The organism is Pseudomonas sp. 008, from assembly GCF_016861935.1.
Taxonomy (GTDB): domain Bacteria; phylum Pseudomonadota; class Gammaproteobacteria; order Pseudomonadales; family Pseudomonadaceae; genus Aquipseudomonas.
This window is the reverse complement of the sequence record NZ_BOMA01000005.1, coordinates 225955-282073: the sequence shown is the minus strand read 5'-3', so window position 1 is coordinate 282073 and position 56119 is coordinate 225955. Positions and strand designations below refer to the sequence as shown.

The window sequence follows — 56119 nt, the reverse complement described above, 5'->3', positions numbered from 1 at the left end:
CTATTAGCAAGATTTAATAGAGCTTGTTCGCCTTCGCTGTAACCGCCGCCAGCAGGAAATGAAACACCTAAAAACGTTTTTTCGTTCGGGTCGTGAGATTTTGCGTCAAATAAAAAATTCCCTGCATTAGAAGCATTAGGGTCGGAGACGTAGGTCCAACCAGACAATAATCTCGCCAATGCGTTGATGTCCGATTGACTATAACCACCGACCCCGAGAGTGTGGAGTTCCATTACCTCTCTTGCGTAGTTTTCATTAATGTTTTTTGTGCCAGTGGATGTGTATCGGTTTCGCCAATTATCTAAGTAGTAGAGCATTGCCATCTCTTTGGCGTTTGCGAGTAGTAAATCCTTGAATTTTCCAAGAGCATAAGGCCGAATAGCATTGTTTTCGTAAGCACCAAGAATTGCGCCGTTAGTGGGTGTTTTGCTTTCCCAGATATTGAAGTGGTTGTACCAAAAATCTACCATCACTTCTTGAAGCTGAGCGGGACTATAAAGTGCTCTAAGTATTCTCGCCTCTCGAGCCTGATTTACAAAATTCGTTCTATCTAGAATGAAGGTTTTGCGTGCGGCGGTATCAGACTCAATTTCTTTAAAGGCTTGCGAACTATATTTTTTGTAAATGGTTGTTTGGTTCTGATTTATAGCATCAATTCTGGACAAGCGCTCACTCAACCAGTCGGGATCTTTAATGCTTTCGGGGTGGAGTTGTTGAGAGATGTATTGTTGTATTCCAAGGGTGGATACGTTTCGGCTGTCTTCTGGAGAAGGTCCATAACCCAATCTATCTAACACATGAACTACTTTCTGATCAGATGACAAGCCCGGGGCCGCATTAGATGCGTAAACTGAATGCAAAGACACAAGAAAAGTAGCAGTTACTCCGAATCTTGATAGTGATTTCATTTGTTTGGCGGCCTCATAACTGATGTAGGCGATCGCAAGAAAATCTTTCAAGGATAGGTTAAGTGGGGGAGTGCGTTAATACTATATTTACTGGTGCAGTTTGTGGGTTTCTTTTGGGCGTTTGTACCCAGGATGTGCTCAGTGAATTAAAGCTTTGGATTTATACCAGTTCTGTTGCAGGTGTGGTTGTTGGTATTGGTTGAGCTATTTTTTGATCTACAAAACTTTTTAAATCATTACGAAAATTCTGACTCGAAAATTTTTCTGCGTTCGCTCTGATTAGCGCGGGGGAGAAAATGAAGGACTTTTCAAAATTATCAACAGCCTGCTGAATCGCCTCTGCGGTCTGGGTAGGAAAGAAGACCCCTGTCTCCCCGTCAATAACAGTTTCCAGTGCTCCACCTTTGGAAAAGGCAATCACCGGCGTACCGCAGGCTTGCGCTTCTACTGGAATAATCCCAAAATCTTCTTCCGCAGCAAAAACGAAAGCACGAGCGCGCTCCATATAGTCACGCAGTACGGAAAATTCCTGATAACCCAGTATTTCGATATTTGGAGCAGCGTTCTCTTTTATTTTATTGAATTGTGGGCCATCCCCTATGACGACGAGTTTTCGATCCGGCATGTTTTTAAATGCATCAACTATGAGATCGATTTTTTTGTAAGGAACCAAGCGAGATGCGGTCAGATAGAAATCTTCCTTTTTCTCGATCATAGTAAAATTTTCAATTGCTACGGATGGATGAATGACGGTTGACTTTCGACGATATATCTTCCAGATCCTTCTGGAGATGAAGTCACTGTTGCATATAAAGTGATCCACCCCATTTGAGGTGCGATGATCCCATATGCGGATACGATGTAACAGGGTACGAGTCAGCCAGCTTTTTATACCGGTACTTAATCCGCCGTCTCTTAGGTACTGAGCTTGCATATCCCACGCATAACGTATTGGAGAATGGCAGTAACAGATATGCAGTTGGTCAGGACCTGTGAGCACACCTTTAGCGACCGCGTGGCTACTACTGATGATAAGGTTGTAAGAAGAGAGATCGAACTGTTCGATCGCAATAGGCATCAATGGCAGATATGACCGATAGTTTTTCTTGGCGAAAGGTAGTTTTTGAATAAATGATGTTGTTGTTTTCTTGTTGAATATTTCGGTCCTTTGTTCTGGGGTCAGAAAGTCCACCACGGTAAAGATGTCGGCTTCTGGATAAATAGTTAGGATCTCTTTTAAAACCTTTTCCGCGCCACCCAGCGTTACCAGCCAGTCATGTATAATGGCTACTTTCATATTAAGATCTCTTTTTCGAAGTTAACAATAGTGCTGTTCAAGCAGTTGCGCGCGACAGCTTCATCATCGAAGTGAGGAAGTCATTCCTCAGGTTTTGAATTACAGCTGCGTTGTATGTTCTGGCAACTAACAAATTTCTGGATGACTGAGAGTGAAGCAGGTCGGGGGAAGATAGGAACTCTATAATTTTGTTAGCCAGAAGTTGTTCATCATCTGGGGGAACAAGCGCACACTCTTCCACTAACTCTGGGGTTCCCCCTACGCGCGTTGCAATAGCAGGCAAAGCCCTTGCCATAGCCTCCAGTAGTGCTCTAGGCAATCCCTCCTGACGTGACGGCAAGACAAATAAATCTGCGGTGTCCAGTATTCTCCTGATAGGCTCTCCTGACGCCATTTTGCCTGTGAATGTGACAAAATTTTCTAAGTTAAGATCCGCACACATCTTTCTATAAAGCGGCTCATTGTTGCCATACCCGATAATCGTAAGCTTCGCTTTAATGCCTTTCTTGTGAATAATTGCCAAAGCATTTAATAACGTATCATGCCCTTTCATTTTACCCTGCATATTGCCTGTTAAAACAATGTGCGGGGTGGATGTTTCGAAATCTTCAATTCTCTTGGCATTTAGCGCGTAAGCTTCCTCGAAGAGATCAATTGAGGTAAATGCATACGATGTCGCCGGTTCGCCAGGTGGATACATCAGTTGTAGAGCGTTCCTTGTCACATAAGCTGTGGCCACAGCCTTACGACATTGCCATTTGACCAGGCCGACAAAAAATTTCTGGAATAAGCGACTTAGAGGGTGATTGTTTAAAGCTTTTGCACTATAGGAGTCAAACGGGTCTGCGCAGACCTCGATGCAAAAAGGAATCCTTTTTAACCATAATACAAGAGCGTAGATGCTAGGAACATTTGCCGGGACGCGCAACAGATAAGCGCTTCCAGGAGAAGTTGTAGAAAGGACAGTCTTCAGGATCGAAGGAAGGCTCTTGATTAATCCAATCGGACCATGTCCGGCAGGTAGTTTTAAAAAACTTACATTTGGACCATCAACGGGCAGGGCAGTCGGATCCTGCTTCTCAAAAAGACGACCTACAATAATGACTTCAGAGAAAACCGATAGGTATCTTCGGCCGTAAAATTCGTAATGTAGGAGATTTGAGGCCGGACGACCATTAGTTGTCGTAAATACTCCATCTCTGACGAGGTAAATTTTCATGCATTGTACCTTTTTACAATCTCATTTATGTTGTCAAATGAAATTTGTTTTAACTTGTTTAGATGTGAATTATCTATGCCTATTTGTAAAACGCTCTCGATTGCTTCAAAGGCTACTGACGCCGTGGGTAATTTTTCAAAGCACCAAGATTCGCGCCCCATTATTTTGGCGAATGATTTGACTTTCGCATCCCAGCCAAGTTGTACGGTGGGTATGAGTAAAGAGTTTGCAATGATATTTGCATGGAGGCGGTGGGAGATCACTGCGTGAAATCTATTGATATTTTTGACCAGATCTACCGGCTGGAGTGGTGCAGCACTCAGCTCTACTTTTGAGGCATATCCTTGCTGTGCGAGGTTTGTGTAAACTTCTTCGCAGAATGAAACGTCCTCCGCAGAACCATTGGAAAACAAGACCGGTTTTTTATCTGCGTTGACAAGTTTTATCGTCAAGTCAGTCCAGAATTTAAGCGTTTCATCAGGTGATATTTTTTTGCTCTTTTCAATATGGGCTGAAAGCTCTAATGGGTGTGCAATACCCAAACCGATGGTTTCAGGATGTTCTTGCGTACGATCATTTTCAAGGCTGTAACACTCTCTTGTCCACAGTGCTGGATCGACAGTAAGAGATACATCTTTAGAATTGTTGACAAGTGTTTGTAGTGCTTTTTGACTTTCCTGATCTCTTACACTCAGATGAATCCACTTTTTAGAATTAAGAGAGTTGGTGTACAGCAGCTTCCCCACGGTAGACATCTTGGAGGAAACACCAATAGCATTGGTCGCCAGTTTTGCGTTTATTGACGTTGTTTTATTAATAAGGTGATTAAACTTTAACGGGAAGTTTAACGCCACATCGCTAATAAGCTGTCCGCCGCCAAACAATAATAGAAAATTTCCGCCAGGCGCATTTTTAGACCATGCGGAATCCAGGCGTTTTTTCATGAACAAATGCCAGGCAACTAATGTCATCACCGGTTGTAAAAAGTGAGGAATAAAAAAGAATATCTTTTTTGTGATTTTTATATCCTGCTTAGCGCTGGACCGGTACTGAGTTCGGCCAGCAATATCTATATGATTAATAGACGACTCTGGACTGGCTTTATTTATCAGGTACTCAGTGCAGTCCGATATCACTCCGTCTCCCAAGTTGTCACTGTATTTTGCGGTGCATATAAGAAATTTTTTGGGGGGGGTATTTGGCATCGTTTGCATCCATGTACGAATTTAAGCATGAAAAGGGTGTTCTTGGCTCAGGAAGTTATCTGAAACAAACTAAGCTGAAGTGCGCGCATATATTTGGTGAATTTGTTGTCAGTCAAGCTTGTAATAAAGTTTATGCGGCGCCACTAAGAGGAGTGGTCAGGTTCATTGGGGATAGGCTCGTATTCTTTTTCTTTATCTTGAGGCATAAGACCGTAAGAATTAGCGGTATTGTTAGGTAACGCACCAATTGCATTAAAAGTACGTTCATGTCTGTGCCAATCATCAATAGAGGGATCAAACACGTCACGGGGATGAACAGGAGTCTTATATCGCGCTTAGGTAAGTGCTTTATCAGGCTTCTTATTTTCCCAACAAATAGACCTAGCGCCGCATAAAACAGAAAAATACCCGGAATACCAAAATTAACTAATGATTCGCCAAACTGTCCCAGTACAAGCGTGGTCTGCCTGGCTTCACCGCGCTGATAACTGCCGCGACCATGGATAAGTTCGGTTTTTTCTTTGGTTACTTGGTCTGGTATAAAAGGCAATATCGATTTTGGTATGCTCGAAAATATACTAACCAAATAGGTTCGGCCAAAAGACAATGGCTGCTCGCCCGATACGATTTTTTTGAGCGCTAGCGTTTGCATATCCATGCGTCCTAAGTCTCTAACGACAAGGTATTGGTCGACGTTTTGACGGCTGCTATGGAAGCTTTGACGGGCACTGGAGTCCACAATGGCACTCAACCCATCCGCACCTGCAATTTTGTACCAATAATAGGAGGTTGCAAATAGTAATGAGAATGCAACACCAGCAAGTAACATTCTAACCGGCAGCTTTCTGATCCAGAAATGGTACATGCCTGCTGCAAATATTAAAGAAAATAGTGTGCTGCTCCTGCTACCTCGTAATCCTCCAAATAAGATGAAAGTAATCAGTAAGCCGATCATAATAATTGCGAAGCAATAATTACTTTTTGCCCACTTCCAATCCTTTATCCAATAGATTACAAATATGGAAAACAGGAACTTAAAGCTCTCGGCGACTAGCATGAGCATGCCCATTCCGGCAAACGGGTCTTCGTCTTCAATTCCCGCAGCTTGTCTCGCTGTGAACGTAGCAATAAACCCAAGAATCCCACCGAAGGATGCATAGATATAGAGTTGGCAAACAGCACATAGTGCAAGAAGCATTAAAGATAAAAATATAAATCGTTTGTGATTGAATGTCGCTGGCGCCACGTATGTAGTGGCGCTACGTTTGAATTTGACTCGGCTGAAAAACTTATAAGTTAACGCGCCGAATAGATTTAAGACGGACCAAAAGGAAATCCAACTCGAATCATTGGTCAGGGCGGGCAAATAAGGCCAGAAGTCCCATGAGACCTGGGAAACCGGACTGATCAGGAAGTACATGAGGCCTGCCAGACCAAGAATCGCACCTGGGTCAAAACTATCCAGCCGCGAACGGGCCCAGTCGACAGTGTCCTTTAGTAATATGGAGGATGTTAATATTCCGATAGCCAAGGGAATGCCGATTGCAGACTCACCGAATATAATGATCAGTATGAACGCGACACTTGCACAGCAAATGAACGACATTGTATAGGAGGATATTTTCTTCATTTGGCTTGTTCGGCAAATTCTGGCGAGTTTTTCGAGGAGGCAGATTTAAGGGAGTTTATCAGTGTGATGATATATCCCGATAATGCTACGCTATTTGCAATTAATGTAGCGGCTACAGCCCCTTTCAATCCGTACAGAGGAATCAAAATAAGCGATGCAGCCAGCGCGGCTATAGACGCGGCCGCTTGAACGCTAACCAGAGATATATTGCGTTTGGTGGAAGAAATGGCATAACCGAATAAACTTCCGAGGTATTGAACAGGCGAAATGGCAAACATCAAGGTAAGCAGGTGTGCATTCTTGGATACCTCGCTGCCGAAAGCCAACTCTAAAAAGTAGTCGGCGAAGAAAAATGATGCAATCGTGCCAAGAATGCTCAAGAGCAGTACAACGAGTGAAGCTTTGACCGTAAGAGCCAGAAACGCTTTAGTATCTTTTTGGCTAAACTGTACTGATAGCTTTGGAAGGATAGCTTGCCCAGTAGAGTTTATAATCAAGCTGCCGGTCTGTACTATAAAGGCCATGATGGAGTAGATGCCAATAGCATGCATGCCGTCAGATTGACCGATAAAGATACGTGGAATGCCGGTATTAAGATTTATGAGTAACGCGGAAATACCCAGCGGTAGACCTGCATATACCAATGGCATAAGGTCTGCGTATCGAGTGTTTTTATTGTCTCCAATACTACTGATACTTCGGCGTGTACATTTTTTATCATAAAATATGCAGATGACCCACCAGGAAACGGTGTAGCAGATGACGCCAGTGATTAGATTTCCTGAAAAATAGGTCCCCGCGGCAAGACTTGTTGCGCCTATGACCCCTCTGATAGCCAGTGAAATTGCAACTATACGATGTTTGTATTGCTTTTGCAGGATGCCGTAAAACAGTTCCGACTGATTTTCCGCGGATTTTGAGAGCGTTACGAGAATAACTACAATGATTAGTTCTGTCGTCGATGACATGACAGTCGCGATAGCAACACAGAGGCCCGCGCCAACTGCGCTACAGAGTTGACGAAGTTTTTGATACTCACGCAGCGAGTAAGCGTTCTGTGTATCGGTAATAATCTGAGTGCGCAAACCTATGTTAGACAATAACATAATGGGAGCTGTGATCGCCAATGCGAAGCTAAACATCCCAACCGCTTCGACATTCACTAGTCTTGCCAGAATAGCTAAAATCGCGGCTTGGCTAATGGCATAGATGCCATTTCCCATCACCATCCACGCTGCGCTGTGTTTAATCATTGTTCCCTCAATCTTCGGTTTGTCGGGCCTGACGTAATGCTAGTTACGAAAGACAGTATTAGCGATAAGGCTTCTGTCTAAAAACGAACCAGCCCCGATGACGCAATGATCTCCAACATTGATGGGTCCGACAATGACACTATTAGGATAAATGATTGTATGGTTACCTATCTCTGGGTAACCGTTCTTTGAGCCAATCGTACTATTTTGGTATATGGTAATACTGCTGTGCAAAACGGCATTGTTCCCGATCACTATTCCAATGGGGTGTGGAAGTCTCAAGGCGGGACCAATTACCGCAGTTGAGCTAACATCCATTGAGTGTTTTGATATCAATAGGTTTCTGATAATGGCGCTGAATATCTTGTTTTTACTGCGTACTAATCTGGTCAGTACGCATGCATGAACGCTTGGATTAAAAAAGGATTTAACAAGGGTTTTCAGGTTGATCGTATTATAGATCGCAGTGATGTCTGATTTTATCAAATCCCTAGTTTTCATTGTCGCTGCTCTTTTCTCTGTTGCTATACTTCAAGTACCAATCAGTAAATATTGCCATTCCGGTTTCTATATTTGTTGAGGGTTTGAAACCCACATCCTTAATCAAGTCGTCGACGTCAGCATACGTTAGAGGGACATCTCCAGGCTGCATCGGAAGTTCGTTTTTTGTCGCCTTTTTTTCAAGCGCGCTCTCGATAGAGGATATAAATCGCTCTAAGGTGATCGGGTTGTTGTTTCCTATATTGTATATTTTGTATCGGGCGGGGGAGTTTGTATTGACGGTACTTTGCGAGGTAGGAATTTTATCCATGACCTTCACAATGCCATTGACGATGTCGTCAATATAGGTGAAATCCCGCTCCATTTTACCTTTATTAAATACATTGATGGGCTCCCCCATGCAAATGGATTTACTAAATGAAAAATATGCCATGTCTGGCCTGCCCCAAGGGCCATATACCGTAAAGAAGCGTAAGCCAGTCGTCGGGATATCAAAAAGGTGGCTATAGGAGTGCGCCATCAGTTCATTAGATTTTTTGGTGGCTGCATACAAACTAATAGGATTGTCTGTGTTGTCATGGGTTGAAAATGGTATTTTGCTGTTCATTCCGTAAACAGAACTAGATGAGGCATATACCAAGTGTGGTGTTTTCTGGGCTCTGCATGATTCCAGGATATTCAGAAAACCCACAATGTTAGAGTCAATATAGGCTTTTGGGTTTTCTATTGAATACCGAACCCCCGCTTGCGCAGCGAGATGTATAACTCGATCAAAATTATTTTCTTTAAACAATGAAGTGATGGCCGGCGCATCGACCAGATCCATTAGTTCAAATTTAAAATTTTCGCTTTTTTGAAGCTTCTCGCAGTATAGGTGTAAATCAGTGAGCCTATCTTTCTTTAGCTGTGGGTCGTAGTAGTCGTTGAGGTTGTCAATGCCGTAAACGATATGGTTCTCAGCAATCAATTTCTTCGTGACGTGATACCCGATGAAGCCCGCTACGCCGGTTACTAGAATTTTCATCAAGCGCGTCCTACGGAATAATAGGTCAGTTCTTTGTTTTTCATTGCTTTAGGGTCGAACAAGTTACGCCCGTCGAAAATAAGTGGATTCTTCAATTGTGCTTTGATCATATCAAAATCGGGAGAGCGGAAATTTTGCCATTCGGTAACGATAATGAGCGCATCTGCTTGCTTCAAAGCACTTTCCTTCGTTCCACATAGTGTCAAGCTATCCACTTCACCATAAAGCCGTTGTGTTTCTTCCATAGCTTCTGGATCAAAGGCTTGGATCTTCGCACCTGCTGCCCAGAGTGCTTCCATGATCACTCGGCTAGGCGCTTCGCGCATATCATCAGTGTTTGGTTTGAAACTTAATCCCCACAAGGCAAATGTTTTATCGTGCAGATCGCCGTTGAAATGTTTATGAATCTTCGAAAACAAAGTGGTTTTTTGTTCATTGTTTCTATTTTCAACGGCTTTCAAAACTTTTGCATCGTAGTCAATGGATGTCGCTGTCTTAATCAAAGCCTGAACGTCTTTTGGAAAGCAAGAACCACCGTAACCCACGCCTGGGTAAATGAAGTGATAGCCTATCCGTGGATCCGCGCCAATACCTTTGCGGACCATCTCAATATCGGCCTCTAGTATTTCAGCCAAGTTCGCTATTTCATTCATGAAGCTGATTTTTGTAGCGAGCATGCAGTTGGCAGCGTATTTGGTCAGTTCCGCACTACGCACATCCATCATGATTATTTTTTCATGATTGCGATTGAAGGGAGAATAAAGTTCGCGCATTAGCTCCTCCGATTGCTCGCTTTCTGAGCCGATAATAATACGATCAGGACGCATGCAATCGTTAACTGCCGAACCTTCTTTTAGAAATTCCGGGTTGGACACTACATCATATGAAATTTTCAGATCACGCCGAGCGAGTACTTCTGAGATACGATCGCTTACGCGCTGTGCGGTACCTACGGGAACGGTGGATTTATTTACAATAATTCGATGTTCTTCCATGTTCTGGGCTATCGTTTCGGCTACTGCGAGCACATGTTTCAGGTCCGCCGATCCATCTTCGTCGGGAGGAGTGCCCACTGCAATAAACTGAATTGTTCCGTGATTCACTCCGAGTGCGGCGTCAGTGGAAAACTGAAGAGTTCCAGCGCTGTAATTCTTCTTGACGAGTTCTTCCAGGCCCGGCTCGAATATAGGGATGATTCCCTGCTTTAAACGCTCAATTTTTTTTGCGTCAACATCAATACATATGACGTTGTGCCCAGCATCGGCAAGAACGGCTCCCTGTACAAGTCCGACGTAGCCAGTGCCAAAAACAGTAACTTTCATGTTGATCACCTAAGAGGGTAAAAATCGGTTTGGCGTATTTATCAGGCCAAACGCTTGTGTAGGAATACTGTTGTAATACCCGTGATTGATACGGCAAGCGTGGTTCGCCGTACGCCTGTTTCGCGTGGCGGCGATTATTATCTTGAGCCTGACATGCAATTGAGTTTATTTTTTGTCGGTTACGTATGAATATTGATAATAACCGTAGGAGTTGTAGCCAGTTTTTGAGGTCGCCCGTTTCTCTACATAATTGAGTATCGCGCCCTTCAAGTTGACTCCATTTTGCGCGAATCGTCGAATAGTCAGTTTTATTTCACCCACCGGATTCATGCCAAATCGAGTAACAATCATCGACGTTCCCGACAGGCGCCCGACGATAGCAGCATCAGTAACGGCCAAGATTGGCGGAGTGTCGAGAATAACCAGGTCGAATTGCTCACTGGCCTCCTCAAGGAAGTTACTGAAATTCTTGTGCATCAGGAGTTCTGCAGGATTCGGCGGTGTTTGTCCACGGCTGATGAAGTACAGGTTTTTTACTTCCGTCTCATGCAACGCACTGCTCAAACTGCTACGCGAGGTGAGAATGTCAGATAGGCCATTTTCCGCAGGTTTGCTGAATGACTTATGGAGATATCCCTTGCGCATATCAACGTCAACAATCAGTACACGTTTTCCAGACTGTGCAATCAGTGCGGCGAGGTTTGAAGAAACAAAAGTTTTACCTACAGACGGACTAGGGCCAGAGATCATAAGGCGGTTATTTTGTGCCTCTAGCATGGCGAAGTGCAGGCTGGTGCGTAGGCTTCGGACCGCCTCAACCGCGAGGTCAGTAGGTTGGCTTATGGCAAGTATTTGGGCATGATCTTGCGCACTTGTCTTTTTAGAACCGACCTCAACCGATTTTTGTAAAGTGCTGAAGGGAATTGAAGCGTATACAGGCAGCCCCAGTTGCTCAATAACATCTGCATTTTCAATCCCTCGATTGATTGCCCGGCGGAGCATCACGAATATGACCGAAAGGAAAGCCCCCAACAGAGTTGCCATCAGTACCACAAGCGCTTTTTTGGGGCGGACGGGTTCTCTCAGATCAACATCTGCATCGTCAACAATATGGACGTTACCTACGGAGCCGGCACGAACAATATCGAGCTCTTGTGCTCGGTTTAGTAGTTGAGTGTATATTTCTGTGCTGACTTGGACATCCCGAGTCAGACTCAACAATTCTTGCTGAGTCGCGGGAAGACTTTCGACCCTCTTGGAAAGCCCACTTTGTTTACTGCTCAACTCATCAATCTTTGTTAACAATGCTTTGTAAGCAGGGTGTTGAGTGGTGAATTTTCTATCCATCTCTGCTTGTTGCAGCTTTAACTCTGAAATGCTTGTATCAAGAGCAACGATCTGGTCCAGGATCGCTTTGGTTTCCAAGCTAATATCAATGGACTTACTGCGAGTTTGATATTTGTTAAGTGCGTCTTCTGCTTCCTCTAGATCCTTGTGTACCTGAGGCAACTGATTTTTGAGAAAGTCGAGGCTGGCAGCGGCTTCTGCAGAAGTACGCTCGACATTCTGGCGAACGTATAACCGCGAAATCTCGTTCAGTGTTTTGACTGCTTTTTGTGGATCGGTGCTTTCTAGAGCAAGGCCCAAAATTCCTGAGTCTTTACCGCGCTCACTGACATCCAGTGCTTCCTGATAGTCCTTGATACTGTTCAGGCGCGGTTCACGCACTACTGAGAATGTGGCGCCCGGGTTGGCTCGCAACTCGGAAACTAGAATCTCGACACCGTTGTTTTCTGCCCGGGATCCCACATGTCCACTAACCAGAAGATTGCCGTCTTCATCCAATAGATCATAGGAGCCCTTCTCCTTGGATGTCAGCGTGAGTTCTTCTCCAAGTAATTCCTGGGACACGTCAAGTCTAGAAATTGTGAGTGATTCTCCTCCCCAGTTATAGCTATTCATACCAAACCAAGGTGTGGCTAGAGAATCGGGCGTGTCTCCTGTATATCTTGTTGCTAAAAATCTGCCAAAAACTGGAAAGTAGTGAGGTTCGCTTATGATGTTAAGTTTTAAGTTGTCGATCGCTTTTCCTAGAACGGATCGAGATTTGATAAGCTCAATTTCTGTACCAGAGGGGGACTCTCCACCCAATAGACTGCTCATATCATTGAACCCGAGCACATCATTTTTTTTGGGTTCTACCTGGATGATGGCATTCGCCCTATAAACAGGGGCGGCCAATACCGCGTAGGATAATCCGCCAATCATAAATACACTGGTGATCCCAGCGATAACAAATTTGTAGTCTATCAGGGTGCCTAACAAATCAAGCAAATCTATTTCTTCGCTTTCATTTGGGCTAATGGTATTTATTGGCGGCTGCTGCATGTATGGACTTCTATATGATATTGGTATGAGAGGGAGGGCTTCAAAGCGTTAATCGGGTAGCCCATGCTTGTACCGATTCTTTTATCAAGGCATGTGCATGTTCAAATGCAGCCTTTCCTTGGCGATAGGGGTCGGGTATTTCGCGTTCATCTTGCCATTTGCCGAGCAGAAAAACTTTTCCACGAGCTTCGGAAGAGAGCTGGAGTACACTGGCTAACTGACGTTTTTCCATAACCAGCACAAGATCAGCGTCACCAAGCATTGCAGATGTTAATTGACGCGCTTTATGGGCCGCGGGTGTGTGACCGTGTTTGTCTAACACGGCTAGCGTGGTTGATTCAATAGGCTGGTCGACCAGTGCGCCTAAGCCGGCGGACCTGATTTTTATATCAGTTCCCTCTAACAACTCGGCAAATATTGTTTCAGCCATAGGGCTTCTGCATATGTTCCCGGTGCAGACGATCAAAATACTTTTAAACAAAGCAGTTTTCGCCTCTCATGCTGGATGTTGATCGGATCGGATCGGATCGGATCGGATCGGATCGGATCGGATGCGTGTTGACGTGGGGGGTATTCAGAAAACTAAATACGATTTTTGAGTTGGGTATGCAATGGTGGGAGAGCTAAGCTCTGCCATACTTGTCTTCGAAGCGAACAATATCGTCCTCTCCTAGATATGAACCGGACTGCACCTCAATTAACTCCAGTGGAATCACACCTGGGTTTTCTAACGCATGTATTTGACCGATAGGAATATAGGTTGATTCATTTTCGGCGACGAGATAGGTGTTTTCACCGTTTGTAACTTTTGCGGTACCACTCACAACGATCCAGTGTTCTGCTCGATGATGATGCATCTGAACCGAGAGTTTGGCCCCAGGTTGTACTGTAATACGTTTAACTTGGTAGCGGGGACCGTTATCAATCGAGTCGTACATTCCCCAAGGGCGGTAAACTTCACGATGATTGATGTGCTCGTGCCGTCCAGACTGTTTCAGTTGTTCAACCAGCTTCTTGATATCCTGCTCATGGGATTTGTGAGCAACCAACACTGCGTCTTTTGTTTCTACGATGATGAGGTCTTGAACGCCTAAAGTCGCGACCAGACGATTGTTTGCATGGATATAGGTATTTAGTGTGCCTTCCATCAGAACGTCCCCTTTAGGGGTATTACCTGCTTCGTCTTTGGTCGAAACATTTGCCAATGCATTCCAAGAACCGAGATCACTCCAGCCTGCATTCAAAGGTACCAATACTGCATCGGTCGTATTTTCCATTACTGCATAGTCAATGGATTCATCGGCGCAGGTCGCAAAAATTTCGCTATTTATGCGTGTGAAGTACATATCCTCAGACCCGCTACTCAATGCGGATCGGCAGATAGATAACATTTCAGGACGGAACTTTTCCAGTTCCTCAAGGTAACGGCTGGCCTTGAACATAAACATTCCGCTGTTCCAAAGGTACCGTTTACTTTCGAGATAGTTCTTTGCTGTCGCAGCGTCCGGCTTTTCAACGAAACGTTTTACCCGGTATCCCTTTTCGCCAACTTCCTCGCCTATTTCGAGATAACCATATCCCGTTTCTGGTGTTTTAGGTAAAATGCCGAAAGTTACTAGTTTCCCATCTTCTGCCAGCGGTATCGCTGCCTTCACACTTGTATGGAACTCTGCGATATCTTCGATCAAGTGGTCAGCAGCAAGTACCAATAAAATAGGGTCGCTTTCTGTAGAGGCAGCCTGAATCGCAGCAATTGCTATTGCGGGAGCTGTGTTCCGTCCGATCGGTTCAAGCAAAATTCGGAAGTCTTCTATTCCAAGATTGAGCACCTGTTCCGCTGCCAGGAAACGATGTGCTTCATTACAGATGAGCTGTGGTGCTTGTAGGCCCAATCCGTCTAAACGTTGGATAGTCGCCTGCAGCATCGAAAACGTGTCGTCGGAAAGAGGTAGAAATTGTTTTGGGCGTTGTTGACGAGATAGGGGCCATAAGCGGGACCCTGTCCCGCCTGACAAAATAATGGGGATCATAACGGTACTCTGCTGAAGTGATTTGTGATGTTCGACTTGGTGCAAACGACGCGGGTAATAAGGTCGCGCTTCGTTCCTTTTTTAGGGCGCGGACATCTGGATGAATTCAAAAATGGCACGCTACCGCCCCAGGATTTAGAGTATTAGTCCTGAAAACTCTTTGGAGCAAGCGAGTGCTCCAAGGTGTCAATCTGATGCTGTAAAAAATCCCTACGTATATTCGGGGTTTTGGTCGTGCAAATGAATGTCAGTTTTCTTGCTCGGAATGTTATCTACGCTATTAATCTGTATGGCTGGGTATTTTACGTAGTCAGAAAGTATTCGTCATGCAATTTAGAAAGTATCTTTGTACAGGCTCAATTTGACATAATTTCTAACATGATTTCCCATCGTTGCGGCAATATTTTTGCTGACCAAAAATAACAGTTATTTCGCTTGGGTTGAGCTCACAAGTATCTGTTTTTATTGTATAAATGACATTGCTGTGCGTCTTTTAACATGCTAGATTCGCTCTTGGTGATTTTTCTCGAGCGCCTCGCCAGTCAGTTGAAAGGAGGGTAATTGCTCTCAATGTCTCTACGACGATGAAGCTGGAGTTTTTATGTGGGTACAAATCAGACATTTATTAACATCTTGCTCGATGGGTGACTGTTAAAAATCCATAAAATAAGTCTGAAAGCACCGGTAATGCGCTGAATTTCATAGGAAAATGTGGGGTAATATAGTTTTGCGAAATTAACTTTCAGTCTGTGCGCTTGATCGCGCTCTACGCCCTCACTGGCATTGGTGATCTTTCAGTGATATGGTCTACTAGAAGGTGAAAAGTGGGGGCGGGCACAGGCGTTTGATGCTTATATTAGTCGGTGTCTGTTCACTCTTTCGTTTTTGGTACTTAGTATCAAACCCCCGTAACTAGAGAAGGAGTCTGATATGAAAATTTTTTTTGCTGTTAGTCTGTTGACTATTTTGAGTGCCTCAGCAATCGCGGCAGAAGAACCGCTGACTCTGAGTACTCCATTGGTGGGTTCAGTCACTGTTGGTACGAGTTTGCTTATCGGTGGTGCAGTGGTCGCGGGCGTGGTTGCTGCATCTAATAGTGGTGGAAGTTCAAATGGCGGTACCGGTGGTACCGGTGGTACCACCGGTACCACCGGAACTACTAATTGAAATTGCAGAGGCGTTTCGGACAAGGTCACGCAGGGCTACCTGTGTGACCTTGTTTTTTTGGGTGAGCTCTTAACTAACGTAGTGCCAATATGATACGAAATCTTTCTGTTGCCGTGCTGGCAAGTATTACTTTGCAGGGTTGTATGTTTTCTCCTGGCCAACATATGGACACCAGTCAAATCGTACGTGATGGAACGTCTGAGAACAGCCGTGTTGAGTTAATCCCGATCACCCCTAAATTGATCGCCATGGACGCGGCCACGAAAGAAGGTGAGATCATTTCGCCCGAACTATTGCGCTATTCACCCGCCAGTTATCGGATTGGAGCCAATGATTTACTGTTTATTACTGTTTGGGACCATCCGGAGTTAACGGCACCCTCTGGGCCACAGCAGCAAATCGATGCGAACGGGCGTCTTGTTCGCCCGGATGGTAGTCTTTTTTACCCCTATGTAGGCAACGTCGCTGCAGCGGGTAAAACAATTGAAGAACTACGCGAGCATATCTCCAGTCGGCTTTCGCAGTTTATTGAAAGTCCACAAGTAGACGTGAGTGTATTGCGTTTCGCCAGCCAAAAAGTCGTTGTTTCTGGCGCGGTCATCAGGGCAGGGCAACAACCCCTCACCACTACACCACTGAGTGTTGTCGAAGCTGTTGGTGCTGCCGGCATCGATCCACTGAATGCTGACCTTTCGGGTTTGGTGCTTTTACGAGACGGTCATGAATATAAGCTGGACCTGGATGCGCTGAACCGTCAGAACAATTCCCCGTTGCCAAATGTTTACCTCAAGGCTGGCGATCAGTTGTATGTACCTTACAACGATCGCAAGCGAATCTATGTCATGGGTGAGGTTAACCAGCCCCGGGCATTGAGCTTCAAAACTAAAACCATGAACTTGTCCGATGTGTTGGGAACAGTGGGGGGCTTGAACCAGACGACTTCTAATGGCAACGCTGTTTATGTCATCAGGGGTGTAGAAAACTTGGATAAAGAACCAGCTAAGATTTTCCAGTTGGAGGCTTCTTCGCCCTCTGCAATGGCATTGGCGACACGGTTCGATGTGCAAGCGCAGGACGTAGTCTATGTTGGACCTGCCAACGTTACTCGTTGGAATCGCCTTATCAGCCAGTTGGTTCCATCTGCATCCATCGTGGGTATTGGAGCGAAGGCCAAGAACGACGTAAGCGACTAAGGGCAAAGGCTACCGGTGAACATTTTACGCAGCAGCGTCTACTTGGCGCTGGCTTTCATTTTGTGCGGGTGTAACCCGTTGATGAAAGCCTCTTTCGACACGCTTAAAGCGTCCACTATGGGGCCAGACTCTTTGCAGTTGACCCAGGCGCAGGTGGACGCCGTTCCCTATCCTCAAATTAAAGTGACAACGTCTTCCAGCGAGGGCGTCATGGCGATGATTCGCCAACGGGGCGACCTGCAGTTCTGGGTTGCCTCCGGTAAGCAGGTGTTGTTGATGCGCGACGGCTTGATCGTGCGCAGCGTCGGGCTCGGTATCAACCTCGATGGTACCCGCTGGGAGAGCGAGTCGCCGTTCAAGCGTGGACTGCATCTACTACCCGACGGGTACAGCAGCACTCGCTGGATCGATATCAATGACGGCTACCGAGTCGGTATTGCCGTGAACAGTCGGTTTAGCAAAGAAGGCATCGAGGACATCAGGGTGATGGACAAGACTTATGCCTTGCTCCGTGTTGATGAGCGCATTGATGCGCCTGAAATAGATTTCCATGCAGTCAATCGTTATTGGATCAGACCAAGTGATGGTTTCGTCATTCAGAGCGAGCAGCATCTAACGCCTCAAATTTCCCTGAAGGTCATTCAGTTGCGTTCTGCTCAGGGAGCTATCAATTGAAGCGTCTGAATATTGTGTTTGCGGGTTTACTATTAGCCAGCTCAGGTCTGAGTCATGCCGATGTTACTGTCATTGGCGACGTTCGCAGCCCTGGCTATTTCAAGATCCAGTCGGGCGCTCGTTTGCTGGATGTTATTACCGCTGCGCAGCCCAATGCTGAGAGTTACTGGTTGGGTGCCGCATGGCTCCGCCAGCCTTTGCTAGAGGAACAGCGCCGACTGAAAGTCGGCGTATTGTTTGATCTGAAAGTTCTACAGCGTGGTGCGTTGCTGTTTGACAAGCCTGCCCGGGCTTCCTTGGCGAATCAGCTCTTTGAGGAGATCGGCCGGTTACCGGTAACGGGTCGCCAGGTTGCGGTACTTGACCCCGTTGCCGTAGAGGTCGGGTTTGCGCTTAACGAGCATCTTGCTGATGGCGACCGTCTAGTCTATCCGCTTCGCCCGAATACCGTGGAAGTGTTGGGCGCCGTCGCGAAACCTTGCCGACTGCCTTATCGCGCGATGCAGGAAGCCCGTGACTATCTTCGATCCTGTCAGGCCTTGTCCGACGCAGAGACGGACTACCTGTGGGTTATTCAGCCCGATGGTCACACCCGGCGGATCGGTATCGCACTGTGGAATCGGGAAGAGGGGTATTGGCCCGCCGCCGGCAGCAAAATCCTCGTGCCGATCAAGAACGATGATCTTGATCCGCCTACACCTGAACTCAATCAGCAGTTGGCCGAATTCCTCGCCACTCAACCTGTGGCTGAGGTGGCCCCTTGAAGTTACGTTTTGCAGCGGTCCTGTTGTTGCCTTGTGGTTTAGCTCATGGAGAGCCGCGTTATACCCAGAATGATTTCGGTGGTGTGGGCTTGTTACAAACCCCTACCGCACGCATGGCACCTGCCGGTGAGCTGAGTGTCAATGCCAGTCGAACCGATCCCTATACTCGCTACAGCCTTTCGCTACAGCCCTTTGATTGGCTTGAAGGCTCGTTTCGATATACCGCCATTACCAACCGGGCGTACGGACCTGAGTCCCTCAGTGGCGATCAAAGCTACAAAGATAAAGCTGTCGATGCCAAAATTCGTTTGTGGCAGGAAAGTCACTGGCTTCCTCAAGTGGCGTTAGGTTTTCAGGACATCGGTGGTACTGGATTGTTTTCCAGCGAGTATTTTGTGAGTAACAAACGCGTTGGCAACTTCGACTTCAGCGTTGGTGTCGCTTGGGGATACATGGGCCGTCGGGGGGATTTTGATAACCCGCTTGGCTGGGTCGATGAGCGCTTTGATACACGACCACCCAGCGAAGGGACAGGCGACTTCAATGCGAATTATTTTAGAGGATCGCCATCCTTGTTTGGTGGTGTCGCCTATCAAACACCTTGGGCCCCCCTCAGTCTGAAACTTGAATACGAAGGCAACGACTATAAAAACGAGCCGAAGGATAACGACATCAAGCAAGACTCGCCGATTAATGTCGGCGCGGTTTTCAAGCTGACAGACTCGATTGACCTCAGCGCGGCCTGGGAACGTGGTAATACCGCGATGTTCGGTATCACGCTGCACACCAACTTTGCCAGCCGCAAGACGCCAACAAAGACCTATGACCCGCCAGCGGAACCTCTTCCGGCCCAGGCACCTGTCACCTCCCCGGACCAGGTCAATTGGGCCAATGTGTCCCAGCGTCTGCAAAACAACGCCGGTTATAAAGTGGAGCGCATCACCCAGCGTGGCTCTGAGTTGTTGGTGTACGGTGAGCAGTCGCGTTACTTCTATTCGGCGAAAGCCGTGGGTCGGGCTAGCCGGATTCTGGACAACAGCGTCAATGACGATATCGATTGGTTCACCTTGGTGAACAAGCGATACGACATGCCGCTGGAAGAAACCAGCGTGCCCCGCGAAACATTTCGCGAAGTGGTTAATCACCAGGAGCCCTTGCAGGACTTGCATCGCGCCACCGAGGTCAATGCCGCGGTACCGCACACCGAGACCACGCTATTTACCGGGGCACGGGATCCCTTCTCTTATGGGCTGGGTCTGGGCTACAAGCAGAACATCGGTGGTCCCGATGGCTTGCTCTATCAGCTCACTGCCGATGCGGATGCCGAGTATCGCTTTACCCGTGATACCTGGTGGAGTGGTTTGCTGAGCGTCAATTTGTTGAATAACTATGACAAATTTACCTACGACGCACCGAGCGGACTGCCGCGAGTGCGCACTGACTTGCGCAAGTATCTGACGACATCGGATGTCACCATGCCGACGTTCCAGCTCAATCACGCCAAGCAGTTGGATAAAGACCTGTATGGCATGGTCTACGGCGGCTATCTGGAGTCGATGTTTGCCGGCGTCGGCGGTGAGGTGCTGTTTCGTCCGGCAGGCCAGCGCTGGTCCGTAGGTGCCGATCTGAACTTCGTTCGCCAGCGTGACTTTGATCAGGGATTCGGTCTGCGTGACTACTCGACCGTCACAGGCCACATCACTGGCTATACCGATTTGCCTTTCGAGGCCCAGGCGGCCGTTAGTGTCGGCCGTTACTTGGCTCGCGATTGGGGTACCACGATCGACCTGTCCCGTGAGTTCCGCAACGGTGTGCGATTTGGTGGCTGGGTCACGCTGACCACGGCGACTAAAGAGGAGTATGGCGAAGGTAGTTTCGACAAAGGCATCTACATCTCCATCCCTTTCGACGAGTTGATGAGCGTGTCGACGATGCGTCGCGCCAATATCGTCTGGGCGCCTTTGACCCGGGACGGTGGTGCACGGCTTAACCGTAGTTATTCGCTGCACACCATGACTGATAGCCGTGACAGTGATCTGTTCTATCGCAACTTTGAGAAGATCACGGAATGAGGGTTGGCGATCGACAGGGCGGGTAAGCCCTGTCGTGAAGCGCATCACTCAACGCGGTTCGGAGCTGATGGTGTATGGCGAGCAGTCCCGCTATTTTTATTCGTCCAAAGCTGTCGGGCGAGCCAGTCGGATTCTTGATAACAGCGTCAATCAAGACATCGACTGGTTCACCGTGGTGAACCAGCGCTATGGCATGTCCATTGAGGAAACCAGCGTGCCGCGAGAGACTTTCCGCGCGGTCGTGAACAATGACCAGCCGCCGAAAGACCTGCACCGTACCACCGAGGTCAATCCGGCGATTGCGCACCGCGAAACCACGCTCTACACCCAGGCGTTGGAACCGTTCAGCTATGGCCTCGGCCTGGGCTACAAACAGAACATCGGCGGCCCCGACGGCCTGCTCTACCAGTTCAGCGCCGATGCCGACGCGGAGTACCGTTTCACCCGCAACACCTGGTGGAGCGGCTTGCTCAGCGCCAATCTGGTGAACAACTACGACAACTTTGCCTACGATGCACCGAGCGGGTTGCCACGAATGCGCACCGATTTGCGCAAATACCTCACCACCTCCGATGTGACGATGCCGACGTTCCAGTTCAACCATGCGGCGCAGCTGGATCGGGATTTGTACGGCATGGTCTATGGCGGCTATCTGGAATCCATGTTCGCCGGCGTCGGCAGCGAAGTGCTGTATCGACCCACGGGTAAACGCTGGTCGCTGGGCGCCGATCTGAACTTCGTGCGTCAGCGTGATTTCGATCAGGGCTTCGGCCTGCGTGATTACCAGACCGTGACGGGCCATGTCACCAGCTATACTGAGCTGCCCAATGACATGCTTGCAGCGGTCAGCGTCGGGCGTTATCTGGCACGGGACTGGGGCACCACCGTCGACTTGTCGCGGGTGTTCAAGAACGGCGTGAAGTTTGGTGCCTGGGTCACCCTGACCAGCGCGTCGAAGGAGGAGTATGGCGAGGGCAGCTTCGACAAAGGGATCTATGTTTCCATCCCGTTCGACGAGTTGCACCTCCACCATGCGTCGGGCCAGCATCGTCTGGGCGCCACTGACCCGCGATGGCGGTGCACGCCTGAGCCGAGCTTACTCGCTGCAAACCATGACTGACGGACGTGACAGCGACCTGTTCTACAACAACTTCGAGAAAATTACCGAATGATCATGTGGCTTAAGGGCTTGATTGAGTTGCCGTTCTGGCTCCGGGGCCTGATCTTTGCCACCGTGACAGTGATTCTTCTGTTCGCGGGTCTGCGCTCTCAGCCGATCCCGGAGCTGTTCGTCGAAGAGGACAAGCTCCATCACTGGATCGGCTTTCTGGTATTTGCGTGCAGCTGCCGTCTGGCCTTTCCCAATGTGAAATTTCACTGGATAGCCTTGGGGTGTTTGCTCACCGGCGTACTCATCGAGGCCGCGCAGGGGTTGATGCCGCTGCGCACGGCTTCGCCCTATGACATGCTGGCAAATACTATCGGCGTGTTGATGGGGTTGTTGATTTCAAGGTACTGGGTACGTTGAAACGGCGCGAAATACCAAGCAGTCTGCCGGCACGTTGCAACCGTAGATCCTCTCTCTATCCCCCTCCAGCAACACCTCTCTTGCCACTTCACCCAGTCAAAAGCCTGTAGCCGTAGCCGAGTCTGGGTTCGGCTTCACGGGCGCTGCATGACGTGAGGCCGTCTTCGCTGGCAAGCCAGCTCCTACAATATTGTGAACGACGCGAACCCCGGAGGAGCCTGGCTTGCCGGCGAAGGCGTTTTCATGGGCGCTGCATGATGTGAGACCGTCTTCGCTGGCAAGCCAGCTGCTACAGATACCGTGAACGATGCGAACCCCGTAGGAGCCCGGCTTGCCGGCGAAGGCGTTTTCATGGGCGCTGCATGACGTGAGGCCGTTTTCGCTGGCAAGCCAGCTCCTACAATATTATGAACGACACCGAACCCCCTGGAGCCGGCTTGCCGGCGAAGGCATTTTCACGGTAAGCGCGCCATAAACCTGGAGCAACGATCATGGAATACGACGATAAACTGATTGAAGAAGCCGTGCTTGCCCTGTTGGCAGCCTTCAGTTTCGATAACGGCAATACTTGGAAAGGGTTCGACTTCGAGACCATGAACCGATTGCATGAACAGGGTTTCATCAGCGATCCGGTGAACAAGAACAAATCGATTTGGTTGACGGCTGAAGGACTGGAGCGAGGTCGGCAGATAGCCGACCGGTTGTTTGGGGTAAGAACTCAAGTGGAGCACATATCCGACTCGGATACCTGACTTCATACCCCGGCCATACGGTAGATGGGGTTTATGGATCGCTTACCTTAAACACTGGGTAGCGCTGAAGCGCTACCTGGACGATGGGGCTGTGCTCATTGACAATAACCAAGTTGAAGGGAGCTCCCATCAATCTCTTCATGCGAATAAACCGGGAGGAATATGATCAACATTCGTGAAGCAACTAGAGCCGACCTCGATGTTCTATGTGAAGTCGGCTGTGAGACCTACCGAGAGCATTTCTCGGCCATCTGGTCTCTCGCCGGCATACAGCGCTTTCTCAATCAAGACTTCTCACCCGGCACGCTCAGTCAGTCACTCGAATCATCGGCCAGCCATTTGTGGCTTATAGCCTCAGACGAAAGCGGTAGGGTCGTAGGTTTTTCCAAAGTTAACTGGTCAACGCCAGCGCCGCTGACTGGCGCAATGGGCGCGGAGCTTCAAAAGAGGGTATGGGAAACAGCTTCTGCGTTTCATTTGCAATCGAGCGATAGAGCGCGGAGAACGCTTGCTCTGGCTTGACGTACTCAAGACCAATTCAAATGCCCGGCGCTTCTATAAGGATTTCGGTTTTCAAGAGATCGGTGAAATCCCATTCAAGACTGACCTGGCTGAAATTGGGATGCTTGTAATGGTGTGTGAGCTTTCCCAATAAGCGCGTTCGATGTCAGAACGCAGCCTTTGGCAGCGGCTACAAAAAAGAGTGCGAATGAGATGAGAAAGAGAGGCTCCGGGCAGTCAGAGATCTGACTGCCCGGACTGTGGCCTTGTTAGCCACAAGCTGAAGAAAAGGCGGGGGGGGGCGAATCGCAGGGGTTAATAGATATCCTTGGAAAAGAGCGTAAAGGGCGTCTTGATCAGAATCTTGATGTCGAGCCATAACGACCAGTTGTTGATGTAGTTGAGGTCGATCTCCACGCGCTTTTGCATTTTGTCGAGGGTCTCGGTTTCGCCACGGCAGCCGCTGATCTGGGCCAGCCCGGTGATGCCCGGTTTGATTCGGTGGCGCGCCATGTAGGCCTGGATCTTGCCGGTGTAGTAGTCGTTATGGGCAATCGCATGCGGCCGCGGTCCGACCAGCGCCATATGGCCTTGCAGTACGTTGAAGAACTGCGGCAGTTCATCGATGGACGTGCGTCGAATGAAACGGCCAACAGGGGTAATGCGTGGGTCTTCACGGCCGGCCTGGCGGACTTGATGGTCGTCGTGCAGGCGCATGGAGCGGAATTTCCAGACCTTGATGATCTTGCCGTTCCAGCCGTGCCGTTCCTGTTTGAAAATGATCGGCCCCGGGGAGGAGATCTTCACTGCGACGGCGATCACCAGCAGCAGTGGACTGAAAGCGATCAGCGCCAGGGCGGCGAGACCTCTGTCCAGCAGGGTCTTGCTGAGCGCCGCCGTCGGGTAACTGGTCAGCGGGCTTTCATTGAGGTGAATAGCGGGCAGGCCATCCAGTTCGCTGACGGAATGATTGAGCAACGTCATGCTGCCCAGGTCGGGAACCCAGACCACATCCACATTCGAGTCGAGAAGGTCGATGTACAGCGCTTCGACCTGTTTGGCTTCGCTCAAAGGCAGCGCGATGTACAACCGCCGGACATCGTGCACCCGGATCAGCTCGCGCAGTTCCTGCAGTTGGCCCACGATCCGGTGGGTATTGACGTTGGTCGACAGCTCGTTGGGTTTTGAGCTGATCAGACCGACCAGCGGCGGATACTCGGTTTTGGCCAGTTTGTCCGCCAGATTCACCGCCAGTTGGTCGGTGCCGATGATCAGAGTGTTGTTTTGGCTGTGCAATTGCCGGTGGTAGTGCCTGGAAAAACTATGCAGAGGCAGGTACAGCAAGGCCTGCACGCAATAACCTGCCACAGCCCAGACCATGATGATTTCCCGGGAGAACAATTCGCTGGTCTTGCTGAGAAAGCCAATGCTGGTCATCCCGGCCAGCAGCAGCAGCCATCCCAGCAGCAAGCGTCCCAGGCCGGAGAGGTATCCATGTTGCTTGTGATAGACCAGCAGCAGGGAGTAAGAAGGGACCGAGCCCAGGAAAGTCAGCACGGCAAGCACACGATAATGAGCTTCGATTTCTCCTGTCTGGTACAACGCCAGAGCAAATAACAACGCATTGACCGAAGTGATGGCAATTATCCATTGCCCCCAAAAGGTCAGTCCTTTGGATATGCTGTTTCGATTAATACGATTATGTACCATCGCGGTGTCCCTCGGGCGTGCGCCACGTTGTGTATCAGTCGACGGTTAATAAATGGCAGCCGCGCGCAAAGGCTGAGCGAGCGCAGTTCGGTCAGAGATTATTTTTATTATTGGAAGGGAATAACGCGGGCTATGGCTGGCCATCCGAATGTTGTTTTCAAGTCAGCTGATACGGTTGTCTCAGTGTCCGGTTTTTATACTAGTACCTTAATCTTTGTGGGTGTCTGACGAATTATAACGGGCGCCACTTCCAGGGCTCATGTTATAAAAGGTCGTGCTCTTTTATTAGGAGGGCATCACTAAATCGTCTATAAAATTGCAGCATTCCGATAAGTGCTTGCCCGCCATGGGGAGGGATCCGGCAGGAACGATGGAGAGAAATATGTGCGAGGGACAGGCGGCGGGAAGTACAAGGTGAGGTGGTTAGGCAGTCAAGCGGTATCGGGCGGGTCGGAAAATCGCATTTGTTATTATTGTTTTTGCGATCTCTCTCAGTAAGCGATTCTGATCCTTTGTGCCAGGCAATAACCGCGGTTTCTGGCTGAGCGAATCAGGCGTTCTCCGTTGGCGGCAGTTTTGAATTTTTTCTGCAGTCGGCTCAAGCACATTTCAAGGCCGCTGTAATTCTCCGGGTCTTTATCGATACGTAGGATAAGATCGTTCTTGCTGAGTACCCGTCGATCACTGATGACCAATTGGGTGAGCATTAACGATTCGGTGCCGGTCAATGGGATGGTTATATCTTCCTTGATTAGTGTTCTGTCGTCGGCATTAAACCACCAGATGTCGGGGTTACCCTGCGACTCTTTAATCCGGCTGACTGCAGAGATGAACTCTTCGTCTGCCACCGGTTTCTTGAGAAAGCCATCAACCCCGAAGTGCGAGAAGTGATGGAGTTCTGAATGCTCCGAGTTGGGAGTGATGAGTATGATTTCCGCATCTTTTTGATTTTTGCGGATAAAGCTGACATCGCTCAGCGAGATATCGGCCTGATCGAGCAGGATGTGCGTGAATCGACTCTTTCGGATGCGTTCGCTGCTGAGTTTGCCAGATTCGATTTCAAAAGATAGATGCAGGCGTTGTGCGAGAAGCGATTCTATAGCTTGTCGTGCCAGTTGATCTCGGGTGAAAATTAGAAAGCTGTTGTTTGATGTATTCACAATAAGGCTCCTTCCTAGTTTGGTGAAATTTTTTAAGCTTAAATAACCTCGGTAGGCGAGTAGTACCTCCCCTGGAAAAAATCGAACGGCATGCTGCGGGCCAGTGTGTGCAGTGCTTTGTGCTCGACCCGGTCCGCAATGAACCTGATCTTGCTGTCATGGATCATGCTGCTCAGGCAGTCGTAAGATCTGTTGAAAAAGTCCTGGCTGTTGTCGACCATGATGTCGAAATTGGATCGAGTCAGGTCCACTTTTATGTAATCGAACAGCTTCGGGCTGATCATTTTTTCAGCGCTGTCATCGCTTAAGTCATAGCCATCGAAAGCAATCTCGATCCCGTTGTCCTTCAATAAATGAATGTGATTGATAATGGTTCTTTTTTCTTTGAGATTGAACGAAAGGAGCGGACTGCCGTTAATGCTGGGGATTAACTGTTGTTCATGCTTCTTGAGTGTCGTTTGAGCGTCGTTCAGTTCTCGGATGAACGCTTTATCCAATAACGCGGATTGGTTCATGGTCACGAATAATTTATTGGGTGTCTGTACGGATGGGGACGACGTGGCCTCGATCTGTGAAAGGGCATTTAATTGGATCCGCATCAGTACTTCACGATAAATCGCCAGCGGGTGATCGGGATGCAATGGCTGATACCCCTTGTTCAGAGGTGTCTGTTGTTTGGTCGCTTTGGCATAAATCTCACTGCCGAACAATTCATCGTTTCGCTTGAGAATTGATTGCCTGAAGAAAACCATGGCGAAGTTATCTTGCACGGTATATTGCCTGCTGGACTCCATCGTTTAGTCCCTTTAAGAATGAAAGTTTGCTTGCTTTACTGAAACGACTCCTCGAAGCAATCGATAGCCATAACCGCGAACACTATGAATGATGTTAATGCCGAAGTGCTTTTTGATTTTGTTTCGAAGTCGGCTTATGGATTTCTCCAGAACACGTGAGTCATAGAGCTTGATATTCAAACCCATGGATTCGGCCATGGAATCATGGTGCAGGATATTACCTTCTGCATTGATAAGTGCATCCAGGGCTTTCATTTCCTGATAAGCCAGATCCAGTTTGAACTCATTGTTGTATAAATGCAGGCATGTTTGGTCCAGGGTCAACTTAATGGCGGGCTGCCATTCAGGTGTTTCGAGCAGCTCTGAAATTAACCTGGCTTTTTCATCCTGGTCGTTAGGTACATTGATACAATGATCGGCACCGGCCAGGTAACATTCAATTTTGGTTTGCGGAGCGCGAAAATTGATTGCAACGATAATGGACAGTTCTGTTGGACTTGTACGTAATTTCTTGATGAGCGCCAGGCAGTCATTAAGAATGGAAGGGCTTTCAATGTCGATTAGTACGGCATCGTCGGCTTGAGTTTCGCTATCTGGGTTTAATGGGTTTGTGTAATCTAATGTATATATATGCGTGAGATTTGGTGCAAATAACTGTCGAAGTTTCTCTGCCGAGCGCCAAGTGCGCCCAATAGCGAGAATACCCCTCTGGCTATTTTCGATCTTGCTCTCAGTACTCATCGTGCAAATTACTCATATGTGCTGGCATTGCAATCTTAATACACAAAATACTGAAATTATCTGACTTTTTATAACATTTTGAGCTTGTCAGCAGGTGCCATTCCATTGCCAGTAGTTTCAGTTGAATCAATGACATAGCCAACTGAGGAGGCTTTAGCCAATTTGATTTTTTGATATCCGATTTAGTTGGTGAGCGCCTTTGTGTCGGACTAGGCCCTCTAGGTTGACTTTTCTATGATCAACACTGAAGCGTGGCTGATCCGCGGATCGGGCTACAGAACGAGGCATCACAGAGAAGTCTTGCGTATAAATTGTGCGGAAGTCCGCATTTTTGATTTCTGGAGTTGATTTATAAGGATATTCCACGGTGTTCTATGGCAGTTTGGGTGCGCGCTCGAAAGGCACCAGTTCAACTGTCGCCTCTTTTTAGGGCAAATTCGAGCGGGGGGTATATTAATTGACTCCTTTTACATTATATTTGTAATATTTTATGTCAAGAGCTGATTTTGTGAACAGTGTAGTTATTCCGTCTGGTGATTGAATACAAAAAGCCAAGTTTGATATTAAATGGCCATTATACTTAAGTATTAGTCTAAGGGGGAGGTCCGTTCATTGGTCTTTTTCGCAATTAATCATCCATGACACGCCAAACCGATCGACCAGCATCCCGAAGCGTGCCGCCCAGAACGTCGTCTCCAATGGCATCTGAATACTCCCGCCTTGCGCCAATGCCGCAAACACTCGCTCTGCCTCAACGACACTGTCGACATTCAACGACACCGAACAACCACTCATGCCGGCGCTAGGGCGATCGGGTGTGGTATCCGACCCCATGATCGACTGATCCCCGACCAACAGGCGCGTATGAATGATCAGGTTGTGGCAGTCCGCTGGCACATGGTCGCGAGCCGGAGTTTCGCCGAAGGTCATCATGACTTCGATCTGGCCAGGCAGGCTTTTGGCGTAGAAATTGAAGGCATCCTGGCAGTCGCCGTTGAAGATCAGGTAGGGGTTGATTTTCATGTTCTGCTCCCGGTGATGGAATGGGGCACATTGGTTGGACGTTCAGGTTCGTCTACCAATCCCGATAGGCATTGACTCCTCATAGCAAAGCGCTAAAACGTAGTGCGCAACGATACTTTTTTAGATGTTTTTCCTATGGACGAGGCGAGGCTTATCGCCTCATATCCACGTAAGTGGGCGTTGCTCATTCCGCATACCGTATGACCTGCCGCGCCCCTCTACATCCGCCACCGAGCCCATTGCCCTATGCCTGTCCTTACCCGTTTCGCCTCTTTGCTCGACCAAGCGAGGCGTGCCTTGCTGCTGGTCTGGGGAACATCACGCGGGCTGTTCCTGGGGTTGGTGCTGGCGACACTGATTGCCGGGGTGCTGCCCGCATTGGCGGCCTGGTTGGGGCAGCGGATTGTCGACGCGGTCGTTACCGCCATGCAGTTGCACGCGCAACAGGGCAGCGCGCCGTTGTGGCCGGTCGTGCGCTATGTGTTGTTTGAAGCGGGCGTGCTTGCGTTGCTGTCCGGGACGCAGCGCGCGTTGTCGGTGCAGCAGTCGTTGTTGCGGGTGCAGTTGGGGCAGAAGGTTAACACGATGATTCTGGAGAAGGCCCAGACGTTATCGTTGGTGCAATTCGAGAATTCCGAGTTCTACGACAAGCTGGTTCGGGTTCGGCGCGAGGCATCGACCCGGCCGTTGGCGCTGGTGATGAAGTCGCTGGGGCTGATCCAGAACCTCATCGTGTTGATCAGCTTCGGTGTGTTGCTGGTGCATTTTTCGCCTTGGGCGCTGGTGTTGCTGGTGGTCGGGGCGTTGCCGGTGTTCTTTGCCGAAGCGCACTTTTCCGGAGATGCCTTTCGGTTGTTCACGCGCCGGGCACCGGAGAGTCGGCAGCAGAACTACATCGAGACACTGCTCTCCCATGAGGGCTACATCAAAGAGGTGAAGCTGTTCGGCTTCGCGCCGCTGTTGTTGCAGCGTTATCGGGACACGTTTGCTCGTCTCTATGCCGAAGACCGGCGCCTGACATTGCGTCGCGATGGCTGGGGATTTGTGCTGGGACTGCTGGGCACCGCGGCGTTTTATCTGGCCTATGCGTGGGTCGTGGTCGATACCGTTCACGGCAGCATCAGCCTCGGGCAAATGACCATGTACCTGGTGCTGTTCAAGCAGGGGCAGACGGCGGTGAGCAGCAGCTTGAGCGCGATCAGCGGTCTCTATGAGGATGGCCTTTACCTGTCGAGCCTCTATGAGTATTTGGCTGAGCCGGTGGTGGCCGATGCCGGAAGCCTTACCGTGGGTGCGGTGCCCGGCGATGGGTTGCGTTTCGAGAGTGTCGGTTTCCGTTATCCGGGGGCGAGCCGCGCTGCTTTGCAGGGCATCGATCTGCACCTGTTGCCCGGACACAGTGTTGCGCTGGTGGGGGAAAACGGCTCGGGCAAAACCACGCTGATCAAGTTGCTGACGCGGCTGTATCGCCCTGATCAGGGCCGCATTCTGTTGGATGGCAGTGATTTGCAGGCCTGGGAAGAAGAGGCGCTGAGACGGCGCATCGGCGTGATCTTCCAGGACTACATTCGCTACCAGTTCTCCGTCGGCGAGAACATTGGTGTCGGCGACACCCTGGCGTTCAACGATGAAACCCGTTGGCAGCAAGCGGCCGCCGAGGGTATGGCTGCGCCCTTCATCGAGCGTCTGGATCGTGGTTATGCCACGCAGTTGGGGCGATGGTTTGCCGGTGGGCAAGAGCTGTCCGGTGGGCAATGGCAAAAGATTGCCTTGTCTCGCGCTTACATGCGCCGCGACGCCGATATCCTGATTCTGGATGAACCGACCTCAGCCCTGGACCCGGCGGCGGAGGCTGCGGTGTTCGAGCATTTCAGCCAACACACTGAAGGGCGCATGACGTTGCTGATTTCTCACCGCTTCTCCAGCGTACGCAATGCCGACCACATCATCGTGCTGGACCAGGGCGCGATCCTTGAGCGGGGTGATCACGACAGCCTGGTCGCGGCGGGTGGGCGCTATGCGCAGTTGTTCAACGTGCAGGCGCGTGGTTATCGATAGCCGCAAACTTGGGTTGCGCGATCATGAACAACCCACCGGCATCATCCGGTCGCGCAGGTTCAGCAAGCGCAAGGCCTGTTCCAGCAAGAGTGCGACGACGATGGCACCGGCCGCGATGACGAACAGTAACCCGTGATGACCGCCGCTGGCGTTGAACAGCGCCGAGTAGGCAAACCCGGCGATGGCCTGAAAGGTTGCGAATGAAACCGTGGCGCGGCTCCAGGCCACTTGCTGTTGATGGTGTTGCGGTACCAGCTCATGCACCCGGGCCAGCGCCAGCGGCACGATGCCCGGCGGGAACGAACCGAGGATCACTGCCAGCAGGGCCAGGGCGGTGAACGAACTCGATATAGCCAGCAGGCCGACGGCAATCGCCTGCACCACCAGTACCAGGCGGATGCTCAGCTTCGCCCCCAGTTGATCGGTCAGAAAGCCATAACTCACCGGCCCGACTATCGCGCCGAGGCCGTACATCACCCAGATCAGTGCACCGACATGGGGCCCGGCACCGAGGCCGCGTGCCACATAATCCACCAGAAACACCATGGCTGGCACCAGCCCGGCAGCCATGAACGCGTACTGTGCAAACAGCAGATAAAGGTTGGGATCAAACGGCGATTTGGTGTGCTGAGCGTGTGGTGCAGCCGTTTCATTGACAACGGATGACGGCCAGCCAAACCAGCTGGCGGCGGTCAGAATCAAGGCCAAGGCGCCGAGCCCAAGCCAAGTGTTCTGTAAACCAAGGCTCAGCAGCGGCGGAACGAGGGTGCCTGAGCCGGCAATCCCCAAGCCGATGCCCAGGAAAATCGCACCGCTGGCCAGGCCTCGGCGCGAGGCGGGCACATGGGGCAACACGGTCGCCGCCACCAGCACCATGATCGCGCCACCGGCAATCCCCGACAGCAATCGCCAACCGAAGAACCAGCTCACCGATAACGGAAAGGCACAGGCAAAAAACGCCAGTGTCACCGCCAGCATCATCAGCCGCAAAGCGGTTTTGTTGGATGTGCGACGGGCCAGCGGATGGCCGAGCAGTGCGCCGATCAAGTAGCCCACCAGATTGGCGGCGCCGAGGTACACCACGTCGCTGGCGGAAAACCACTGGGCCTGAATCAACGACGGTATCAACGGCGTGTAGGCAAAACGCGCCAGACCAATACTGACCAGGCTGGCGCAGAGGCCGGCGAAGATCGGCAGCCAGATCGCGCTGCGCCCAGTGTCGAGGGATGTGCTGTGCATGGGAGCGGTCCTGTGAATTTGTGCTTGGCCTCAAGCATATCGAGGAACGCTGGTGCAATATTGCAGCGATTTCGCGCTACGATGATGCGTATATGCATCGCTGCAGGAAACGCTATGAATTGGGATGATGCGCGAGTGTTTTTGGCGGTATGTCGAGAATCGACCTTACGCGGTGCAGCGCGGGTGCTGAAGGTCGATCAAGCGACCGTCGCCGGCGTATCGCCGCGCTGGAAAAATCGTTGAATGCGACTTTGTTTCTGCGCACCTCCGAGGGCTATGCGCTGACAGCGGTCGGCGAAGCGGCGTTGCAATCCGTGGAAAAGATGGAGCACTCGGCATTTGAGCTGGAGCGGCAGATTCAGGGCCTCGACGAACGATTGATCGGCAATGTGCGCGTCAGCACTACCGATTCTCTGGCCATCGATTTTCTGATCCCGGCCATCGCTCGTTTGCATGCGGTGCACCCCGACGTGCGGGTGCAGTTGGACGCCTCCACGCAAATCCTCAGCCTGGCCAAGCGTGAAGCCGACATCGCCGTGCGCAACACCCGGCCGGACAACCCCGACCTGATCGCCCGGCGCATCGCGCGCTGGCCGGTGGGGCTGTTCGCCTCGCGAAGTTATGTCGAGGCCAACGGCATGCCGCAACCGGGCTCGGCCTTCGAGGGGCATGATCTGGTGGTGTATCAGCCGTACTTGCAGGGCAACAAGAACATGACCCTGGTCTCGGAACCCCTGAGCCGTGGGCGGATTGTCGCCAGCCTGAGTTCCAGCCTGCTGGTGCGTCGTTCGATTGCCGCGGGTCTCGGGGTGGGGGAGATCCCGGTGTACATGGGCGAGCGCGATGGGCTGGTCAGGCTCTGGCCGGAACGCACGCGCCCGCTGCCGTATGAAGTGTGGCTGGTGACCCATGCGGACCTGCGCCACACCGCGCGGGTGCGAGCGGTGATCGAGCAGATTGTCGAGGCGTTTGCACTGGAGAATGAATAAGTCAGGTTGTTCGTGTCGGTCGGGCCGCGCGGATTATTGTGGCGAGGGGGCTTGCCCCCGTTCGGCTGCGCAGCAGTCGCCAAGCCTGTGAATGCGGTATGCCTGATTTACCGTGGTGATCGGGTTTAGGGCCGCTTCGCAGCCCAACGGGGGCAAGCCCCCTCGCCACAAGAGAGCCCATTCAGTCAAAACAAATCACCCATCCTGCCGACCCCCGACCATTCACAGCCTTCCAGCGTCAGCAACCGTTCTTTCGCCTCAAGCCCCCCGGCAAACCCCGTCAATTTCCCCGACGCCCCAATCACCCGATGACACGGCGCGACAATCGATATCGGATTTTTGCCGTTGGCCGCGCCCACTGCCCGAACCGCGCTGGGATTGCCGATCTGCCGGGCTATCTCGCTGTAGCTGCGCGTCTCGCCAAACGGAATCGTCAGCAATGCCTGCCACACCTGCTTCTGAAAGTCCGTCCCGGCAAAGTCCAGTTCCAGCTCGAAATGATTACGCGTGCCGGCAAAGTATTCCCGCAACTGCTGTGCGGCGCGTATCAGGATCGGGTTGTCCGCCGCTTCACTCATCGGCCCCAGTCTTACCCGACCTGGTTTGTCGTTTTCCCAGAGGATGGCCGCCAGACGCGTGCCTTTCGCGACCAGCTTCAACTCGCCGACCGGCGACGCCAGGGTGGTAAATGTGTAGGTCATGCCGGCGGACTCCGCACACGTGCTGAACAGGGGCCCAGCATACTGCCTCGCCGGGGAGGCGCAATACGCAATAGCAGCCATACTTGCCAACTGCTTTTGAACCGTTCCCTCTGTTTTTCCACAGAGCCTAAAAACAAAAAAGAGACCGACCCATGAAGTTTGAACCTTTTGCCAAATCGCTCATGGCGACCTCATTGGCGCTGAGCTGTCTGATGGCTCATGCGGCCTCCGTTGCACCGGTCGCGGCCGAAAATGGCATGGTCGTCACCGCCCAACATCTGGCCAGTCACGTCGGCGTCGATGTCCTCAAGAATGGCGGCAACGCCGTCGATGCAGCGGTTGCGGTGGGTTATGCGCTGGCGGTGGTGTACCCCGCTGCAGGCAACCTGGGCGGCGGCGGTTTCATGACGATTCAATTGGCGGACGGGCGCAAGACCTTCCTCGACTTCCGTGAAAAAGCGCCGCTGGCCGCCACGGCCGACATGTACCTCGACAAGCAGGGCAACGTCATCCCTGATCTCAGCACCCGCGGCCACTTGGCCGTCGGCGTGCCAGGCACCGTGTCTGGCATGGAGCTGGCGCTGAAGAAATTCGGCACCAAACCCCGCAAGGAAGTGATCGCCCCGGCGATCAAGCTTGCCGAAGACGGTTTTGTGCTGGAGCAGGGCGATGTCGATTTGCTGGAGTACGCCACAGATGTCTTCAAGAAAGACATGCGCGACTCGGGCTCGATCTTCCTGAGCAATGGCGAGCCGATGCAGGTCGGGCAGAAACTCGTACAAAAAGACTTGAGCAAAACCCTGCGGGAAATTTCCGAGAAGGGCGCCGACGGTTTCTATAAAGGCTGGGTGGCCGACGCCATCGTCACCTCCAGCCAGGCCAACAAGGGCATCATCACCCAGGCCGACCTCGACAAATACCAGACCCGCGAACTGGCACCCATCGAGTGCGACTACCGCGGCTACCACGTGGTCTCGGCGCCGCCGCCAAGCTCCGGTGGTGTGGTGATCTGCGAGATCATGAACATCCTCGACGGCTACCCGATGAAAGACCTCGGCTACCGCTCAGCGCAGGCCATGCACTACCAGATCGAAGCGATGCGCCACGCGTATGTGGACCGCAACAGCTACCTCGGCGACCCGGACTTCGTGAAAAATCCGATCGCCCATTTGCTGGATAAAAACTACGCGACCAAAATCCGCGCCGCCATCGATCCGCAAAAGGCCGGCGTGTCCCGCGAGCTCAAACCTGGCGTAGCGCCCCACGAAGGCAGTAACACCACCCATTACTCGATCGTCGACAAATGGGGCAACGCGGTGTCGGTGACCTACACCCTCAACGACTGGTTCGGCGCCGGTGTGATGGCGAGCAAAACCGGGGTCATCCTCAACGATGAAATGGACGACTTCACCTCGAAAATCGGCGTGCCGAACATGTACGGCCTGGTGCAGGGCGAAGCCAATGCCATCGCCCCTGGCAAGGCACCGCTGTCGTCCATGAGCCCGACCATCGTCACCAAGGATGGCAAAGTCGTCATGGTCGTCGGCACCCCCGGTGGCAGTCGCATCATCACCGCAACCCTGCTGACCATCCTCAATGTGATCGACTACGGCATGAACATCCAGGAAGCGGTGGATGCGCCGCGTTTCCATCAGCAATGGCTGCCGGAAGCAACCAACCTGGAGAACTTCGCCACCAGCCCGGACACCAAGAAGATGCTCGAAAGTTGGGGCCACAAGTTTGCCGGCCCGCAGGACCCCAACCATATTGCAGCTATTCTGGTAGGTGCACCTTCGCTGGAAGGCAAACCCGTGGGCAAGAACCGCTTCTATGGGGCGAACGATCCACGGCGCAATACCGGGCTGTCGCTCGGTTACTGAAACAGGCGATCATCGACCACCCCGACTCCCTGGGTGGCCTCGATCCCGGGTAGCAGTCGTAAAGTCGGTTAGCCACGTTCATTCGGGCAACCGCATTCGCTGATATGGCGAGCGCTGCGCGCTCGAACGCAGCCTCGCAAGCTCGACAGCTGCTACACCGGCTACATAGGCTAGAAGGGAGTTGAAATCCATCGTTCCAGCGACCTGTCTAAGGAAGGAAGCCATGAGCACCGCACTCCTGATCATCGATGTCCAACGCGCGCTGTGCACCGGCGAGTATGAATGCTTCGACATACAGCGCGTCATCGAAACCATCAACGGCCTCAGCACCAAAGCCCGAACCGCCAATATTCCGGTCATCCTGATCCAGCACGAAGAAGAGGGCGACCTGCTGCAATACGGCGCCGAAGGCTGGCAACTGGCCGAGGGCCTGAAGACCTCACCCCAAGACCTGCGCGTGCGCAAAACCACTCCGGATTCGTTCTACCAGACCCACCTGCATGAACATCTGCAAGAGCTGGACGTCGACCGCCTGATTATCTGCGGCCTGCAAAGCGACTACTGCGTCAACGCCACGGTCCGCGAGGCATTATCGCGAGGCTATGACGTGGTGCTGGCGTCCGATGCTCATTCCACAATCGACAATGGCACGATGAGCGCCGAAGACATCATCAACGAACACAACAAGGATCTGGCGCATCTGACCGGTTCCGTGGCGCGGATCGATGTCGTGCCGGCCAGCGAAATCAATATCTGAAAGCATCGGTGGTTACTGGATATATTTCCCTCTCGCTTCAAATAAAACGGGCGCCGATCATGGCGCCCGTTTTTTGTTCAATCCGTCTGTAGCCGCCGCACCACCGCCTGAAAACGCTCCGACGCAATCCAGTCCGGATCCGCGTCCTCCACCAGCAACATGATCCCCAGGTAGTGTTCCAGATGCAGCGTAATCGTCTGCCCCTCGACGGCCAGGTCCCAATAACGCTGGTCCAACCCATTGATCTGTGCCGTCCAGGTCCCGCCCAGCCCTCGTGCCAGTTCACTGGCGATGCGATTGAACAGATCCCGGTCGGATGTCTGCGAGAGATAAATTTCCCGCGGTGGTGGAGGCGACGGATCAGTCATGTTTTGCTCCTGGAGAATGAACGTGACTTTACGCTTCCTGCGAGATTTGTGGCGAGCGAGCTATACCAAAACAAGCGCCTTTTCACGTTTGTCTCGGCATACTGGCGCGCTCAAAGAATGGAATCTACCCATGCCCCCGACCTTGTTCTGCTCTAACGCTCGCCGCGCTTTACTGCTGGGGTTTCTCGCATTCTCTGCCGCAGCCCATGCCAGTAGCTTCGATTGCACCAGCGCCGCCAGCTCCAGTGAAAAAGCCATTTGCGCCGACGCTTACACGTCGAAGCTGGATCAAAAACTGGGAGCGGTCTGGCGCTCGACGCTGGAAAAAGTCACCGCCCCTGAAGCGTTAAAAGCAGACCAGCGTCAGTGGTTGAAACAACGTAATCGCTGCGCAGACCAAATCGATTGCCTGCGCCAGCAGTACCTGATGCGCATCACTGAACTCGAGCACGCGGCCATTCCGTTTACCTGGGACGCCACTTGGCAGCGTATTCCCTGGGGCGTTTCGACGGGAGCCGAGTTGAAGACAAAGCGCCGGGATTCGACTCATCTCGTCTTCGAAGTTTCTGCCGCGAGCGGCGCCAACTCTGGCGACCTGGATGGCATCGCCAAACTCGACGGCACTCAGGCGCATTACGTCGAAGGTGCATGCGCGTTGACCTTCCAAGCCATCAACGGCGTGCTTGATGTCACCCAGGACGGCGCCGATGCCGATTGTGGTGCTGGCATGGGCGTGTTCTATGCGGGGCGCTATATCGCGTCGGAACAGCCCTTGGTTCTGGACAACGATTTACTGAGTCTGGGGTTGGCGCGTACACAGGAAGAAGACGATGCATTGCGGCAATTGCTCAAGGACGATTACCAGACGCTGGTGGACAGCAGCAGTTCCAGGCTGATCGGCGATGAGTCGAATGACCTGCCGGGCGCCGAAGTGACTGAAATGTGGGTACGCGGGCTGGGCAATACCAACGCCGCCATCCTCATGCGTACAGCGGACGTCCGATTTTGGCTAGTGCTGCTGGTGTTCGATGAGCAGAACAATTCCCGAGCCCGTTACTACACCAACGTGTCGGGCTGGAAAGGCCGCTTACCCGATGTGCTGCAGCATTGGTATGACGAGCGAACGAAAGGGCAGGTGATGCCGTTGGATCTGATGCCTTAATGCAATCTCGTTGGCGACCGCGCTAATGCGACGCTGCCGAGTAGTTATGTCTAGACTCGGTTGTTGGCTCGATAGAAGTGGGCGGTAACTGAACAACAGAAATAAAAGCACGCCCAATGCCGGTGAGTTAAGAAATTTGAGCGACGAAAGCCTCGCTCCCACAGGTTCTGCACTTTGGCTCACTGGCATTAGCGTCTACCTCAATAAGAAGAGAACACAAAAAATGACCAAGGTCAGCGATACCCAGCAGCGAAGTCCCTTGATCGAGACACGCTCGATCGATTACATCCCCGAGGCGGAGCGTCATGGCAGCCTCTACAGCCAGTTCACCCTGTGGCTCGGCGCCAATCTGCAGATCACGGCGATTGTGACGGGCGCGCTGGCCGTGGTGCTGGGTGGCGATGTGTTCTGGTCACTCATTGGTTTGCTGATCGGCCAGTTGCTCGGCGGCGCGGTGGTGGCGCTGCACGCTGCACAAGGACCCAAGCTCGGGCTGCCGCAGATGATCTCCAGTCGTGTGCAGTTCGGGGTCTATGGGGCGGCGATTCCGATTGTGCTGGTGTGCCTGATGTACCTCGGCTTCAGTGCCACCGGCGCGGTATTGTCGGGGCAGGCGATTGCTCAGTTGGTCCATGTCAGCGACAGCGCCGGCATCCTGATTTTCGCCTCCTGCATCGCGTTTCTGACCCTCTTCGGTTATCGGGTCATCCATCTGGTGGGCAGGGTGGCGAGCGTGCTGGGCATCATCGCCTTCGTCTATCTGTTTACCCGGTTGATGACGCTCAATGACATCGGTCTGTTACTGGAGAACCGCCATTTCGGCTGGAGTACTTTCTTGCTGGCGGTGTCTCTTTCCGCATCCTGGCAGATTGCGTTCGGCCCTTATGTGGCCGACTACTCACGCTACCTGCCGAGCAAGACCTCGTCCTGGAAGACGTTCACCGCCGTCGGCCTGGGGACGGTGGTGGGGGCCCAGGCTTCCATGGTGCTGGGAGTGTTCGCCGCTGCGTTGGCGGGCGCGAATTTTCGTGGGCATGAGGTCGCCACCATCGTCGGGTTGGGCAGTACCGGGGTGATGGCCTCCCTGCTGTACTTGAGTGTGGTGTTCGGCAAGGTCACGGTGTCGACCCTCAACGCTTATGGCAGCTTCATGTGCGTGGCCACCATCATCAGTGGCTTTCGTCGTGGCTTCGAAATATCCGCCGGTAAACGCATGCTGTTTGTGCTGGCGATTGTCGGCGCGTCCACCACGCTGGCGCTGTTGGGGCAGTACTCGTTCCTGAGTACGTTCAAGTACTTCATCCTCTTTCTGCTGACGTTCTTCACGCCGTGGAGCGCGATCAACCTGGTGGATTACTACTTCATCAACAAGGAGCGCTATGACATTCCGGCGTTGTCCGACCCGGCGGGGCGTTATGGCCGTTGGAATGCGTTGGGGATCAGCGTGTATGTGCTCGGTGTGTTGGTCCAGCTGCCTTTTGTCGACACTCACTTCTACTCCGGACCAATGGTCGCGCAGCTCGGTGGTGTCGATATTTCCTGGATCGTCGGGCTGGTGGTGCCGGGCATGCTCTATTACTGGCTGGCCAGGACATCTGCGCTTGCGGTGTCGGTCGAGCGCAGTTCGCAGGCTTGAATGCCCGGTCATCAAAGGGGGCAGGGGGCGCGGGGCTAACTACCGGGTCCTCGAGCGTCTCCTATACTGATCCGCGTTGACGATTTAACACAGACACCGAATGCCGCCGGAACAGCAGCCAGCGCTCCGGCGACTTCCCTACGACTCAACAGTAAGGAGAACGAACATGGCAATCCGTATTGGCGACGAAGCACCGGACTTTACCGCTGAAAGCACCGAGGGCCCGCTGCATTTCCATGAGTGGATCGGTGACAAGTGGGCGATTCTGTTCTCGCACCCCAAGGACTTTACTCCGGTGTGCACCACTGAGCTTGGCTACATGGCAGGGCTAAAACCGGAGTTCGATAAGCGCAACACCAAAATCGTCGGGCTCAGTGTCGACCCTGTCAGTAACCATAAGACCTGGGCCAAAGACATCGAAGAGACCCAGGGGCATGCGGTCAACTATCCCATGATCGGCGACGAGAACCTGGTGGTGGCGAAGCTCTACGACATGATTCATCCGAATGCCAGTGGCGGCGCACGGACTGCCGTGGACAATGCCACGGTGCGTTCGGTGTTCATTATCGGCCCGGACAAAAAGGTCAAGGCGATGCTGATCTACCCGATGAGTGCCGGGCGCAACTTCGATGAAGTTCTGCGTCTGCTCGACTCTCTGCAACTGAATGCCAAGCACACCGTTGCCACGCCGGTGAACTGGCGTCCGGGCGAGGACGTCATCATTCCCACTTCGGTCTCCGATGAGGATGCCAGGAAGAAATACCCGGATGGCTTCAAGACGCTGAAACCTTATTTGCGCACCGTGGCGCAACCGAAGTAACTCATCCGTTCGGAGACCACCCACATGGCCGTCCAGGTCCTGCGCGTTGATGCAACCCACATCGATAAAGTCGCCAGCCTCTTCGACGCCTATCGAGGCTTTTACGGCCAGCCCTCGAACCTGATGCAGTCTCGCGCTTTCATCGCAGAGCGCATCGCCAGGGACGAATCGGTGATTTTCTTCGCCGAGGACTCCACGGGCGAAGCGCTCGGCTTTGTCCAGTTGTACCCGACGTTCTCCTCCATCGACGCCCACCGCACCTGGCTGCTCAACGACCTCTTCACCACACCTGCCGCCCGCGGCAGAGGGGTAGGGACGTTGCTGATGAACACCGCCCGAGCCTTTGCGCTGTTGACCGGCGCCAAGGGCATGGTGCTGGAAACGGCCACGGACAATCACCTTGCGCAACGGTTGTATGAGTCATTGGGCTATGTGCGCGATACGGGTTACTACACCTACTGTCTCGACTTGAAGTAGGCGCAAACTTGTGGAAGCGAGCCTGTGTGGCGAGGGGGCTTGCCCCCGTTCGGCTGCGCAGCAGTCGTAAAACCGTTGCATGCGGTGTACCTGATATACCGCGATCGCAGGTTTTGGGGCCGCTTCGCAACCCAACGGGGGCAAGCCCCCTCGCCACACAAGTCTGCGGTGTTCAAGCCCCTAACTGACTGACCCCAGCGCCAGCCATTTTCTATGGACGGTTCGAAACCCTCACTCAAGGCGCGCCAAACAGCATCGTCCAATAAACCCCTTTATTGCTGCGCGAATCGCTGGCATACGCCGCGCCGACCTGGGTAAACATCGGATTCATCAGGTTGGCGCAATGCCCGGGGCTGGCCAGCCAGCCGGACATCGCCTGGCTGGGCGAGCCTTGCCCGGCGGCGATGTTCTCGCCGATCTGCCGGCCGCGGTAACCGGCGGCTCTGGCGCGATCCGCCGGCATATCGCCGTCGGGGTCCTGGTGGGCGAAGTAGTTGCCGTAGGCCATTGCCTTGCTGTGGCCTTGCGCGGCGGCGCCCAGGGCGGCGTTCCAGGTTAATGGGCGCGCGGCGGCAAAGCGTTGGCGCCCACACATACGTGGCCTGGCCCGTGCCGCATTGACCTGCGCCAGCAACGTCTTGCCCGCAGCGCGTGAATCGCCGATACGCCCATCGAGCACCGGTTGTGCCAGTACCACTCGCCATTCACTGCGGGCGCGAGTAACGCCGATGTCGGCGTATTGGGTATCGAGCAGCGCCCCACAGTAATCGCTCTGAAGCATGTCGAACGCCTCATCGGCGTCTTGCGCGCCGACCAGACGGATGGTCCGCACCGTCACCGCCTGATAGCCGTTAGCCTTCAACCCCTCCCGTAAGCCACCGCCATAGCCGATCGGCAAGGACAAGTCCGATTTCAGCGCCAGCGGCCGTAACGGCCTGACCGCACGCCCCGCGCAGCGGTCGGGATCGGCGCGGTAATCGTTGATGACTTCCACCAATTGCCGTTCCCCGCTGGCATGTGCGGGGCTGGTGAACAGCGGAAACAAAGGCATCAGGCACAGCGAAATAAAGCGGCAGCAGCGGACAGTCGGGCGCATGAACAGACAGCTCTGATGAGTTGACGACGATAAGGGTGGGATAAAGATGAGCAATAACCGCATGAGCGCTTCTTTGGGCGAGCGTCTTTTACGGCACGGCTATGACTGCGGGTCTCAAAACTGGTTCACGAGGGGAACAGACAAATTTGACGGCTACGCTGAGAGGCCCGATCCAGGCGGGTGACGAGCCTGGGACAGCAGACGCTCGCACTGGTAACGTACTGACATCATTCGAGTGGTACAGGGACATGACTAAGACCAAGGGCAACAAGGATTGGGTCAAGCGCTCGGCGCAGCCGTTGAAGATGGAGCGCATCGAAGCCTTTTTTGGCGGCCATGGCTTTACGCCGCATCGCCACGATACTTACGCCATCGGGCGAACGCTGTCGGGTGTGCAAAGTTTCCAGTACCGCAAATCCCAACGCCACAGCCTGCCCGGTAAAACCATCGTCTTGCACCCGGACGAGGTGCATGACGGTGAGGCCGGTACCGAAGCAGGTTTTCATTACCGGATGATCTACATCGAACCGGCCTTGATTCAGCAGGTGCTGGGCGGCAAGCCGTTGCCATTTATCGAGGGGGGCTTATCGAGCGACCCACGGCTGGGTGCCGCAACCCAGGTGCTGCTGCAAAACCTCGACGCTTGCATCGAGCCCCTGGAAGAAGACGATGCTATTTATGATCTCGCGCAGGCGCTGGACACGCTCTCTGGCCAGCGTGGGCGGCGCAAGTCGTTTGATTTTGCAGCGGCCGAGCGCGCGCGTGCGCTGATTCATGACTCGCTGGATCGGGTCATTACCCTGGATGAGTTATCGCAAGCGAGTGGCCGGGATCGCTGGAGCCTGAGCCGCGACTTTCGTGCGCTGTACGGTACGAGCCCCTATCGGTACATGACCCAACGCCGGCTCGACCTGGCAAGAGCATTGATGATTGGGGGCCATTCGATGGCAGAGGCGGCCGTCTGCGCAGGTTTTTTCGACCAAAGCCACATGACGCGTCAATTCGTCCAGACCTATGGCGTTTCACCCGGCCGATGGCTGAAGAGGTTGGGCCTTGCTTGAGAATGGCCCCGGTCGACTTGCACAATCGTGCAATACGCAGCGTCAGGTCATCCCTAAAGTCAGGGCTCGATATCTTGTCCAATGAGGGTGACTTAAATGAATTCCCAGGTCTGCACCGCGATTAACTTTGCCGAAAAATATGCCTTGTTCAGCGAGCAATGGGCGCCCAAGGTGATTGCCGAAATGAACGACTATCAGTTCAAAGTGGTGAAAATCGAAGGCGATTTTGTCTGGCATTCCCATGCCGATACCGATGAAGCCTTCATCGTCCTTGAAGGCAAGCTTCGCATCGATTTTCGAGAGGGGGCGGTCGTGGTCGGGCAGGGAGAAATGTACATCGTCCCCAAGGGCGTCGAACACAAGCCTTACGCTGAACGCGAGGTGAAGTTGTTGCTGATCGAACCGCGTGGTGTGCTGAACACCGGTGATCAGGCCGGGAAAAGAACCGCAATCAATGATGTGTGGATTTAGCCATTTGGTGGTTTCTGTCGGCATTTTCGTTGAAACGATTCAATGGAGGCTGGCGAAATGCCTCTCGTCGGGAGACAAGGCAGCTATTGCGCGCTTTTCAGCTATTCTTCCGGCATCTGGATGGTAGCCATTACGTAGTGGCACACGATGCGCAGGGAAGGGAAAGACAAATGGATGATGTGCATTGCGTGCAAGTTATCGCTGTGACTGGCGGCAAGGGTGGCGTGGGCAAGACCACGGTGGCGGTTAACCTCTCGTTGGCGTTGGCGAAAATGGGGCGGCGCGTCGTACTGCTGGACGCCGACCTTGGACTGGCGAATATCGATATTCTGCTGGGGCTGACCCCGCGCTACACACTGGCCGATGTTCTCGAAGGGCGTTGCGAGCTGTCCGAGGCACTCATGCCAGGGCCTGGAGGCATTCGTGTGGCCCCGGCCTCTTCTGGTTTGCAGAACATGACTCATCTGGAGCCTGCGCAATACCGCGCGCTGATCCAGGCCTTTAGCGATATCGGCGACAAACTGGATGTGCTGATCATCGATACGGCCGCCGGTATCGGTGGCTCAGTGATCAACTTCATCCGCGCGTCTCAGGAAGTGCTGGTGGTGGTGTGCGATGAACCCACCTCGATCAGCGGCGCCTACGGGCTGATCAAATTGCTCAACCTGAACTACGGTCTGCAGCGTTTTCGCGTGCTGGCCAACATGACGGGCAGCCCGGCGGAAGGTCGCAATCTGTTTGCCAAGCTGGAAAAGATTACCGAAATGTTCCTGGATGTCTCGCTGCAATACGTCGGCGCGGTGCCGAACGACGACAGTGCGCACAAAGCCGTGCAGAAGGGACGTGCAGTGTTTGAAGCCTTCCCGCGCTCCAGGTGCGCTCAAGCTTTCCAGGCCCTTGCGCACAACGTCGACAGCTGGCCATTGCCGACTCATCCGAGAGGGCACGTGGAGTTCTTCGTTGAGCAACTCGTGCAGAATTCCGGCAGGTGAGGCTGTCGACGGCGGCAGCCCATCGTTAGCTCAGCAGCGAAACGTGTTTCACTGCTTGTAGCCAATCTGCCGCAACAAATTCTTGCGCCACAGGATGTCTTCGTCGCCTTCAATGCCATTGGCACAGAAGCCATCCACGACGCCCAGGATCGCGCGTCCCTGTTCCGTCTCGGCAAGAATCACTTCGGTTGGATTGGCTGTTGCACAAAAAATGCGGCACACCTCTGGCACCATTTTGACGGCGTTCAACACGTTCAGCGGATAGAAACCGTCGCCGAGGAAAATGATGAAGCTATGGCCGGCGGCAATGGCTTGCGCGTTTTTCTGCGCAAGCTCGATCATGGCGGTATTGGTGCCAGACCATCGCACCAGGCATTTGCCGGAGGCTTCACAAAAAGCCACGCCAAACTGGATGCCTGGCACGGCGTTTATCAACGCTTCGTGGAGGTCTTCAACGGACTTGATGAAGTGCGTCTGACCAAAAATGAAATTCGTCGCTTCCGGTTTGTCGATTTTCAACGTGATGAGTTGCATCTCAAACGCCTCCTGTCACGATGTCGCGGACCGGCATCGGGCCTCTATTCAAGCCGGGACGATCTCCTGCTCTTCTGGCTGTGACTCCGGGTGGATGCGAACATCACCCAGTCTCCTTATGGTTGACTTGGGTAAGGTCGGGGCATCCAGAAGAATCGAATCAATGCGCTTGCGGATGTCCAGCACGATTGGCCCCAGGATAGCTTCGTCCTTGCCGCTGGCGATTTCGTCCTGAATCTCGCGAGACATCGCACCGAGCTTCTCGGAGGTGTCTTTGTGCCCGGCAGCCCGGGTATCAAAGTTCAGGAAGGTCTGCACTGAACTCAGCACCAGGGTCAGCAGTGAAAGGATGCCGGCTGCATATTGGAGCCATGCTGGCGATGAGTCACTGATTGAACCAAAGACGCTGGCGCTGACTATCGCCGACAACACCACGCAAGGGATGCCCAGTTTCCAGCTGAACTTCTCGAAATCTCGGGCACTGATTTCGTGCTCGATCTGCAACCGCACGATCATGCGATTCCATTTGGTCAGTAACTCGAGCCGGCTCATGATTGCAGTCCTTTGCAGGGGAATACAGATGAATATTAGCTCCTATTTGACCACCAGCCAGGGCGCCGGGATTCAGTCTGTGGGCTGTCGTCGTACCTTAACGCGGTTTCATACGATAGGCCGTCGCGCTCCAGTACCGGTTACCATTGCTGGTATGGCGAATCCATCCGGTAGTCTCCAGGTGCTTGGCAATCATTCGATTCATTATTCCATGACCGAGCAGTAAAACGGGCCCTTCGTCGGCAAGGGATTGAAGCCGTTGAGCTGCCGTATTGGCGCGCATTCTGGCCTTACTGGCAGACTCGACCTTCCCCGAGAAACCGCACAACCATAAAACACGAAGAATGAATGCCCACGTAAATGGTGAAAGGCGCGGCAGTGACCATCGTCCATGGGGCAGTTGGGCTTCGCAGAACATATCATCGACAAGGCTGGCTTGAAGGCCTAGCGCTCGAACCGACGTCAGCGCCCGGGGCGCACTGCTCGACACGATCATTCTGGCGGTACGCGCCAGCGCCACACTCGATTGCGGGGCGGGTTGGTCGATGATTTCTGACAGGTCGTATTGCTCGATCCAGCGTTTCATATCGCGCGCTGAAACTTTGTCTTGCACGGCCAGATCTGGCTGGCCATGACGCATCAAGATGATTTCCTTTTCCACTGTTGTTACGTCCTTGTTTTGCTATTCCGTGAGTGCACAAGTTGCATCCATCGGAGATTTGAAGGCAAACGACCCGTTGTGGGTCAAACTGCAACGCCTGCGTTGTAGTCCTGTCAGCGATACTCAAGAGGCAGGCGAGCGACAATCATTATGAAGAGGGATAGCCAGTATGAGCAAGGAGACGGCTGGATCTAAGGACACTGAGGGGCAAGGCTCTGCCTCTGCGCTGATCGAGGCGAAAATCAAGGCACTGGATGATTGGCGGGGCGAGACGCTTGCTCGGGTTCGAGCGCTCATCAAGCAAGCCGACCCCGAAGTGGTCGAGGAGTTGAAGTGGCGGGGCGTTCCGGTGTGGTCCCATGCCGGCATCATCTGCACCGGCGAGACGTACAAGAATGCCGTGAAGATGACGTTCGCCAAGGGCGCCTCGCTGGAAGACCCTTCAGGACTGTTCAACGCCAGCCTCGATGGCAACACCCGGCGTGCCATCGATATTCATGAGGGCGACCGGATTGATGAAACGGCCTTGAAGGCGCTGATCCGCGCCGCCGTGGCGCTCAATCTGTCGTAGCGCCGTTCAGTCGAGCACAGATTCCGGTTCATCCAGGTGATCGATGTGCTTGAAGCGCTCGACCAGAAAATCGATCAAGCTGCGCACTCGCGCCGACAGGTGTAACTGTTGCGGGTAGATGGCATAGACATCGGCGCGGGTCGGTGTCTGGTCCTCCAGCACCAGGCGCAAGCGGCCACTGCGCACGTAGCGGGCGATGTCCCATTCGGCCCGCAGCAGAATCCCATGACCTTCCAGCGCCCAATTGAGGGCCACTTCACCGTCGTTGCAGCCTAACGCGCCACGCACTTTGACGTTTTGCGTGCGCCCACCGTTGGTAAAGCTCCATACGCCGTAGGGCGTTTCGTTTTGCCGCAGGAAGATGCAGTTGTGTTGTTGTAAATCCGCCAGGCGTTGCGGCACGCCAGCCTCGCGACCTACACCACGGCGGTGAAACATGCGTCGTTCATGGACTTTGTGATGAACATCATCCCCGACACCATCGTGGATGCCTTCGCCAAAGGCAACGTCCTGCAAATCCTGCTGTTCTCCATTCTGCTGGGTGTTGCCCTGGCGCATGTCGGGCCGCGCGAAAAAGTGTTCGGACCTTCAACCCGGACGGCCAGGCGATCTACTACACCATCGCCGCGATCTTCATTGCCCAGGCGACCAACACGCCGCTGACCCTCATGGACCAGTTGATCGTGCTGGCGGTGCTGATGTTCACCTCCAAAGGCTCGGCGGGGGTGACCGGTTCGGGGTTCATCATCCTGGCGGCGACGCTGTCCTCCCTCGGCACCATCCCGGTGGCGGGCATGGTGCTGTTGTTGGGCGTCGATCGGTTCATGTCGGAAGCACGCGCGATCACCAACACCATCGGCAACGGCGTCGGCACCATGGCCATTGCCAAATGGGTCGGTGCGTTGGATACGGTGAAGATGAACAAGGCGCTGAACGGGGAGGGCGCAGAGGCAAAGCCCGAGATGGTTCAGGCGGACGTTATTGCTGTTCCTTCATCGATGACAGCGGGGCGGTTGAGCAACTAGCTTCTTCCCCTCGCAGCTGACGGCTCATGTCGTCGCAGCTTTGCGACCAGGCCGTCAGCCACATCGACATCTCGGGTGACTGTTCGGCCAATCCCAGCTCGCGGACGAACTCGACCGGTGCAACCGTGCCTTTGGCCGAGCGGAACAGACCTCGCATGATGACGACGCCGATTACCCGGCCTTTGCTCACGAAGCGGTGTTCCATAAAGCTCCATTTATCGTCCCAGCCGAGTATGCGGGTATGAATCTCGAACGATTCGAACAGCTTCAGCTCACGCCGAAACTTGCCCCAGGTATCGCCAACGATCGGCACGGCCTTGTTGCGCAAGGCTACTCGAAAGGCGCCGCTGCGCAGCGTGAAATCCATGCGGCCTACGTCGGCCAGGGTGAAATAGCGGCCATTGGTGACGTGGCGGTTGAGGTCGAGGTCGAGCGGCCAGACGCGCAGGCGGATGACGGTGGTGGCCAGGCCGTCGACCGGTTTGCGCCATGGGCGACGGAACAGCATGAGGATAAGTCGGAACCAGAGATTCATAAGTACGCCGAGGATTGAATGACCAGCGCACTTTAGGGGGCAGAAATCGGATAAGGTAGGTGCACAAATGACTTTTTTCATGCGAAAAGCGCAATCTGGATGATTCATGCACGTCACCCTGCTACTGGCTGATCAATGTTCCGCCGCCAGCGCCACCCTGGCGCTGGAAGTGCTCAGTGCCGCCAACCTGTTCGCCGATACCGCCAGTGCGCCGTTTGAGGTGGTTGCCGCCTCGCTGGATGGCGCCGATGTCGCCGCATGGGGAGGGCAAACGCTGCGCGTGGACCGATCCATCGCCGACATCACCCGAACCGATCTGGTGCTGATCCCGGGGTTTCTCTTTACCCTGAAAGACGCCTTGCCGGCATTTCCCGGTTATGGGCCGTGGCTGCGTCAACAGCATGCACAAGGTGCCGTCATGGCTTCCATGTGTACAGCGGCGTTCATGCTCGCAGAGGCGGGAATGCTGGACGGCGTTCGTGCCACCACGCACTGGGCCTTTGCCGATTTTTTTCGTCGCCGGTATTCAGAGGCCTGTCTGGAGGAGGCGCAGATCCTCTGTGAAGACAATCGCGTGATCACCTGCGGTGGCGCGACGGCCGCCATGGACCTGTTGCTGCATCTGATCCGCCGCTTCGCATCACTGGAGCTGGCGCAGAAGTGCGGCAAATACTTGCTGGCCGACAACGTACGCAGCGAGCAATCGGTCTATGTCATGTGGTCGATGCCGAAGAACCATGGGGACGGCGAAATCCTGCGGGTTCAGGCGTGGCTGGAAGATCACTTCCATCAGCCGCTGCTGATCAATGACATGGCCGAGCGATTCGGATTCGGCGTCAGGAACTTCAAAAGGCGTTTCAAGGAAGCCACCGGTTACACGCCGCTGACCTACCTGCAAACACTGCGTCTGGAAAAGGCAAAGCAGTTGCTCGAATCCACACGAATGACCCTGGACAGCATCACCTACAAAGTAGGTTACGAGGACAGCAACTCATTTCGCAGGCTTTTCCAGCAGCGCGTGGGCCTGCTACCGGCGGCTTACCGGAAGAAGTTTCAAGCGAGTGTGGGTTGAGTGACACGTCTGGTCCAGATCAGTGTTTCGACGTAGCAGCCAGTCATGATGAAATAGCCGCCCGCTTTTGCTGTCAGCCGCATCGATTTGGAGCCGAACATGAAAAACGCCGCCGTACTCACCTTGGCCTTGATGCTCAATATGGGGTTGTTCAGTACGCAAGCAGTAGCGGCTGGCGATGCTGAGGCGGGCGAGAAACTGTTCAAGCGAATCTGCGGCGGCTGCCATCAGGTAGGGAGTTCAGCGCGAGGGTTTTTTGGTCCGCAACTCAATGCGATTTTCGGGCGCCCTGCGGGCAGCACGACGGACTACCAGTACTCAGATGCGATGAAATCATCAGGCGTCGTCTGGACCCGCGAAACACTCACCGCCTACATCGAAGCGCCAAAAACAGTGGTCCCCGGCACCCGCATGATTTTCTGGGGCCTCAGCGATCCGGAAAAGATCGAAAACCTGTTGGCCTATCTGCAGACGTTTCAGCCGCAATGATCGGTGCCTCATCGATCCGCTTTTTTCAGTGCTGAGTGATATCAATGGGCCACTTCATCCGTTAGAGTATGCGCCGCCCGAGAGATGGATCCCGGGTATTTCTAATGGAGTGACACAGTGAATTACCTCAGCAAAGCGGTTGCCGTAGCCCTGTTTGGCCTGGTTCTGGCGGGTTGCACCGGCACCCCGATGAAGACCCAGCAATACGACAGCAGCCAGTACACCGTCGTCGGCCACAGTGAAGCGACCGCCACTGGCCTGCTGCTGTTCGGCGTCATCCCGATCCAGCAGAACAACCGCTTCATCCGCGCTCAGGATGCGGCGATCAAAGCCAAGGGCGGCGACGCCATGATCAACACCCAAGTGCAGGAAAACTGGTTCTGGGCTTGGGTCCTGACCGGCTACACCACCAAAATCTCCGGTGATGTGGTCAAGCTGAAAACCGTTCAGTAAGTGCGGTGCGCCTTCAGTCATTTCAGCTGCGGCGCATTCCTTGTAGCAGCAGCCGAGCTCGCGAGGCTGCGTTCGGCTGCGAAGCAGTCGTGAATCCGACTGACGCGGTCTGCCTGATGCACCGCAAGTTCTGATCTTACGACTGCTGCGCAGCCGAACGCAGCCTCGCGAGCTCGGCAGCGGCTACAGATCGCATTACGGCTTAGGACATCGACCGGGGTGAGGCACATCCAGATGCCATCACCCGGCTCATTGATCGAACCTCACGCCCACGCTTTTCCGAGCTCCTCCAGACCGGCGTTTTGCAGGTCTTGCGGGTTCATGACCACACGGAATTTGCAGTTGGCCTGGAAGTTGAGGAAGAAGGGTTCCGCATATCCGGGTATTTCGGAGGGATCCACGACATCGATCAGAAAAATCCCACCTCGCATGCCATCTTGCTCAGTGAAATAAGCCGCTTCGGGCTTAATGGTGTCCAGGATACGGTTCATGATTTCGCCGACCTTCCCCGACCGGACAAACGCGTTGAAAGGCTCATGGGGAAACTCGACCATCAGTAGCATTTTCATTATTTGATACTCAGTTTGAAGTGGCGCACTCCTTACCCGGATCCTTACTCCTGATTTTGATGCCGCAAGCCGTGCCCGCGGTGTGTGTGGTTAAGAATAGCGAAGGGGGAGAGGTCGTCGGGGTGGGGTTACGGACGGTCGTTGTTGATGATTCAGCGCAGGTGCCAATTCGCTGAAACCCGCGTCTATGCTGCTTCGGGCGAACATCGATGCAGTTGGGCACCAAAAAAACGCATGAAAAAACCCGGCTGATGAGGCCGGGTTCTTTGGTCGAGTGTTGCGGTAAAGCCACTCATTCATGCTGCACGGTTTTCGATCAGACGGTCGGAACCACCTTCAGCGACGCGATTCTCGATCAGACGATCCGAACCACCTTCAGCGACGCGATTCTCGATCAGACGATCCGAGCCACCTTCAGCGACGCGGTTTTCGATCAGACGATCCGAGCCACCTTGAGCGACGCGGTTTTCGATCAGACGATCCGAACCACCTTCAGCAACGCGATTCTCGATCAGACGATCCGAGCCACCTTCAGCGACGCGGTTTTCGATCAGACGATCCGAACCGCCTTCAGCGACGCGGTTTTCGATCAGACGATCCGAACCACCTTCAGCGACGCGGTTTTCGATCAAGCGATCCGAACCACCTTCAGCCACACGGCTTTCAATCAGGCGATCCGAGCCGCCTTCAGCGACGACCGGGTGAGTAGAAGAGGCGGCGAAAGCGTTTACTGCAAAAACCGAGAAAGCGATGCTGAGAAGGGTTTGGCGTTTCATGATGGTGTGCTCCGGGGTGTTACTGGTTGGGTATGGAGCGGATGTTACGCCGAGGATTTTTTATGAGAACTTCATTGACGTGATGGTGACTATCGACGCCAGCAATGGTTGAAACGCGGTGGGCAAATGCCGCGTCCACGCGTCATGGACCCACACCTATCGAACATTGGATGCGGGCTGTTTTCCTCAGGCTTACACGAACAGGTCATAGGACAGTTTGCCGATCAGGATCAGCAGCAACACCAGGAACAGCGCCCGGACAAAGGGCACGCCTTTATGAACCGCCAGCCAGGTGCCGGTCAGTGCGCCGAGGATGTTGAATGCGGCCATGGGGATGGCGATCAGGTAGAGCACGTTCCCCGTCGGAATGAAGAACATCAGCGCTGCTACGTTGGTCGCGATGTTCACCAGTTTTGCCGACGCCGAGGCATGCAGGAAGTCGAAGGCGAAGCAGCGGATGAACAGGAAGATCAGGAAGCTGCCAGTGCCGGGCCCGAACAGTCCGTCGTAGAAGCCGATGGCGCCGCCGATGACGATCGCCAGCAGTTTTTCCTTGGTGCCGATGTGCATGGGCTTGTGCAGGGCGCCGAAGTCCTTTTTCCAGAAGGTGTAGATCGCCATCAGCACGATCAACACCAGCACCGCTGGCCGGATCACCGACTGGGGCACGAACGACACCGTGGCCGCTCCGAAGAAGGACATGACAAACGCCGCACTGGCGGCGGGGATCACCAGACTCCAGTTGATCACCACCTTGCGCACGAAGGATCGGGCCGCGAATGCAGTGCCGCAGGCTGCCGCAACCTTGTTGGTCCCCAGCAGCGCCGCCGGTTGTGCCGTGGGCAGCACGTTGAACAGCGCGGGAATCTGGATCAGTCCGCCGCCGCCCACCGCCGCATCGATCAGGCCGGCGGAGAAGGCGAACACGCAAAGGATGACAATATCGATCATGGAATCAGGCTCTGACGGTGAAAGGTGGGTGAGAGTCCAGGTTGAACGGGAAGGTTAACCAAAGCGCTTTTTTTGTGTTGCAATACCACGTTGTGAAAAGTGCAATGAGGTGGCGCATGGCATTGGATATGTTGGGGGAACTTGAAGCCTTCGCGACGGTGGCTCGCAAGCGCAGCTTCGTCGCGGCGGCACGTACTCTGGGGCGCTCCCCAAGTGCGCTGACCCGCGCCGTTCAGGCTCTGGAGGAAAGTGTCGGAGTCAAGTTGTTCAATCGCTCCTCCAATGCCGTGAGCTTGACCGAGGCGGGTGAGCGCTTGTTGCCCCACGCCTACAAAATGCTGGATCTGCAACGTGAGGCGGATGAAGACCTCGCTGGCATCAGCGGCCAGGCCTACGGCTGGGTCCGCTTTTCCGCCCCCGAATTTCTCGGGCACGGGGTATTGCCCCGGCTGATCGCGCAGTACGCCGAGCGTTATCCAGACGTGAACGTCGACGTGATTTTCACTGATGAAACCATCGACCCGGCCAAGAGCAAACTGGACTTCTCGATTCGCGGCGGCTATCCGCAATCCAGTGACCTGATCGGCTTTCCACTCTGGAGTTATTCACGTTATCTGTACGCCAGCCCCGAGTATCTGGAGCGGCACGGGATACCCGACTCCATCGAGGCGCTGGAGGCGCACTCGCTGATCCTGCACACGGCGCCGCGGATTCTCAAGGAGTGGAATTTTCGTAGTGAGACGCAGGCCATCAGCGTTCGGGCTCACCCCAAGTTCCGCTTCAACTCAGGTTCGGCGGCGTTCCAGGCGGCCCTGGCGGGCCTCGGCATCGCCCGCCTGGCGGACTGGCTGGCGGAGCCCGAAGTGGAAGCGGGGCGCCTGCTGCGGGTCTGTCCCCAGTACAAACTCACCTCCAGCAGCGGTGAGAGCCCGCAGATGCACGCGGTGTACCCGGCCGGGAATCTGCCGCTGCGGGTGAAGTCATTGCTGGAGATGATCCGTGGCTATGGCGAAAGCCTTGATCGAAAGCACGCAGTAACGCTCCAGGGTGGCTGATGCATCACCAATTGCGGACACAAAAAACGGGCGCCCTTCAGCTGGCTTTGTCGAAACCCAGTTGCTCAAAGTCCAGAAGCGAAACATAGGCTTCGATGACGCGAACCAGATGATCATCGGGAATAAGTTCGTCCAGCGACACTGGAAACAGTGCGGTCTGGGAGCGGTTTTCACCTTGGATATAGCGCATAAGAAAAATGCCCGTATCTTGCGATACGGGCATTTTCTTTAACCGGCCAGCAGATTGCTAGGTTTTCACACAGTCTGCCTTCAGGTGCCCGTTTTTGTCTGCTCCATCGCTTGCGCCCGTAAGCGCCAAACGACCGGTTCTAACGCTTGATCAGGGAAATCTTGGTGCCTTCGATGCTGACGCCAGCCATTAACCCTTGCTGGTCGAAAATGAACGCGTAGGCATCGCCCTTCAGCGTCGTACTGGACAGATTTTTCGCCACACCCGCATCTACCAATACAACAGTGGGGCCTACGCCGATTTCCCAACCCTTGGTTTTACGTACATAGTCCACGGCTTTGTCGGTCATCAGGAAAACCGCATAGGCATACGACTGTGCGCCTGCCTGTAGCCCCCAGGACCCGGTTACGGTGTTGTAGTAATTCTCTACTTTCTTGTTCTTCAACAATACGCCTTCGCCGTAGCTACCGCCGAATACAAGGCCCGCCTTGACGATATTCGGGAAGACAAGAATCGCTTTGGCATTGTGCGAAATGGATTCGGCCAGTGGTGTGGACTTGTAAAGAGTTTGCAACGCTTGCTGAGAGTCGGCATTCAGATCCTCAGCGGTTGCCGCACCTGCGGTGTTCAGGAAACTTGCCGATACCAGTGAAGCTGTCGCAAGGACGATCGATAAGAAGAACCGCATTGACTGAGTCATGTCAGGTACTCCAATACGGGAGCATTGGATGTCAGCAGCAGCCAGCACTTGCCCCGGCAGAATCCGGGCCTGCTGAAATTATCCGGCGCACCCTAAAGTGGTGTGAGCTACTGGCTTCGCCCTTGAATGAAGCAGGCCGGCGGCCTGTGATCAGTAGCGATGCCATCACTGGTTTCGACCTCTGCGTGTTGGCCGGGTTCGAAAAAAACAAAACGGGCGCCTGACGAGGCGCCCGTTTTCATTTATTCCGCGGCCTGCGCCCGCAAGCGTCTGCCGATCACATCCATCAAATCACAACCATCGCGCAACGGTATGGCCAGCAGTTTGGCAAAGTCCGACAGCACCACCGTGTCGCAACCGATCTCGGCGCGGAAGGCGATGTTTTCCAGCACCTGCGTGACCGCGCGGATGCGGTAGTCGGCCATGGCTTGCAGGACGTCGAGTGGGGCTTGGGTGTCGATGAGCAGGGAGGCCGGGATCAGGTCGATTCCGGTGAGGGGCATGTATCTATCCATAGGTGAAACTCCGAATCAGATTTAAAGGGACTGATCCGATCTGCAGGTCGCCAAACCTGGTCGCTTCGTGGGCGGCGGGGTGACTATAGGTTCTTCGCGCCAGTAGGGGGTAGGGGCGATTTCCGAGGTTGGTGTAGGACTTGTATGTAAAGCTGGCGTGATTAGTTTGGTTGAAAGTTGGAGCCCGGAGCATGCAGCGTTGCGTATCTGCTTAGCGCTCATTCGCACGGCGGATACGATTCGGGAAGTTCATACCATGGTGCCTTGGAGGCAACATGAATATGTTTCTGTTTCTGCGGTATGAAGGGAGTGTCCAGCGTGCCCAGAGCTACAGAAATCCAATGGGTGTACTCGCCTTGAATTCTTGACCAGAACAATGTCGAGCCACAGTGCGCACAGAACTGGCGAAGCACAGATTCGGACGAAGGGTAGGACTTGATATCAGATGCGCCGCTCAAGATCCGAAACTCACTGCGTAGAACACTGCCGTAAGTAGCGAATGCCGCCCCGTGGCTTTTCCGACACTGGCCGCAATGGCAATGATTCACCGCTTTTGGCGGAACAAGCATCTCGTAACTCACCGCTGCACAAAGGCAGCTTCCCTGGTAAACCTTCGTCACTCACTCGACCTTCCGTGAAAAATAGAAGCTTAACGACCACGCACTCATCCGTCGATCGTTCGCTTTCGGCCTAGCCCGGAAGCAGCCATTACACATCCAAATCCACAAAATAGGAGCGCGTTGTTCCCAGTTCCGTAGCGTAGAATTTCCAAAACGCCAGCCCCCACCCGAGACGGACCCTCAATGCAAACCCCAGCCAAACCCCAACACCCCCTCTGGCAAACCTACCTCCTGTTCCTCGCCCCCATGGTCCTCTCCAACTTCCTCCAGGCCATGTCCGGCACCGT

The 56119-nt window shown here is 53.2% G+C and carries 54 protein-coding genes and 7 pseudogenes (2 of these 61 running past the window's edge); 28 read left to right on the top strand and 33 right to left on the bottom strand.

The window, feature by feature from the left end:
- The 12 genes from JUI81_RS12860 to JUI81_RS12805 all read right to left on the bottom strand — a co-directional run.
- Window positions 1-959, bottom strand: the 5' portion of a protein-coding gene (locus JUI81_RS12860) for a DUF1800 domain-containing protein (protein WP_204124400.1). The gene continues 577 nt to the left of window position 1, outside the view; the window shows 959 of its 1536 coding nt (coding positions 1-959); the start codon lies at window positions 957-959; the stop codon falls past the left edge of the window.
- A 109-nt stretch (window positions 960-1068) separates the two neighbouring features.
- Window positions 1069-2205, bottom strand: coding sequence for a glycosyltransferase family 4 protein (locus JUI81_RS12855; protein WP_204124399.1), 1137 nt, complete (start codon window positions 2203-2205; stop codon window positions 1069-1071).
- Window positions 2206-2242: 37 nt separating this feature from the next.
- Window positions 2243-3424, bottom strand: a complete 1182-nt coding sequence (locus tag JUI81_RS12850; RefSeq protein WP_204124398.1) for a glycosyltransferase — start codon at window positions 3422-3424, stop codon at window positions 2243-2245.
- Window positions 3421-4629 carry a polysaccharide pyruvyl transferase family protein gene (locus JUI81_RS12845; RefSeq protein WP_204124397.1) on the bottom strand — a complete coding sequence of 403 codons (1209 nt, stop codon included), beginning with the start codon at window positions 4627-4629 and terminating at the stop codon, window positions 3421-3423. Before JUI81_RS12845 ends, JUI81_RS12850 begins: the two co-directional genes overlap by 4 nt.
- Before the next feature lie 130 nt (window positions 4630-4759).
- Entirely contained in the window at window positions 4760-6259 is a 1500-nt protein-coding gene (locus tag JUI81_RS12840) for a hypothetical protein (protein ID WP_204124396.1), read from the bottom strand.
- Window positions 6256-7512 (bottom strand): lipopolysaccharide biosynthesis protein, encoded by a 1257-nt coding sequence (locus tag JUI81_RS12835; protein WP_204124395.1) that lies wholly within the window; start codon window positions 7510-7512, stop codon window positions 6256-6258. The genes JUI81_RS12840 and JUI81_RS12835 overlap by 4 nt, the downstream gene beginning before the upstream one ends.
- A 39-nt stretch (window positions 7513-7551) precedes the next feature.
- Window positions 7552-7830 (bottom strand): DapH/DapD/GlmU-related protein, encoded by a 279-nt coding sequence (locus JUI81_RS32220; protein WP_374707266.1) that lies wholly within the window; start codon window positions 7828-7830, stop codon window positions 7552-7554.
- A gap of 172 nt (window positions 7831-8002) precedes the next feature.
- Complete coding sequence (locus JUI81_RS12825; protein ID WP_204124393.1) at window positions 8003-9037, bottom strand: NAD-dependent epimerase; 1035 nt, start codon at window positions 9035-9037, stop codon at window positions 8003-8005.
- Window positions 9037-10359, bottom strand: coding sequence for a UDP-glucose/GDP-mannose dehydrogenase family protein (locus tag JUI81_RS12820; protein WP_204124392.1), 1323 nt, complete (start codon window positions 10357-10359; stop codon window positions 9037-9039). Before JUI81_RS12820 ends, JUI81_RS12825 begins: the two co-directional genes overlap by 1 nt.
- A gap of 165 nt (window positions 10360-10524) precedes the next feature.
- Window positions 10525-12747, bottom strand: coding sequence for a polysaccharide biosynthesis tyrosine autokinase (locus JUI81_RS12815; protein WP_204124391.1), 2223 nt, complete (start codon window positions 12745-12747; stop codon window positions 10525-10527).
- A 40-nt stretch (window positions 12748-12787) separates the two neighbouring features.
- Complete coding sequence (locus JUI81_RS12810; protein WP_204124390.1) at window positions 12788-13228, bottom strand: low molecular weight protein-tyrosine-phosphatase; 441 nt, start codon at window positions 13226-13228, stop codon at window positions 12788-12790.
- Window positions 13229-13370: 142 nt separating this feature from the next.
- Complete coding sequence (locus JUI81_RS12805) at window positions 13371-14777, bottom strand: mannose-1-phosphate guanylyltransferase/mannose-6-phosphate isomerase (RefSeq protein ID WP_204124389.1); 1407 nt, start codon at window positions 14775-14777, stop codon at window positions 13371-13373.
- A 930-nt stretch (window positions 14778-15707) separates the two neighbouring features.
- Between JUI81_RS12805 and JUI81_RS12800 the strand changes: the two genes are divergently transcribed.
- The 10 genes and pseudogenes from JUI81_RS12800 (at window position 15708) to JUI81_RS12755 (ending at window position 23583) form a co-directional block, all read left to right on the top strand.
- Window positions 15708-15944: a hypothetical protein gene (locus JUI81_RS12800; RefSeq protein ID WP_204124388.1), complete on the top strand. Its 237-nt coding sequence runs from the start codon at window positions 15708-15710 to the stop codon at window positions 15942-15944.
- An 89-nt stretch (window positions 15945-16033) separates the two neighbouring features.
- A complete protein-coding gene (locus tag JUI81_RS12795; protein ID WP_204124387.1) occupies window positions 16034-17137 on the top strand; it encodes a polysaccharide biosynthesis/export family protein in 1104 nt (367 codons plus the stop codon).
- 15 nt (window positions 17138-17152) lie between these two features.
- Window positions 17153-17812, top strand: a complete 660-nt coding sequence (locus tag JUI81_RS12790; protein ID WP_374707262.1) for a YjbF family lipoprotein — start codon at window positions 17153-17155, stop codon at window positions 17810-17812.
- Window positions 17809-18576: a capsule biosynthesis GfcC family protein gene (locus tag JUI81_RS12785; protein WP_204124385.1), complete on the top strand. Its 768-nt coding sequence runs from the start codon at window positions 17809-17811 to the stop codon at window positions 18574-18576. The genes JUI81_RS12790 and JUI81_RS12785 overlap by 4 nt, the downstream gene beginning before the upstream one ends.
- Window positions 18573-20648, top strand: coding sequence for a YjbH domain-containing protein (locus JUI81_RS12780; protein ID WP_204124384.1), 2076 nt, complete (start codon window positions 18573-18575; stop codon window positions 20646-20648). Before JUI81_RS12785 ends, JUI81_RS12780 begins: the two co-directional genes overlap by 4 nt.
- 34 nt (window positions 20649-20682) lie before the next feature.
- Window positions 20683-21820 (top strand): annotated as a pseudogene (locus JUI81_RS12775) (YjbH domain-containing protein); the annotation flags it as partial.
- Complete coding sequence (locus JUI81_RS12770) at window positions 21817-22176, top strand: VanZ family protein (protein ID WP_204124383.1); 360 nt, start codon at window positions 21817-21819, stop codon at window positions 22174-22176. The pseudogene JUI81_RS12775 and the gene JUI81_RS12770, both read left to right, overlap by 4 nt.
- A 491-nt stretch (window positions 22177-22667) precedes the next feature.
- The gene (locus tag JUI81_RS12765; protein ID WP_204124382.1) at window positions 22668-22928 is read left to right on the top strand and encodes a DUF6429 family protein; all 261 of its coding nucleotides are present in this window, start codon (window positions 22668-22670) and stop codon (window positions 22926-22928) included.
- 46 nt (window positions 22929-22974) lie between these two features.
- Window positions 22975-23046: pseudogene (locus tag JUI81_RS32215) on the top strand (transposase); the annotation flags it as partial.
- A gap of 44 nt (window positions 23047-23090) precedes the next feature.
- A pseudogene (locus tag JUI81_RS12755) lies at window positions 23091-23583 on the top strand (N-acetyltransferase family protein).
- Window positions 23584-23744: 161 nt separating this feature from the next.
- Here the strand turns inward: JUI81_RS12755 and JUI81_RS12750 are convergent.
- The 5 genes from JUI81_RS12750 to JUI81_RS12730 form a co-directional block, all read right to left on the bottom strand.
- Complete coding sequence (locus JUI81_RS12750) at window positions 23745-25139, bottom strand: undecaprenyl-phosphate glucose phosphotransferase (RefSeq protein ID WP_204124381.1); 1395 nt, start codon at window positions 25137-25139, stop codon at window positions 23745-23747.
- Window positions 25140-25630: 491 nt separating this feature from the next.
- The gene (locus tag JUI81_RS31815) at window positions 25631-26299 is read right to left on the bottom strand and encodes a winged helix-turn-helix domain-containing protein (RefSeq protein ID WP_239077688.1); all 669 of its coding nucleotides are present in this window, start codon (window positions 26297-26299) and stop codon (window positions 25631-25633) included.
- A gap of 38 nt (window positions 26300-26337) precedes the next feature.
- Window positions 26338-27093 carry an EAL domain-containing protein gene (locus JUI81_RS12740; protein WP_204124380.1) on the bottom strand — a complete coding sequence of 252 codons (756 nt, stop codon included), beginning with the start codon at window positions 27091-27093 and terminating at the stop codon, window positions 26338-26340.
- Window positions 27094-27105: 12 nt separating this feature from the next.
- Complete coding sequence (locus JUI81_RS12735; protein ID WP_204124379.1) at window positions 27106-27834, bottom strand: winged helix-turn-helix domain-containing protein; 729 nt, start codon at window positions 27832-27834, stop codon at window positions 27106-27108.
- Between the two features lie 609 nt (window positions 27835-28443).
- Complete coding sequence (locus JUI81_RS12730) at window positions 28444-28857, bottom strand: VOC family protein (RefSeq protein WP_019649508.1); 414 nt, start codon at window positions 28855-28857, stop codon at window positions 28444-28446.
- 246 nt (window positions 28858-29103) lie between these two features.
- Between JUI81_RS12730 and JUI81_RS12725 the strand changes: the two genes are divergently transcribed.
- Complete coding sequence (locus tag JUI81_RS12725; protein WP_019581993.1) at window positions 29104-30915, top strand: ABC transporter ATP-binding protein; 1812 nt, start codon at window positions 29104-29106, stop codon at window positions 30913-30915.
- A gap of 21 nt (window positions 30916-30936) precedes the next feature.
- Here the strand turns inward: JUI81_RS12725 and JUI81_RS12720 are convergent, their stop codons facing one another.
- Window positions 30937-32154, bottom strand: coding sequence for a YbfB/YjiJ family MFS transporter (locus JUI81_RS12720; RefSeq protein ID WP_204124378.1), 1218 nt, complete (start codon window positions 32152-32154; stop codon window positions 30937-30939).
- A gap of 114 nt (window positions 32155-32268) precedes the next feature.
- Here JUI81_RS12720 and JUI81_RS12715 point away from each other — a divergent pair.
- Window positions 32269-33143 (top strand): annotated as a pseudogene (locus tag JUI81_RS12715) (LysR family transcriptional regulator).
- A 185-nt stretch (window positions 33144-33328) separates the two neighbouring features.
- Here the strand turns inward: JUI81_RS12715 and JUI81_RS12710 are convergent.
- Window positions 33329-33844 (bottom strand): methylated-DNA--[protein]-cysteine S-methyltransferase, encoded by a 516-nt coding sequence (locus JUI81_RS12710; protein WP_204124377.1) that lies wholly within the window; start codon window positions 33842-33844, stop codon window positions 33329-33331.
- Between the two features lie 152 nt (window positions 33845-33996).
- Here JUI81_RS12710 and ggt point away from each other — a divergent pair, with 152 nt between their 5' ends.
- Together ggt and JUI81_RS12700 are read left to right on the top strand one after the other, a co-directional pair.
- Window positions 33997-35724: a gamma-glutamyltransferase gene (ggt, locus tag JUI81_RS12705; RefSeq protein WP_019649503.1), complete on the top strand. Its 1728-nt coding sequence runs from the start codon at window positions 33997-33999 to the stop codon at window positions 35722-35724.
- A 223-nt stretch (window positions 35725-35947) separates the two neighbouring features.
- Window positions 35948-36481 (top strand): cysteine hydrolase family protein, encoded by a 534-nt coding sequence (locus JUI81_RS12700; RefSeq protein ID WP_204124376.1) that lies wholly within the window; start codon window positions 35948-35950, stop codon window positions 36479-36481.
- 77 nt (window positions 36482-36558) lie between these two features.
- Here the strand turns inward: JUI81_RS12700 and JUI81_RS12695 are convergent, their stop codons facing one another.
- Complete coding sequence (locus JUI81_RS12695; RefSeq protein ID WP_019582000.1) at window positions 36559-36849, bottom strand: DUF3630 family protein; 291 nt, start codon at window positions 36847-36849, stop codon at window positions 36559-36561.
- Window positions 36850-36979: 130 nt separating this feature from the next.
- Between JUI81_RS12695 and JUI81_RS12690 the strand changes: the two genes are divergently transcribed.
- From JUI81_RS12690 to JUI81_RS12675, 4 genes are all read left to right on the top strand, one after another.
- Window positions 36980-38011, top strand: coding sequence for a lysozyme inhibitor LprI family protein (locus JUI81_RS12690; protein ID WP_019582001.1), 1032 nt, complete (start codon window positions 36980-36982; stop codon window positions 38009-38011).
- 223 nt (window positions 38012-38234) lie between these two features.
- Window positions 38235-39647 carry a cytosine permease gene (locus JUI81_RS12685; RefSeq protein WP_204124375.1) on the top strand — a complete coding sequence of 471 codons (1413 nt, stop codon included), beginning with the start codon at window positions 38235-38237 and terminating at the stop codon, window positions 39645-39647.
- Between the two features lie 166 nt (window positions 39648-39813).
- A complete protein-coding gene (locus JUI81_RS12680; RefSeq protein WP_018928249.1) occupies window positions 39814-40467 on the top strand; it encodes a peroxiredoxin in 654 nt (217 codons plus the stop codon).
- Window positions 40468-40491: 24 nt separating this feature from the next.
- On the top strand, window positions 40492-40944 hold the full coding sequence (locus JUI81_RS12675) for an N-acetyltransferase (RefSeq protein ID WP_018928248.1): 453 nt from the start codon (window positions 40492-40494) through the stop codon (window positions 40942-40944).
- A gap of 235 nt (window positions 40945-41179) precedes the next feature.
- Here JUI81_RS12675 and JUI81_RS12670 read toward each other — a convergent pair whose 3' ends face one another.
- Entirely contained in the window at window positions 41180-42040 is an 861-nt protein-coding gene (locus JUI81_RS12670) for a CAP domain-containing protein (protein ID WP_019582003.1), read from the bottom strand.
- Window positions 42041-42288: 248 nt separating this feature from the next.
- On the opposite strand from JUI81_RS12670, the gene JUI81_RS12665 reads away from it, so the two are divergent.
- The 3 genes from JUI81_RS12665 (at window position 42289) to JUI81_RS12655 (ending at window position 44564) form a co-directional block, all read left to right on the top strand.
- Window positions 42289-43101, top strand: a complete 813-nt coding sequence (locus JUI81_RS12665; protein ID WP_019582004.1) for an AraC family transcriptional regulator — start codon at window positions 42289-42291, stop codon at window positions 43099-43101.
- A 96-nt stretch (window positions 43102-43197) separates the two neighbouring features.
- The gene (locus JUI81_RS12660) at window positions 43198-43572 is read left to right on the top strand and encodes a cupin domain-containing protein (RefSeq protein WP_028939760.1); all 375 of its coding nucleotides are present in this window, start codon (window positions 43198-43200) and stop codon (window positions 43570-43572) included.
- Between the two features lie 170 nt (window positions 43573-43742).
- Entirely contained in the window at window positions 43743-44564 is an 822-nt protein-coding gene (locus JUI81_RS12655; RefSeq protein ID WP_019582006.1) for a MinD/ParA family protein, read from the top strand.
- 48 nt (window positions 44565-44612) lie between these two features.
- Here the strand turns inward: JUI81_RS12655 and JUI81_RS12650 are convergent, their stop codons facing one another.
- The 3 genes from JUI81_RS12650 to JUI81_RS12640 form a co-directional block, all read right to left on the bottom strand.
- Complete coding sequence (locus tag JUI81_RS12650) at window positions 44613-45098, bottom strand: adenosine-specific kinase (RefSeq protein ID WP_028939759.1); 486 nt, start codon at window positions 45096-45098, stop codon at window positions 44613-44615.
- Between the two features lie 48 nt (window positions 45099-45146).
- Complete coding sequence (locus JUI81_RS12645; RefSeq protein WP_019582008.1) at window positions 45147-45650, bottom strand: SLATT domain-containing protein; 504 nt, start codon at window positions 45648-45650, stop codon at window positions 45147-45149.
- A 97-nt stretch (window positions 45651-45747) separates the two neighbouring features.
- Window positions 45748-46311, bottom strand: coding sequence for a histidine phosphatase family protein (locus JUI81_RS12640; protein WP_204124374.1), 564 nt, complete (start codon window positions 46309-46311; stop codon window positions 45748-45750).
- 169 nt (window positions 46312-46480) lie between these two features.
- On the opposite strand from JUI81_RS12640, the gene JUI81_RS12635 reads away from it, so the two are divergent.
- A complete protein-coding gene (locus JUI81_RS12635; protein ID WP_019582010.1) occupies window positions 46481-46882 on the top strand; it encodes a DUF1801 domain-containing protein in 402 nt (133 codons plus the stop codon).
- Between the two features lie 6 nt (window positions 46883-46888).
- On the opposite strand, the pseudogene JUI81_RS12630 reads toward JUI81_RS12635, so the two are convergent.
- Window positions 46889-47287 (bottom strand): annotated as a pseudogene (locus tag JUI81_RS12630) (LysR substrate-binding domain-containing protein); the annotation flags it as partial.
- Here JUI81_RS12630 and JUI81_RS12625 point away from each other — a divergent pair.
- Window positions 47273-47907: pseudogene (locus JUI81_RS12625) on the top strand (cation:dicarboxylate symporter family transporter); the annotation flags it as partial. The pseudogenes JUI81_RS12630 and JUI81_RS12625 sit on opposite strands and share 15 nt — an antisense overlap.
- Here the strand turns inward: JUI81_RS12625 and JUI81_RS12620 are convergent.
- Window positions 47861-48442, bottom strand: a complete 582-nt coding sequence (locus tag JUI81_RS12620; protein ID WP_204124373.1) for a thioesterase family protein — start codon at window positions 48440-48442, stop codon at window positions 47861-47863. The pseudogene JUI81_RS12625 and the gene JUI81_RS12620 overlap by 47 nt on opposite strands.
- Before the next feature lie 106 nt (window positions 48443-48548).
- Between JUI81_RS12620 and JUI81_RS12615 the strand changes: the two genes are divergently transcribed.
- The 3 genes from JUI81_RS12615 (at window position 48549) to JUI81_RS12605 (ending at window position 50456) form a co-directional block, all read left to right on the top strand.
- Window positions 48549-49514 (top strand): GlxA family transcriptional regulator, encoded by a 966-nt coding sequence (locus JUI81_RS12615; RefSeq protein WP_204124372.1) that lies wholly within the window; start codon window positions 48549-48551, stop codon window positions 49512-49514.
- 99 nt (window positions 49515-49613) lie between these two features.
- Window positions 49614-50003, top strand: coding sequence for a cytochrome c family protein (locus JUI81_RS12610; protein WP_204124371.1), 390 nt, complete (start codon window positions 49614-49616; stop codon window positions 50001-50003).
- Between the two features lie 117 nt (window positions 50004-50120).
- Window positions 50121-50456, top strand: coding sequence for a hypothetical protein (locus JUI81_RS12605; protein ID WP_018928235.1), 336 nt, complete (start codon window positions 50121-50123; stop codon window positions 50454-50456).
- Between the two features lie 263 nt (window positions 50457-50719).
- On the opposite strand, the gene JUI81_RS12600 is transcribed toward JUI81_RS12605, so the two are convergent.
- From JUI81_RS12600 to JUI81_RS12590, 3 genes are all read right to left on the bottom strand, one after another.
- Window positions 50720-51025, bottom strand: coding sequence for a hypothetical protein (locus JUI81_RS12600; RefSeq protein WP_028939753.1), 306 nt, complete (start codon window positions 51023-51025; stop codon window positions 50720-50722).
- Window positions 51026-51321: 296 nt separating this feature from the next.
- Window positions 51322-51801, bottom strand: coding sequence for a phage infection protein (locus tag JUI81_RS12595; protein ID WP_204124370.1), 480 nt, complete (start codon window positions 51799-51801; stop codon window positions 51322-51324).
- Window positions 51802-51993: 192 nt separating this feature from the next.
- Complete coding sequence (locus JUI81_RS12590) at window positions 51994-52752, bottom strand: TSUP family transporter (RefSeq protein ID WP_019649478.1); 759 nt, start codon at window positions 52750-52752, stop codon at window positions 51994-51996.
- A gap of 116 nt (window positions 52753-52868) precedes the next feature.
- Between JUI81_RS12590 and JUI81_RS12585 the strand changes: the two genes are divergently transcribed.
- Window positions 52869-53807 carry a LysR family transcriptional regulator gene (locus tag JUI81_RS12585; RefSeq protein ID WP_204124369.1) on the top strand — a complete coding sequence of 313 codons (939 nt, stop codon included), beginning with the start codon at window positions 52869-52871 and terminating at the stop codon, window positions 53805-53807.
- A gap of 43 nt (window positions 53808-53850) precedes the next feature.
- Here JUI81_RS12585 and JUI81_RS12580 read toward each other — a convergent pair.
- From JUI81_RS12580 to JUI81_RS12565, 4 genes and pseudogenes are all read right to left on the bottom strand, one after another.
- Window positions 53851-53997: pseudogene (locus JUI81_RS12580) on the bottom strand (IS5/IS1182 family transposase); the annotation flags it as partial.
- 139 nt (window positions 53998-54136) lie between these two features.
- Entirely contained in the window at window positions 54137-54697 is a 561-nt protein-coding gene (locus JUI81_RS12575; protein ID WP_018928229.1) for a YSC84-related protein, read from the bottom strand.
- A gap of 242 nt (window positions 54698-54939) precedes the next feature.
- Complete coding sequence (locus JUI81_RS12570; protein ID WP_026331910.1) at window positions 54940-55212, bottom strand: hypothetical protein; 273 nt, start codon at window positions 55210-55212, stop codon at window positions 54940-54942.
- 218 nt (window positions 55213-55430) lie between these two features.
- Window positions 55431-55832, bottom strand: coding sequence for a GFA family protein (locus tag JUI81_RS12565; RefSeq protein ID WP_204124368.1), 402 nt, complete (start codon window positions 55830-55832; stop codon window positions 55431-55433).
- 183 nt (window positions 55833-56015) lie between these two features.
- Between JUI81_RS12565 and JUI81_RS12560 the strand changes: the two genes are divergently transcribed.
- Window positions 56016-56119, top strand: partial view of an MATE family efflux transporter gene (locus JUI81_RS12560; protein ID WP_204124367.1) — the beginning only. Its footprint extends 1258 nt past the window's final position; 104 of the gene's 1362 nt are visible here — the first part of the coding sequence; it begins with the start codon at window positions 56016-56018; its stop codon lies off the right edge, out of view.

Excerpts from the sequence above, each read along its gene's own strand:
- JUI81_RS12645 (WP_019582008.1), bottom strand. The coding sequence starts at position 45,650 with ATGAGCCGGCTCGAGTTACTGACCAAATGGAATCGCATGATCGTGCGG.
- JUI81_RS32220 (WP_374707266.1), bottom strand. The coding sequence starts at position 7,830 with ATGGATGTTAGCTCAACTGCGGTAATTGGTCCCGCCTTGAGACTTCCA.
- JUI81_RS12835 (WP_204124395.1), bottom strand. The coding sequence starts at position 7,512 with ATGATTAAACACAGCGCAGCGTGGATGGTGATGGGAAATGGCATCTAT.
- JUI81_RS12675 (WP_018928248.1), top strand. The coding sequence starts at position 40,492 with ATGGCCGTCCAGGTCCTGCGCGTTGATGCAACCCACATCGATAAAGTC.
- JUI81_RS12770 (WP_204124383.1), top strand. The coding sequence starts at position 21,817 with ATGATCATGTGGCTTAAGGGCTTGATTGAGTTGCCGTTCTGGCTCCGG.
- JUI81_RS12665 (WP_019582004.1), top strand. The coding sequence starts at position 42,289 with ATGACTAAGACCAAGGGCAACAAGGATTGGGTCAAGCGCTCGGCGCAG.
- JUI81_RS12735 (WP_204124379.1), bottom strand. The coding sequence starts at position 27,834 with ATGAGTACTGAGAGCAAGATCGAAAATAGCCAGAGGGGTATTCTCGCT.
- JUI81_RS12680 (WP_018928249.1), top strand. The coding sequence starts at position 39,814 with ATGGCAATCCGTATTGGCGACGAAGCACCGGACTTTACCGCTGAAAGC.
- JUI81_RS12695 (WP_019582000.1), bottom strand. The coding sequence starts at position 36,849 with ATGACTGATCCGTCGCCTCCACCACCGCGGGAAATTTATCTCTCGCAG.
- JUI81_RS12690 (WP_019582001.1), top strand. The coding sequence starts at position 36,980 with ATGCCCCCGACCTTGTTCTGCTCTAACGCTCGCCGCGCTTTACTGCTG.
- JUI81_RS12615 (WP_204124372.1), top strand. The coding sequence starts at position 48,549 with ATGCACGTCACCCTGCTACTGGCTGATCAATGTTCCGCCGCCAGCGCC.
- JUI81_RS12655 (WP_019582006.1), top strand. The coding sequence starts at position 43,743 with ATGGATGATGTGCATTGCGTGCAAGTTATCGCTGTGACTGGCGGCAAG.
- JUI81_RS12855 (WP_204124399.1), bottom strand. The coding sequence starts at position 2,205 with ATGAAAGTAGCCATTATACATGACTGGCTGGTAACGCTGGGTGGCGCG.
- JUI81_RS12650 (WP_028939759.1), bottom strand. The coding sequence starts at position 45,098 with ATGCAACTCATCACGTTGAAAATCGACAAACCGGAAGCGACGAATTTC.
- JUI81_RS12750 (WP_204124381.1), bottom strand. The coding sequence starts at position 25,139 with ATGGTACATAATCGTATTAATCGAAACAGCATATCCAAAGGACTGACC.
- JUI81_RS12710 (WP_204124377.1), bottom strand. The coding sequence starts at position 33,844 with ATGACCTACACATTTACCACCCTGGCGTCGCCGGTCGGCGAGTTGAAG.
- JUI81_RS12765 (WP_204124382.1), top strand. The coding sequence starts at position 22,668 with ATGGAATACGACGATAAACTGATTGAAGAAGCCGTGCTTGCCCTGTTG.
- JUI81_RS12720 (WP_204124378.1), bottom strand. The coding sequence starts at position 32,154 with ATGCACAGCACATCCCTCGACACTGGGCGCAGCGCGATCTGGCTGCCG.
- JUI81_RS12610 (WP_204124371.1), top strand. The coding sequence starts at position 49,614 with ATGAAAAACGCCGCCGTACTCACCTTGGCCTTGATGCTCAATATGGGG.
- JUI81_RS12725 (WP_019581993.1), top strand. The coding sequence starts at position 29,104 with ATGCCTGTCCTTACCCGTTTCGCCTCTTTGCTCGACCAAGCGAGGCGT.
- JUI81_RS12700 (WP_204124376.1), top strand. The coding sequence starts at position 35,948 with ATGAGCACCGCACTCCTGATCATCGATGTCCAACGCGCGCTGTGCACC.
- JUI81_RS12845 (WP_204124397.1), bottom strand. The coding sequence starts at position 4,629 with ATGCCAAATACCCCCCCCAAAAAATTTCTTATATGCACCGCAAAATAC.
- JUI81_RS12795 (WP_204124387.1), top strand. The coding sequence starts at position 16,034 with ATGATACGAAATCTTTCTGTTGCCGTGCTGGCAAGTATTACTTTGCAG.
- JUI81_RS12635 (WP_019582010.1), top strand. The coding sequence starts at position 46,481 with ATGAGCAAGGAGACGGCTGGATCTAAGGACACTGAGGGGCAAGGCTCT.
- JUI81_RS12805 (WP_204124389.1), bottom strand. The coding sequence starts at position 14,777 with ATGATCCCCATTATTTTGTCAGGCGGGACAGGGTCCCGCTTATGGCCC.
- JUI81_RS12660 (WP_028939760.1), top strand. The coding sequence starts at position 43,198 with ATGAATTCCCAGGTCTGCACCGCGATTAACTTTGCCGAAAAATATGCC.
- JUI81_RS12730 (WP_019649508.1), bottom strand. The coding sequence starts at position 28,857 with ATGAAAATCAACCCCTACCTGATCTTCAACGGCGACTGCCAGGATGCC.
- JUI81_RS12585 (WP_204124369.1), top strand. The coding sequence starts at position 52,869 with ATGGCATTGGATATGTTGGGGGAACTTGAAGCCTTCGCGACGGTGGCT.
- JUI81_RS12740 (WP_204124380.1), bottom strand. The coding sequence starts at position 27,093 with ATGGAGTCCAGCAGGCAATATACCGTGCAAGATAACTTCGCCATGGTT.
- JUI81_RS12590 (WP_019649478.1), bottom strand. The coding sequence starts at position 52,752 with ATGATCGATATTGTCATCCTTTGCGTGTTCGCCTTCTCCGCCGGCCTG.
- JUI81_RS12595 (WP_204124370.1), bottom strand. The coding sequence starts at position 51,801 with ATGAAACGCCAAACCCTTCTCAGCATCGCTTTCTCGGTTTTTGCAGTA.
- JUI81_RS12620 (WP_204124373.1), bottom strand. The coding sequence starts at position 48,442 with ATGAATCTCTGGTTCCGACTTATCCTCATGCTGTTCCGTCGCCCATGG.
- JUI81_RS12670 (WP_019582003.1), bottom strand. The coding sequence starts at position 42,040 with ATGCGCCCGACTGTCCGCTGCTGCCGCTTTATTTCGCTGTGCCTGATG.
- JUI81_RS12850 (WP_204124398.1), bottom strand. The coding sequence starts at position 3,424 with ATGAAAATTTACCTCGTCAGAGATGGAGTATTTACGACAACTAATGGT.
- JUI81_RS12575 (WP_018928229.1), bottom strand. The coding sequence starts at position 54,697 with ATGACTCAGTCAATGCGGTTCTTCTTATCGATCGTCCTTGCGACAGCT.
- JUI81_RS12825 (WP_204124393.1), bottom strand. The coding sequence starts at position 9,037 with ATGAAAATTCTAGTAACCGGCGTAGCGGGCTTCATCGGGTATCACGTC.
- ggt (WP_019649503.1), top strand. The coding sequence starts at position 33,997 with ATGAAGTTTGAACCTTTTGCCAAATCGCTCATGGCGACCTCATTGGCG.
- JUI81_RS12840 (WP_204124396.1), bottom strand. The coding sequence starts at position 6,259 with ATGAAGAAAATATCCTCCTATACAATGTCGTTCATTTGCTGTGCAAGT.
- JUI81_RS12815 (WP_204124391.1), bottom strand. The coding sequence starts at position 12,747 with ATGCAGCAGCCGCCAATAAATACCATTAGCCCAAATGAAAGCGAAGAA.
- JUI81_RS12570 (WP_026331910.1), bottom strand. The coding sequence starts at position 55,212 with ATGGATAGATACATGCCCCTCACCGGAATCGACCTGATCCCGGCCTCC.
- JUI81_RS12600 (WP_028939753.1), bottom strand. The coding sequence starts at position 51,025 with ATGAAAATGCTACTGATGGTCGAGTTTCCCCATGAGCCTTTCAACGCG.
- JUI81_RS12800 (WP_204124388.1), top strand. The coding sequence starts at position 15,708 with ATGAAAATTTTTTTTGCTGTTAGTCTGTTGACTATTTTGAGTGCCTCA.
- JUI81_RS12820 (WP_204124392.1), bottom strand. The coding sequence starts at position 10,359 with ATGAAAGTTACTGTTTTTGGCACTGGCTACGTCGGACTTGTACAGGGA.
- JUI81_RS12685 (WP_204124375.1), top strand. The coding sequence starts at position 38,235 with ATGACCAAGGTCAGCGATACCCAGCAGCGAAGTCCCTTGATCGAGACA.